32 protein-coding genes and 1 riboswitch (1 of these 33 running past the window's edge) are annotated in these 47917 nt (G+C 39.9%); of the genes, 2 read left to right on the top strand and 30 right to left on the bottom strand.

Translation table 11 applies throughout. From position 1 onward, the window contains the following. Positions 1 to 233: 233 nt before the first annotated feature. The 26 genes from V7D18_RS00880 to V7D18_RS00755 all read right to left on the bottom strand — a co-directional run bounded on the left by V7D18_RS00880 (position 234) and on the right by V7D18_RS00755 (position 40686). On the bottom strand, positions 234 to 2102 hold the full coding sequence (locus V7D18_RS00880) for a UvrD-helicase domain-containing protein (RefSeq protein WP_426150524.1): 1869 nt from the start codon (positions 2100 to 2102) through the stop codon (positions 234 to 236). Between the two features lie 15 nt (positions 2103 to 2117). Further along, positions 2118 to 4181 (bottom strand): AAA family ATPase, encoded by a 2064-nt coding sequence (locus V7D18_RS00875; RefSeq protein WP_426150523.1) that lies wholly within the window; start codon positions 4179 to 4181, stop codon positions 2118 to 2120. A 390-nt stretch (positions 4182 to 4571) separates the two neighbouring features. Next, positions 4572 to 6239 carry a recombinase family protein gene (locus V7D18_RS00870; RefSeq protein ID WP_426150521.1) on the bottom strand — a complete coding sequence of 556 codons (1668 nt, stop codon included), beginning with the start codon at positions 6237 to 6239 and terminating at the stop codon, positions 4572 to 4574. Beyond that, complete coding sequence (locus tag V7D18_RS00865; RefSeq protein WP_426150519.1) at positions 6236 to 7912, bottom strand: recombinase family protein; 1677 nt, start codon at positions 7910 to 7912, stop codon at positions 6236 to 6238. The genes V7D18_RS00870 and V7D18_RS00865 overlap by 4 nt, the downstream gene beginning before the upstream one ends. Position 7913: 1 nt before the next feature. Next, positions 7914 to 9581 (bottom strand): recombinase family protein, encoded by a 1668-nt coding sequence (locus tag V7D18_RS00860; protein ID WP_426150517.1) that lies wholly within the window; start codon positions 9579 to 9581, stop codon positions 7914 to 7916. Between the two features lie 170 nt (positions 9582 to 9751). Beyond that, the gene (locus V7D18_RS00855) at positions 9752 to 10015 is read right to left on the bottom strand and encodes a DUF6870 family protein (RefSeq protein ID WP_426150515.1); all 264 of its coding nucleotides are present in this window, start codon (positions 10013 to 10015) and stop codon (positions 9752 to 9754) included. 63 nt (positions 10016 to 10078) lie between these two features. Further along, positions 10079 to 12346, bottom strand: coding sequence for an ATP-dependent DNA helicase (locus tag V7D18_RS00850; protein WP_426150513.1), 2268 nt, complete (start codon positions 12344 to 12346; stop codon positions 10079 to 10081). 510 nt (positions 12347 to 12856) lie between these two features. Further along, positions 12857 to 13351: an RNA polymerase subunit sigma-24 gene (locus tag V7D18_RS00845; protein ID WP_426150511.1), complete on the bottom strand. Its 495-nt coding sequence runs from the start codon at positions 13349 to 13351 to the stop codon at positions 12857 to 12859. A gap of 410 nt (positions 13352 to 13761) precedes the next feature. After that, a riboswitch (cyclic di-GMP riboswitch) is annotated at positions 13762 to 13850 on the bottom strand. A gap of 64 nt (positions 13851 to 13914) precedes the next feature. After that, positions 13915 to 14049 carry a hypothetical protein gene (locus tag V7D18_RS00840; RefSeq protein ID WP_288827828.1) on the bottom strand — a complete coding sequence of 45 codons (135 nt, stop codon included), beginning with the start codon at positions 14047 to 14049 and terminating at the stop codon, positions 13915 to 13917. Between the two features lie 147 nt (positions 14050 to 14196). After that, positions 14197 to 14562, bottom strand: coding sequence for a metal-dependent transcriptional regulator (locus V7D18_RS00835; protein ID WP_426150528.1), 366 nt, complete (start codon positions 14560 to 14562; stop codon positions 14197 to 14199). A gap of 51 nt (positions 14563 to 14613) precedes the next feature. Then, positions 14614 to 15987, bottom strand: a complete 1374-nt coding sequence (locus V7D18_RS00830; protein WP_426150508.1) for an MATE family efflux transporter — start codon at positions 15985 to 15987, stop codon at positions 14614 to 14616. A 60-nt stretch (positions 15988 to 16047) separates the two neighbouring features. Continuing rightward, entirely contained in the window at positions 16048 to 17781 is a 1734-nt protein-coding gene (locus V7D18_RS00825) for an ABC transporter ATP-binding protein (protein ID WP_426150506.1), read from the bottom strand. Positions 17782 to 17786: 5 nt separating this feature from the next. Next, positions 17787 to 19607: an ABC transporter ATP-binding protein gene (locus V7D18_RS00820; RefSeq protein WP_426150504.1), complete on the bottom strand. Its 1821-nt coding sequence runs from the start codon at positions 19605 to 19607 to the stop codon at positions 17787 to 17789. A gap of 155 nt (positions 19608 to 19762) precedes the next feature. After that, complete coding sequence (locus V7D18_RS00815) at positions 19763 to 21226, bottom strand: ABC transporter ATP-binding protein (protein WP_426150502.1); 1464 nt, start codon at positions 21224 to 21226, stop codon at positions 19763 to 19765. A 20-nt stretch (positions 21227 to 21246) separates the two neighbouring features. Next, positions 21247 to 22200, bottom strand: a complete 954-nt coding sequence (locus V7D18_RS00810) for a helix-turn-helix domain-containing protein (RefSeq protein ID WP_426150500.1) — start codon at positions 22198 to 22200, stop codon at positions 21247 to 21249. A 15-nt stretch (positions 22201 to 22215) separates the two neighbouring features. Then, positions 22216 to 22977, bottom strand: coding sequence for an alpha/beta fold hydrolase (locus V7D18_RS00805; RefSeq protein WP_426150498.1), 762 nt, complete (start codon positions 22975 to 22977; stop codon positions 22216 to 22218). Further along, positions 22958 to 24040 (bottom strand): NAD-dependent epimerase/dehydratase family protein, encoded by a 1083-nt coding sequence (locus V7D18_RS00800; RefSeq protein WP_426150496.1) that lies wholly within the window; start codon positions 24038 to 24040, stop codon positions 22958 to 22960. Before V7D18_RS00800 ends, V7D18_RS00805 begins: the two co-directional genes overlap by 20 nt. A gap of 55 nt (positions 24041 to 24095) precedes the next feature. Then, complete coding sequence (locus V7D18_RS00795; RefSeq protein WP_426150494.1) at positions 24096 to 29630, bottom strand: amino acid adenylation domain-containing protein; 5535 nt, start codon at positions 29628 to 29630, stop codon at positions 24096 to 24098. A gap of 22 nt (positions 29631 to 29652) precedes the next feature. Next, positions 29653 to 33060, bottom strand: coding sequence for an amino acid adenylation domain-containing protein (locus V7D18_RS00790; RefSeq protein ID WP_426150492.1), 3408 nt, complete (start codon positions 33058 to 33060; stop codon positions 29653 to 29655). Next, complete coding sequence (locus V7D18_RS00785) at positions 33057 to 34616, bottom strand: AMP-binding protein (protein WP_426150490.1); 1560 nt, start codon at positions 34614 to 34616, stop codon at positions 33057 to 33059. The genes V7D18_RS00790 and V7D18_RS00785 overlap by 4 nt, the downstream gene beginning before the upstream one ends. Further along, entirely contained in the window at positions 34606 to 35313 is a 708-nt protein-coding gene (locus tag V7D18_RS00780) for a 4'-phosphopantetheinyl transferase family protein (RefSeq protein WP_426150488.1), read from the bottom strand. Before V7D18_RS00780 ends, V7D18_RS00785 begins: the two co-directional genes overlap by 11 nt. Beyond that, complete coding sequence (locus V7D18_RS00775) at positions 35303 to 36055, bottom strand: thioesterase II family protein (RefSeq protein ID WP_426150486.1); 753 nt, start codon at positions 36053 to 36055, stop codon at positions 35303 to 35305. The genes V7D18_RS00780 and V7D18_RS00775 overlap by 11 nt, the downstream gene beginning before the upstream one ends. A gap of 44 nt (positions 36056 to 36099) precedes the next feature. Next, complete coding sequence (locus V7D18_RS00770; RefSeq protein ID WP_426150484.1) at positions 36100 to 36795, bottom strand: energy-coupling factor transporter transmembrane component T family protein; 696 nt, start codon at positions 36793 to 36795, stop codon at positions 36100 to 36102. Between the two features lie 2 nt (positions 36796 to 36797). After that, positions 36798 to 37409 carry an MptD family putative ECF transporter S component gene (locus V7D18_RS00765; protein ID WP_426150482.1) on the bottom strand — a complete coding sequence of 204 codons (612 nt, stop codon included), beginning with the start codon at positions 37407 to 37409 and terminating at the stop codon, positions 36798 to 36800. 1410 nt (positions 37410 to 38819) lie between these two features. Then, the gene (locus V7D18_RS00760) at positions 38820 to 39578 is read right to left on the bottom strand and encodes a YibE/F family protein (protein ID WP_426150481.1); all 759 of its coding nucleotides are present in this window, start codon (positions 39576 to 39578) and stop codon (positions 38820 to 38822) included. Continuing rightward, a complete protein-coding gene (locus V7D18_RS00755) occupies positions 39571 to 40686 on the bottom strand; it encodes a YibE/F family protein (protein WP_426150479.1) in 1116 nt (371 codons plus the stop codon). The genes V7D18_RS00760 and V7D18_RS00755 overlap by 8 nt, the downstream gene beginning before the upstream one ends. A gap of 117 nt (positions 40687 to 40803) precedes the next feature. On the opposite strand from V7D18_RS00755, the gene V7D18_RS00750 reads away from it, so the two are divergent. Continuing rightward, positions 40804 to 41913 (top strand): YibE/F family protein, encoded by a 1110-nt coding sequence (locus V7D18_RS00750; RefSeq protein ID WP_426150477.1) that lies wholly within the window; start codon positions 40804 to 40806, stop codon positions 41911 to 41913. Between the two features lie 179 nt (positions 41914 to 42092). On the opposite strand, the gene V7D18_RS00745 is transcribed toward V7D18_RS00750, so the two are convergent. From V7D18_RS00745 to V7D18_RS00730, 4 genes are all read right to left on the bottom strand, one after another. Continuing rightward, the gene (locus V7D18_RS00745; protein ID WP_426150475.1) at positions 42093 to 42899 is read right to left on the bottom strand and encodes a class I SAM-dependent methyltransferase; all 807 of its coding nucleotides are present in this window, start codon (positions 42897 to 42899) and stop codon (positions 42093 to 42095) included. A 121-nt stretch (positions 42900 to 43020) separates the two neighbouring features. Continuing rightward, complete coding sequence (locus tag V7D18_RS00740; protein WP_426150526.1) at positions 43021 to 44763, bottom strand: ABC transporter ATP-binding protein; 1743 nt, start codon at positions 44761 to 44763, stop codon at positions 43021 to 43023. A gap of 3 nt (positions 44764 to 44766) precedes the next feature. After that, a complete protein-coding gene (locus tag V7D18_RS00735) occupies positions 44767 to 46506 on the bottom strand; it encodes an ABC transporter ATP-binding protein (RefSeq protein WP_426150474.1) in 1740 nt (579 codons plus the stop codon). A 225-nt stretch (positions 46507 to 46731) separates the two neighbouring features. Beyond that, positions 46732 to 47697 carry a helix-turn-helix transcriptional regulator gene (locus tag V7D18_RS00730; RefSeq protein WP_426150472.1) on the bottom strand — a complete coding sequence of 322 codons (966 nt, stop codon included), beginning with the start codon at positions 47695 to 47697 and terminating at the stop codon, positions 46732 to 46734. A gap of 148 nt (positions 47698 to 47845) precedes the next feature. Here V7D18_RS00730 and V7D18_RS00725 point away from each other — a divergent pair, with 148 nt between their 5' ends. Then, positions 47846 to 47917, top strand: partial view of a metal-dependent transcriptional regulator gene (locus tag V7D18_RS00725; protein WP_426150470.1) — the start only. Its footprint extends 303 nt past the window's final position; the window shows 72 of its 375 coding nt (coding positions 1–72); the start codon lies at positions 47846 to 47848; its stop codon lies beyond the right edge, outside the window.

Here is a 47917-nt window from a genome sequence, read left to right as displayed (position 1 = left end):
TGTCTCCTGTCGGACCCGTTGGACCCGTAGCTCCTGCCGGTGTCAAGACAGGACTAAAAAATATTTGTTAATATGTCATTTTGAATAGATTAAATTTGAAATGAATCGTTTTGTTAAGACCATGTTAACTACACAGCTTTCCGATGAAATAAAATAGGCTTCCAGTGCATTTGTAATTCCCAGTTCTTTCCATGCTAAATATTCTACTATTCACCAACTCCTTTCGTGCTAAATCAAAAAATGGAATCACAGTTAATAACAGTAGCTATGCCTGGTAATTTTAATAGCTCAAAAAATTCATTTATATCTGTATGTTTTTGGTTTGGATTCCTTAATTTGTGACGATGTGCACAAAATGAAAAAGACAAATATTCTTTTGCCCTTGAAAGTGCCACAAAAAAAGCACATCTATCTTCTTCAGGTTGATTTCTAAAGCTCCAAAAGGCACCATCTTCAAGCCCCACAAAGTAAACTGCTGTATATTCAAGCCCTTTACTTTTATGTATGGTCATAATTGGTATAGAATATAATCCTTGAAAATTCTCAATAGACAAATTCCAATCATTGCATTCTTTAAACTCTTTCCATAATAAATCTATCATTTTATTAACAGTAGACTCAAAAAAATTTCCTTGTGCATATGCTGGATATAACGCTTTAATTTTCTCAATGTCAAAAAATTGAACAATATTGTTTATTACTTCCTGAAAGTCAGTATCCGTAATATCTAAGACTAGTTTTTCAAATGTTATATTCAGAAGATTTACTAAATTAGTATGCTCTTGATAGTATGCATCAGGCCTTTCAGTTGGTTCTAAACCTTTAAGCTCTTCCATCGCATTATTAACATATTCCCATTCGGTAGGCGAACGTCGATTGATTGACACTTTCAATGTATTTAAAACGAGTATAACAATAAATTCCTTTAGCAAATCTTGATAGTCTGTTTCAATTCTTGCTTTGATATTATGTGAGGCGAGCACAGCTAAAAGATTATCTGTATAGTTTTCAGGTAATTGTTTAACTAAAATGCAAATATCTTTTAGGGAAATCCCATTAGATACTTTCTCGGTTATATCTGCAACCAAATATTTTGCTTCCAGATCTTCATTTTCTGAAATATACAGTTTTATATCACCATCATTCTTTTTCCATTTTGTTGATGTTTGTAAATCAACAAGATCTACTTGTAAAGAGGTGTACATTAATTTCTGTAAATCAACTAGACGTGGCGCAGACCTATGATTCATCAATAACGGAATCTTCATAGCGTTAAAATCCTGCTGAAAATCTTCAAAGATAGTTTTCCTCGCCCCAGCCCACACCATGATTCGTTGTTTATTATCCCCCACAGCGGTAATCTTTGAATTAGAGTTTTGAAAACATATTTTTACTAAATCATATTGCAAACTGGTTGTATCCTGAAATTCATCTAAAAATACATGAGAATACGTTGACTGTAAGCCTTTTAATATATATTGATTCGTTGAAAAAATATATATTGCCAACATACTTATCATTTTAAAAGTTAAGCACGAAGGATTATCATCAAATCCCTTAATTAGTAATCTCCATACATTACTACCGATAGAATCTCCGCTTAATGGTAAAGAGGCTGCTGAAATGACACTTTCGTAATATACTGCCAATCTACTAGGTGTTAGACCGCTGGTGTTCAAATAACCAGATTTCTTGAATGCTGCATCAATGAATTTCTTATCTCCTATGATATAATCCTTGTTAGGACAAAGTTCTTCTGGTAAAGCATTTCTAAATTGATCCAGGATTTTCTTTGCGAAAGCATCATAAGTGAGAGAAGAAAATCTGATAGCGTATTCTTTTCCAAATCTGCTTTCTATCCTCTCTTTTAAGTTTGCGGCAGCATCAGTTTTAAAACTGATAGCAAGTACCTTTTTTGGGTATACACAGGTATTTGTTTGAAATAAATATCCTGTTTTTTGTGCGAGTAATTCGGTCTTTCCAGCACCTGGACCTGCAACAACCAATACATTTTTTCCAGTTTTTACAGATGTTGTTGCGTTTTCTTCCAATGTTATTCCACCACTCGGTGTCCATTGTAAAGGCAGGATTCTTTTCTGCATATAGAACCTCCTATATTAACTCAAAAACTTTTTTGCTGTATCTATCAACCTACTAATGACACTTGGAATATTCCATAATAAATCAGAATCATCAAGTTGCGAAAGTACAGAAATATGCGTACTAGGTTTACCGCGATTTAAGAAGAAATAATTATACCAAACCATTAACCTTTTCTGTTGGTCAGAATAAGTTACTCCCTTCCCACCACATTCTTTAAGCGTATTTTTAACATCGCACGTTATTCTCTCTTGATATTCAGGCGATATTGATAGTTCAATTTCTATATCTTGAATCATTACAGTTATATTTTCATCCTCTTCATCTTTTTTTCTAATACGAGGACCTTCTTTTTTTGAAAGAATAGCTTTGTATTCTTCCTCAAAATTTTCAAGCATGAGAAAATCAATATCAAGTGGAGAGGAAAAGAAAATATTGTAATTTTCCAAAAATTTAATCCATGAATTCATATCTTCAACAAGGTTAACATCCCAAGTATTCATTTCATCCAATTCTTCATTTGTTAAAACTCCGCCTTCTACTTTTAGAAGTTCTTCTTTGTTATATCCATTCTCGATCAATTGTTTTAATACATATTTTATACGTCCCCAACCGCCTCCATCGCGTTCTCTATCCAAATCAAGCAATGTTATATGCGGTATCTTCAAATCATTAAGAAGACGCCAAAAATGATTTACATGTCTACCACCTAAAGGGACAATCGAAATACCGGAACTATCAACCCCATTACCATTTGTTTCTAAGAACTTTGGAAGCAAAATTTCTTCACTATCACCCTCGCCAAGTATAACCAATTTTGCAAAGTAAATCTCAGGGTATGCTTTTACGGCTTCCTTTACATATTTATATTGATCTGATAGCTTTTCCTTATCAGGTAAGGTTATATGGCGTATTTCTGTTGACAGTGTGTCTGGTATCAATCTAAAATATCGTAATTCTTCAGGTGATATTCTTTTAACAATTGCAGGAGAATGAGATGTTAGAAGTGTTTGGGCATTACATTTTTTAGAAATATCTCTTAACTTTCCAATAAGTTTTCCTAAAAGATGTGGTGCAATATGATTTTCCGGCTCTTCAACAGCAACAATAGTTAAAATGGGAGGCGTTTTGCTAAAGGATAGTTCTTTACCATTTTCTATTTCATCTCTTATTTTATTTTCAACATCTAACATACTGTCGACCATTGAAATATAAAATAATGATCTTAATCCATCACCCATTTCATCAATAGAATATTCTCGTTCCGTAACAGTTGGAGAAAAAAGAACTTCCGCCTTTTTAATTGCAGATTCTATATTGGTAGAATTAAATCTAAGTTGTGCATTCGAATATCTACTATCCGAATGGTATTCTTCCCATTCGTCGTGGACAGCATTTTTTAGTATAGAGACTCCACTTTCTTTTAAAAATTCATCATTTAAATCTTGAATTATTCCTTTAATACTTTCTTTGGTAGAATCTTTCCAGTTAATGCTATTCATTATTTGATACATCATACTTCCTGATGCATTTTTTAACTGCTTTGATGGATCACGAACCGCTGGTACATAAATCATTCGGATTCTATTTATATCATGCCTACTTGCAATCCTTTTATTTTCGTCTCTTATTTCTTCTGTTTCTGGACAAGTAATATAATAAACTTTACTTTCAATAGAGCCTTCAATATTACTACTTTTTTCCCAAGTTGCCTCCAAACGAATACGTAAATAGGGTACATGTCCAGGTGCATCTACAACAAAACTATCAAAAAAAGTTGGTATTGCGTATGTAGCAGGTTCTTTTTCTTTTTGGAGTTCACTAAAATAAAAGACTGCTTCTACATATAAGCTTTGTTCTTCAAGATCTTCAGGTGCCTTATCTTTAGGAAGGAAAAAATCACTCCGCTCCAAATTTCGATCACCTGAGTTTTCTGAAAAAATAGTATTTAATGCATTAAGTGCAGCAGTTTTTCCTGAACTGTTATTTCCTATCAATGCAGTTAATTCATCAAAATTTATAATTTGCTCAGATTCTCCAAATGAACGATAGTTATATAATTTAAGTTTAGCAAGCTTCATAATTTTCCTCCATCAAAGACAAAAGTTTTGTACATACGCATTTATTTCTTACATTATAATACTTTTTTACCATATTTTCCATTGATTGAAAGTGTCTTTTTCGTAATATTTACGGATAATCGTTTAAAAGCTATTTAAAAGTCTCTAATGTCATATGAAAAACTTCTTGTAACAAAATCCTATTCCTTTAGATGGAATAGAATTGTTCTGTTAGATGTAGGGTATTTCCATTGGCAGTTATATTGTTTCTCCAATAAAGAGGATTAAAAACGCCATCCTTAGGCTTGTGGACCTTTCGAACAGCGTTTGGTGTGGTTATTCAGTTATATGTTTTATTTTGTTGTTACGTGAAACCTTATAAACAAAGGCTTTTCAGCTCTGAGCATAAATCTATGTGGTCGTTGGATTTGTCGGTCCTATGAGCCCTGAATTTCCTTGTGGACCAGTGGATCCAATATTTGCGCACTCTCCTTTTTCAACATACTGAGCAAGCCTCATATACTCATCCATATTGTTCCATACAATTTCAATCGCTTCACTTCCGTAGACATAAATACTGTCGATTAGTTCATCTACCATTTCTTTTGAAAGCTCCGTAAACCCTTCATGTCGTTTGAAGCTCTCAATGATGGAACACGGCTGCCCGTTTTCCTGATAACTGCTTTGCAATGCTATTTCAAGTTCTGCGATTTGGGCATCTGTTTCCGTAATCTGCTTGCTAATATCCGCCTTTAAGCTTATATAGCTGTCCCTGTCCAAAGTACCTTCCTTGTATTTTTCATATGCCTTAATTTTGGATGCCCCCAGCTTGGAGAGTCCGGCTTGAAACTGCCTGATCTGCTCTGTCAAAGCAGTTATGTCATTCTGGCTTTGCGTTTTCACTTTGTCAAAAATCTGTTCCATATCAAGCATGACCGCTATCTGTGTATGTATCACGGATAAAACGGTCTGTATCAGGCTGCTTTCGGAAATTCTGTCCCTCGGGCAGTTGCTGTCAGCTACATACTGATGGCTTTCACAATAATAATATGCCCTCGCCGGAGTGCTGTTGCTTCTTCTCATAGCGTGCCGACAAACCCCGCATTTGACTTTGCCCAGCAGAGGCCTGACCTCGATGTGTCTTCTAATCCTTTGAGGAGCGGAAAAAAGATTCTGAACCGATGTAAATAGTTCTTCCGGAATAATCGCTTCATGGGTATTCGGGACGATAATCCACTGATCTTTCGGAACCCGTTTGCCATGCTTACTCCCAACACTAGGGGTACGGTTTTTCCCGTTTACCATTTTCCCCGTGTAGCGTTCATCGCGGATAATGGTCAGGACGGTCGTATTATGCCAGTAGTTCCGATCCCCGGCCACGTTGTATTTGCGGTCACAGCCCATAAGACGCTTATAGGCATACGGAGTCGGGATATTCTCCAAATTTAAGGCGGCTGCAATCTGGACTGCGTTTTTTCCCTCGTCCGCCATGGAAAAGATACGCCGGACTATGGCGGCGGCTGTTTCGTCAATCACCAGCTTTTTGCGGTTTTCCGATGATTTCGCATAACCGTAAGGGGCATGACTGCCGATAAACTCACCTTTTTCCATGCGGTTTTTTTTTGCACTTCGCACCTTCTGCGATAGGTCTTTGCTATACAAGGCATAGATCAGATTGCGGAAACCAATATCAAGTCCGCCAGTCGTGCCGTCAAAATCGTTGCTGTCAAAGCGGTCGTTTACCGAGATAAAACGAACCCCCAAAAAGGGAAATATCTGTTCCAGATAATCTCCAATATCAATATAGTTCCTGCCGAAACGGGAAAGGTCTTTCACAAGGATACAGCATATGTTTCCCGCACGCACTTCTTCCAGCAGGGCTTTCACACCCGGGCGGTCAAAATTTGTACCGCTGTAACCGTCGTCGCAAAACTCGACTGCTTCATATTGTGAGAGTTCAGGAGAGTTTTCTACAAAATTTATAAGAAGCTCCCGCTGGTTCGTAATGCTGTTGCTTTCACCTTCGTTTTGGTCCTCTTGGGATAAACGGATATATCGGGCAAGGAGATTTTTGCTCATACTATACCCTCCTCGGCCTCTGCCTCGATATATCGAAACAGGCTTTCAAATTCATCCCTGTACCGAAAGCAGACGGATACGGTTTTATCGCTGAATACTTCCACCCGTTCTATCAATTCGGCAGCCATTTCTCTCGTTATAGTTTTGTTCTTTCGCCATTTCTTCAAAGCTGTGAGCCATGGATTCTGAGGGGTCAGCATGGTGTCCTGCCTGTACTTTTGCAGGGACAGTTCATCAAAGCGGCTCCGCAAAACATCTGCATCTTCCTCATACTTGGATTTTGTAAAGAGATATTCTGCTTCGTCAAGGAGCTTTGCCCGATAGTCCTCATATAAAGAACTTCTGAGCATGGACAGTCTGGACAGCTTTTTTTCCGTTTCGGTGATCTCGGCGTCAAGGGCATTTTGGCGCTGGCTGAAGCTTTTCCTCGCATTCAGTTTCGATACCAACCGTTCTGTGTCCACGGCAAGGTCAATCTGCTTACGGATAACCGTATAGAGAACGTCTAACAGCTCCGGTTCATCCATCCGCTTTTTGGTACAATCGTGTTTGGAAATATCCTCATAGGTAGCACAGGTGAAGTAATAGAATGCCTTACCGTCTGCTTTGGGCATCTTGCGGCGTTTCATACTCCGCTTGCAGTCGCCGCAGAAAACCAGCCCTTGCAGAACGCCTGACTCTTGCGGTATCCTTATATTCTCTACAATGGATTCCCGTTCCCGTTTCATTTGCCGCACTGCCAGAAAGGTTTCTTCATCAACCAGCGGTTCATGAGTATGCTTGATTTCCACCCACTGCTCCTGCGGCATATTCACACAGCCGCCAATGCCCCATAGGTCGGATTTGGTTTTGCCCTGAACCATGTGTCCAAGGTAAACCGGATTGACCAAAATCCTGCGGACGGCGCTCTTATACCAATACCGCATGTCGGCATATCGCTCACTTTTTAAAATACCCTTTGTATAGCGATACCGGCTTGGGGAGGGAATACCCAATTCGTTCAGCCTCTGCGCAATGCGCATATCTCCCATGCCGTCCCTTGCCCACTTAAAAATATTTCGGACAACGGGTGCGGTTTCCTCATCAATCACCAGCTTGCCGCCCTCTGCTTTCAAGTAGCCGTAGGCCGCAATACACCCGGTAAATTCTCCTCTGCTTCTCATGACCGCAAGCCCTGATTTTATCTTCTGCGATATATCTCTGGCATACACATCATGAATCAGGTTTTTCAGCGGGACAACATAGCCTTCATCCTTATTGTTAGGGTTCAGGCTGTCATAACCGTCGTTCACGGAGATAAAGCGCACATGAAAAAACGGCAGTATTTTTTCAAGATAAGTTCCGGTTTCAATGTAGTTTCTGCCGAAACGGGAAAGGTCTTTGACTACAATGCAGTTGATTTTCCCTTGTTTAACAGCTTCCATCATCTCCTGAAAGCCGGGGCGCTCAAAGTTCGTCCCCGTCTGATTGATGTCCTTATAAATAGATATGAGCTTTAAGCAGGGTCTTTCCCCGATATAGCGTTCCAGCATGGCAATCTGATTGCCGATGGAATCGCTTTCCTTTTTCCGGTCATCTTCAAAAGACAGCCGCCCATAGATACAGGTGTTCCATGATGGCTCTAAAACGGTCAGGACGGGAGCTTCTATCGCTTTTCTGCTGGTTCTCGCCATTCTACATCACCCCCTGTCTTGCAATCAGAGAGGGTTCTGCAATCAGTTTTTTGGCGTTTTCAGCAAAGAGCAGAGTCCGTTCATATTCATATTGATACCGGAACCGGATTTCCACCCGGTTGCCGGTATAGACATGAATCCACTCAATCAGGGAAACCATGACCTTTCGGGACAGCTCGGTGATATTCCGGTTCTTTTTGAAGGCTTCCACCCAAATACTGTTTGCCCCTTTTCCCGCAAGAATCGTATTTCTATCCTGTTCCAGCCGTTCGGCGGCTTGCTGTGCTTCCACACACTTTTTTCCGTAGATGCCCTTGAACTCCCTGTATTCCTCTGCATCAATCACACCGCTTTTCAAGTCCTCATAAATAGACACTTTGAGGTCTTTATACTTTTCGATTTCCTCCTGCTTCATCAGAAGCTGAGTATCAATCTTTCTGATTTCCTCCTGCTGCATGGGAAGTGTGTCGATAGACGAGATAATCTGCTCTATATCCAGAATCGAAGCGATATGATTTTGAAGTGCTTGCAGGACCGCCTTTTCCAGTATCCGCTCACTGATGCAGTGGGTGGTGCAGCCGTCCCCGGCCTTATTCTTTGAGCAATAATAATAGGTGTAACGCTTACCGCCTGCGGGTACGATCTTCCGTACCATGCCGCTCTTGCAGTCTGCACAGAAAATCAAGCCGGAGAATGGGTAAACCGTTTCCTCGTTCGGTGCGAGACGGGTGTCCTGTGCAAGCACACGATTCACCGTATCAAACACCTCCTGCGAAATAATCGGCTCATGAGTGTTTTCCACCCGAATCCATTTATCCTCCGGCTTCAGCACCCGCTGTTTGATTTTGTAGTTGGGGGTGCTTTCCTTTCCCTGCACAAGATGCCCTGCATAGATGGGGTTTTTCAATATCCGCCCAATCGCCACGGCAGTCCATTTTGCCGTGGGCTTTACCTGAAAACTGGTAGCAAAATTCAGCCCCAATAACCGCTTGTATTCCATAGGGGACGGCTCACTGATTTCATTGAGTCGGTCGGCGATCCCTTGCTGGCTTAATCCCTCCAGCTTCCAAGCAAAAATATCCCGCACAATCTTCGCAGCATAGGGGTCAATGACCAATTGATTTTTATTTTCTTCCGACTTCAAATAACCGTATACGGCAAAGGAGCCGATGAATTCGCCCTTTTTACGCTTTATATCAAGCTGGCTCCTGATTTTAACGGAAATGTCCCTGCAATACGCATCGTTGACGAGGTTTTTAAAAGGAATAATGATTTCGTCTGACTGTGTTCTTTCCTTTGCGCTGTCATAGCCGTCGTTGATGGCAATGAAGCGCACACCCAAAAACGGAAAAATCCGCTCAATATACCGACCTGCCTCGATGTAGTTCCTGCCGAAACGGGACAGGTCTTTGACAATGATACAGTTGATCCGTCCGGCTTTTACGTCCTCCATCATCAAATTGAAGGCAGGACGATTAAAGTCAACGCCACTAAATCCATCATCTATTCGTTCCGAACAGAGGTGGATTTCAGGCGTTGACTTTACAAAATTGGCTATTAAATCTCTTTGATTGGAAATGCTGTCGCTTTCCGTTTTATCGCCGTCCTCTTTGGACAGACGCAAATATCCGGCAGCATTATAAATTGTTGTTTCCTTGTTTAACGGCATAACGAAACCTCCCGATTGAAAAAGTCAAGAAGCAAAACCTGACTGAATCAATGGGCGTTCGCTAATATTAGTCCGTTTTTATTATAGCACCCTTCTCAGGGCGCGTCCAGACAAAACAGCAGCTTTTCCGAACCCACATGGTCAGGCTCCGCCCATAAAAATCATCCATCTCACATCATCCTCAATAAACTTTCCATTCTGTCCTCCAGCGTGGCGTCGGTATCGTTAAAGCTGATTTTGACAACCACCTTTCCGCACCGGTAGCAATATGGATTTCCTATTTGCCGAATAAAATCCAGTATCCGTTCTTCTTTAGGCAGCTTTACATTGACCTTTATATCGTTAATGTCAACCAGCGTATCCGGGTTGACCGTTCGCACATCCACCTGTTTCAATGCCGAAAAATCCATTCGGGAGAAATCAGAGTTTCCCATGGCCTACCCTCCCATCTATAAAAATGACACTCATATAGAAATATATGAAATCTGCCGATTGTCCTATTCAAAGTATGCTTTGTCCTTCTTTGACCGGATAAAACAGCGAACGTCTGAAAGCCGGTCAGTCACCGGCATATCGGGCAGTGCCGCCAAAATATCATTTTTATAGCGGCGGCCTGCGCGGCTGTCCAGAATGGAGAATACACAGGTGTCGCTTTCCCTGCGAATGCCCCGGCCGATCCACTGACGGAGCTTGATGAGCATTCCCGGTACAATCACTTCATTTAGATAAGCATAAAAATCCGGGTACAGGGTCTTTTCATATTCCAGCACCGGGTCGGGTGCCGGGAACGGCAGCCGCACCACAATGAGGGAGGACAAAATATCCCCGGCCAGGTCAATTCCTTCGCCTGCGCTGTCACTGGCGCACAGCACACCGTTTCCGCTGTTTCGGAAAGCATCCAGTGCGTCAAGGCGTCCCTTTCCCATACGGTAGAGCGGAAATTCTGTGACCTTTCTGGAAAGCTCGTCATGGACCTGCTCCATCATGCGGTAAGAAGTGAACAGGATCATGGTGTGCCCGTGGGCAGCATAGATCAGCTCGGTAATGCGGCTTACTATGGCTTCAAAATAGCCGCTGTCCCCATTTACCGGAACAGGTATATCCTGCGGAAGATACAGCAGGGCGTGGCTTTGATAGTCAAAGGGAGAAGCCTTGCTGGTTTCAAAGATGCGGCGGTTTTCCGTCAGCACAATACCGTTGTTCCTTTTAAAGTGGGTAAAATCTTCCCCAACAGAAAGCGTACCGGAGGTCAGAATATAGGGAATATCCTCACTCCAAATATCCTCCGCCAGCAGATAATCCAGCTGCTTGGGCAGGGCGCAGATACGGCTTGCCGCCCCCCCGGTCATTTCCAGCCAGAGGATAGACTGCGGATGATGGAACAAGATAGAGAGCTTGTTGTCCAGCCGTTCCATGCGGCTTACCAGCCGGTCATAACGCTCCCGCTTTTCCCTTGAGGTGGTATAAAAAAGCACCGAAAGCCTGCGTAAGACAGCCATCAGTGTTTTCAGAATTCGTATGCAGTTAAAATCAATTTGTACCGTATAGCAGTTCTTGTCATAGCCCCTGCCCGAAGCGTATTTTAAGGCTTCAAAGAGCAGGCTGTTCTGCTCTAACAGAGTTTCGCACAGCCGGACGATTTCCTCTTTATCCGGGTTGTTCACGCCGGTTGCCCGAAACAGGCTGGCAGCCAATCGCTCTATTTCCACATGCTCCAGTGTCATGCCGTACATCTGCCTTGCGGCGTCAAGAAGCTTGTGGGCTTCGTCAAAAATCACTACTCCACGGGGCGGAAACAGGGATTTTCTTCCGTTCTTCCGGCTTAATACATCTGCCAGCACCAGATTGTGGTTGGAAATCTGAAAATCATAGCCGAGGGTCTGCGCCTTGCGGGTAAACTCCCGGTAGCGGCAGACAGCGGATAAATCACAGTTTAAATGGCAGCGTTCCACGTTAATGCAGGATTTCACATAGTCCGTCAGGGGCAGATTGTCCAGATCGAGGGGACAGGCTCCTGTAAACAGCTTGGTCAGGGTAGATAAAAGCTCCTGATCCTCCCGTCTGTCATTGTGGGCGATGGAGGAACGATACCCTTTTACCCGGCTGTCACAGGCATAATGGGATTTTCCCTTGCGGACTATGAAGGATAAGGGCTTGTCGATAATGCGGTGCTCCATCAGAATTTCGGAAATCTGCGGAATGTATTCCTCCGTCAGTGCCTTTTGCAGTGCTATGGTTGAGGTGGATAGGATGGTGGGCAGTTTGTTTTCATTGAACAGGTTGTAAACCGTGACCGCCAATATGTACGCATGGGTCTTTCCGGTTCCCACCTCGGCCTCGCAAAGCGCCAGCCGGTTTTCCTGCAAGGCTTGAAGCATTTCCAAAGCAAGGTCAATTTGATTTTCCCGGTTATCCATGCCGTGGGCGGGTAAAATGCTTCTGAAAATATGGTTTAAAAGCTTCTGCGCCCGTTCTCTGGGACTTGCCGTGAAAATGCTGCTCTTGGACGATTTGCATGAGAGCTGCGAAAGCATTTTTTCTTTCGCCCTTTGACAGCCGCTTTCATTCAGCGGCTTTTGCTTGGTAAACAGCCGTTTTGCTTGCAGGCTCTCCAGCTCTACTATGCGGTAGGTATAGGTTTTTCCCGTGTAATATTCCAAAAGCGCACAGCTTCCGTCCAACAGCACAATGCGTTCTTCGGGGCGGAGCAGACCTGCTTCATAAAGCCTGTTTTGAATATCTGCCATGCAGACAGGTTCGTTCATAAATTTTTGCCTCCTTTGCTTGCCTAAAGAAGCGATACAAGAATGCGGCGGAAGCAGGAACGGTTTGAGAAGTGTTTAACTTAAAAAGCCTGTTCCGCCGCATGGTTTCTACCGCTTCCATAGAACACGATAGATTTTTATTTCTAAAGCAAAGGTGTGTGGGCGATCCGGCCGGTTGCTGCCGGATCCATAAAAGCCGCCCCTCATTCTTTCTCAAACGAGGGTGATGCGTTCTCCCGGTCACTTACCGGGCTGCTTTTTTGTACAGAAGTATCATGATATTCGGCAGGAATCATCGCAATCCGTTCCACCACAGAACGTAATTACCGCAGATTTTATCGCTTGGAGGGCATTGCCCTCCGCTTGGCGCATCCCGGTATGTCGCTTCTCCTGCCGGTAAAGTTACCCACCACACCGACTATATTCTGTTTTCAAGGATCAGGCGAAAGGAGTCTTAGAAAAACTCCTTTCACCTAATGTCAAAAAAACAGGGGGTGTACGGGTATCGGATTAAAAATTTTTAAAATATTTTTTGAACTTATGAGAAGCGGCTGTGATGCTCTCCGCCACAGAGGTAAAGAATACCCCTTCTATGGCTGCAATTTTACGATAGGAATAACCTTTAAAAAAATGTAGAATAAACCGCCGCCGTTGAATTTCTGTAAGCTCTCCACTGTCCAGCAGCTTTTTCGCCGCAGTCATAGCCCTTTTGCTCTCGTTTTTATGTATTAATTCTGTATCAAGCGGGGGTGTAGCAAGCGCTTCTGTTTCCTCCAATCCGTTCAGACTCACGTCCAGACGGCTTGTCCGGTTTTCCTGCATGACCTGTTCGTGATAGATTTCATCCGACAGAGCTTTCAGCTCCAGAAAGTCCTCTGCGGTTCTCCCCGGATTCTCCGCAAGATAATCCTCCAGCGTCACTTCCACGATACGGTCTGCAAATTTATAAACAATGCCCTCGCTGAATTTATTGAGAGCATAATCACTTTCCTTGTAATTTTTCATGATCCTTTCCTCCGAACTTTGAATTTTTATAAAATCCAAAGCCCAGAGGAGGAGAACGGCAGCGAGGTACTATAGCTGCCTCGGATGCCAAATCATTGTAAAACTCTGTAATTTTCTGTCGTTGTGAACGGTTTCTTGTCGAATAAAAAAAGTCAGCAGATTGCCAATAGCAAAATGCTGACTTTTTTAGAACAGACTTATGAAATTGTATATGTAATGGGTGACATAGATGAATTGCGTTGTTTTTATCTACACCTCCGTGCAGAAGGTAGGGTGTTGTTACTCATAGAAATACCTCGTTCTTCCGTGGCGGGCGAAAGCCAGTATCCTGATTATCCAACACTCCGTCAAAAGCCATAAAAATGAGCAAGGGCCCATCCTCTATATAGAGAGGGTGGACCCTGCGTGGTTTTGGCAGCCAGACTATCATAACGTTCGAAAACGTCTTAGACCCTCAGCTTTGCGTCCCCAACTTTTATTGGGTTTGCCCATATGCTTATTAATTTGTTGTTTCTCCGGTACTCATAACATCACTTTTCTAAAAACATTTTAGGACAATTGAACTATAAATACTTATCTTCAAATACTTTTGCCAGAAGGGGCTTGTTATAAAAATAGCCCTGTGTTAAATCACAGCCGGTCTTTGCCAACTTATCAAAAATAGTCCGGTAGAGAGTTACTCCCACAGAGTTATACATAGATGAAATACCCAATTCCTTTTACCCTTTTACGTCCGTCAATATTAAAATAGTTAGCTCAGCAAATAAGCTTGTTTTCGCCATTGAGCAGTCCATTGTATGACGAACCGTTGCGATCAGATAGGCATTACTGTTCCCACCTATATGTCAAATTCCTTCAATGTATTCTTTTAGCTTTTTGAAACTTTTATCACTGATTGCATGTTCAATTCGGCAAGCATCCCGCTCTGCCGTTGCCTTGTCTACACCGACAGCGATAAGCTGCTCCGTAAAGAATTGATGGCGTTCAAATATCGTTTCAGCTATTTCGCGGCCATTATCGGTTAAATGAAGGTAACCGTCAGTGTCCATTGTCAAATAACCGCCATTACGGAGGACAGTCACTGCATGGCTGATACTGGCTTTGGTATACCCCATGTGTCTGGCAAGATCAACGGAACGTACCATACCATTTTGTTTTTGCAGGATAAACACCGCCTCCAGGTAATCCTCTCCTGACGTATGAAGTTTCAGCGTTGCATCACCTCCCATGTTTCCTATACCGTTTTAATAAATCCAGATTTCTTATCTCCCGGAAGCTTTTAAAGCGTCCATTCTTCTAAACTCATTTATCATCATACCAACCGCAACAATAAAGACTGTCACATCAGTAATAAGCGGAGCAGCAAATACTCCATGTACACCGAACCCGGCAATATAAGGCATGATAATGGCTGCAGGTATGTAAATAGCTATCTGGCGTAAGATAACTAGAACACTTGCCTTTGTAGCTCTGCCAAGGGACTGCATTAAGGTCAGAACCACAATCCAGACTCCCAATAAAATATATGAGAGGAAAAACAAGCGAAAATCCCCCACCCCCTGTTCGACTACGGATGGCGTCGTAATAAACATGGAAAGAATGGTCTTCGGTACTAACATAATCGGCAGGTAGAAAATAAGCGCTAATAAAGTTGCTGTGATAGCAAACACTTTGGTGATGTGCTTTACCCGGTCATATTGTTTTGCGCCGTAATTGGTCCCTACCGCCGGCTGATAACCCTGGGAAAGTCCCCACAGGGGGATAAATGCAAAAGACACTACCCGGTATGTTGCACCGAGTATAATCTGCCATGTATCTCCGCCATACTGTGCCGCAAGATTATAAAGTGCAGTTTGTTGTACCAGCATCATCACCTGCATCAGCATTGCAGAAAAACCTACACCGATGATTTCAGAAAAAAGAGTTTTTTCTACACGAATTGCATTGATTTTCACATTCTTGCTTTTCTTTTTAAAATACCAAAGGGAAGCTATTGCATAAGCGATCTGCGAAGCCACTGTTGCATAAGCAGCTCCATCAATACCCATATTATAGGGTTTGAGAAGTAAAATAAAAATCGGGTCAAGGATAATATTCATAATAGCGGAACCCGCACTAAAGAGCATTGCCTGTTTCAACAATCCCTCGCCGCGCATAATCATATTTGAGGACTGTGCAAAATTGACGAACAGGCTGCCTGCAAAAATGATGCGTAAATACCGGAGCGCCAGTTCCAGAATTTCTCCTCTTGCGCCAGAGAGCATCAATATCTGTTTTGTAAAAACCATGCCCACAACCATGATGACAAGTGAAAATATCAAATTCATGGCTATCAGATTTCCCATTATCTTGTCAATCGTAGACTGGTCCTTTTTTCCAATCGCCCTGGATAAAATTGAAGCGGAGCCGATACCAATGAGTGTGGAGATACCACTATTAGCAAGTGTAAATGGATATGACACAGATATCGCAGCCATAGCGTTATCTCCCACCATTTGTCCCACATAAACTCCGTCCATAAAATTGTAAAGCCCAATCACCACCATACCGATAATCGCAGGTACACTAAGTTTTAATACCAAACTTTGCGGGCTATCATGAAGCAGCATAGATCGAGTATCATTTTTATTTGACATAATATCACATCCTTATCTTTTTAACTATCCACTTTTTAAGTTACCGGAAATTGCTTTATTTTAGACCGTCCAACCGAGACTTTCCTGCTGTATGTGGAATAATTTGCTGTACAGTCCTTTATGTTCGAGAAGTTCCTTGTGTGTACCCTGCTCCACCAGTTCCCCCTCGTTCAATACCAGGATCTGGTCGGCATCTACTACAGTCCGCAGACGATGGGCAATCATTATAACCGTCTTTCCTTCTACAAGTCTGGCAATGGCCTGTTGAATCAATACCTCGTTCTCCGGGTCAAGGGAAGCGGTTGCCTCGTCCAACAGAATAATGGGAGCATTTTTTAGCAGTGCACGGGCAATAGAAATACGCTGCCTCTCTCCGCCTGACAAGGTGCTGCCGTTTTCACCGAGAATCGTGTCATATCCCTCTGGCAACCGTCTGATAAACTCATCACAATGAGCTGCTTTTGCAGCCGATACAACCTGCTCATCACTAGCATTCATATTTCCGATTCTAATATTATTAAATACCGTATCATTAAATAAGGTCACGTCCTGAAAAACAAATGACATGCTGCGCATTAAATGCTCTGGTTCAATTTGTTTCAGGTCCTTACCGCCGATTGTCACAATACCTTTATTTACATCCCAAAAGCGGGCAATAAGTTTTGCCAGGGTACTCTTTCCGCTTCCGGACGGTCCAACCAGGGCAGTAATGCTGCCCGTATTTATTTTTGCTGATACATTTTTTACTACGTCTTCTTTTCCATAGGCAAATGTAACCTGCTTTAGCTCGATATCATAATCTTTAATATCCTGTTCTTCTCCCTCCATAGCCGGTGTATTCAGCAGTATACGCATCCGTTTTGTAACCGTTCCCAGATGGAACAGGCTGGTAAGTTGTGAAAGGATAGATAATATCGGTCCGTATATTTGGGTAGAGAACATCAATAAAACCAGAAGAGGGTATAGTTCAATCTGTCCCCCCGTAATCAGGACTGTACCGATAAATATAGTGATTCCCAGGCTTGCCTGTAAGATCAGACTCGCACATTGCACAAGTATACCGGAAGCCAATTCCACTTTAATTGCCATCTTTTTCATTGCCATGAGAGCCTTATTCAGCGTTGAAAAACGCTCTCCGCTTAATCCACAGGATTTGATAATCTTGACACCCTCCAGATACTCCTGGATCTGACTGGATGCCGCCAGCTTCACTCCCACCTGCTGGTCAAACAGATGTAATTGCAGCTTGCGGCCGCACCAAATAATAAAAAAGCAGACAGGCATGGTACAGAATATTGCCAATGCCATGCGCCAGTCAAAAAAGGCTAAGCATACGCATGTAAGTGTAACCGAAATAATATTTGCTATAAGCGGAGGAATTGTACTACTAAGCATGGACTCCATGCTGGCACAGTCAGCCATCATATTTGTAGTAATATCTGACAAGTCTTTTGTGTTAAAGAAGCTCATGGGGAGCCTTCTTAAATGTTCTGCAATCCGTAACCGCGTATTGCTTGCTTCCTTATATGAGGCAAGGTATGTTTTTTTGTAATCATTCTTAGCAGCGATAAAGACCAGGATTGTCGCAATCACTCCTAATCCCAGTAACACCCACATAGTTGACCAGGATATCTCCTGCCCCATAAAGGGCTTTAAAAGCTGGCTGAACAAGAGAATTGGAATCGCAGCCGAAAGCATGATGGACAGGTTTGTCAATGTGCAGGCAAAAATTGCTTTTTTAAGGTCTGAATACCCCTTATCAGATAATAACAGTCTCTCTTGTAAAAATTTCATTCCGTTTACACCGCCTTCCCTGTATGGATTTTCCAATTGACTGATTCTACATAGCTGTTCCACATCTGTGTGTATTTTCCGCCATTTGCTACTAATACATCATGGGTTTCCTGTTCAATGAGATGTCCCTGCTCTATGACAAGAATCTGGTCGGCGTTACGGATTGTAGAAAGCCGATGGGCAATCATAACCACTGTTTTGTCTTTAATTAATTTCTCAAAGGCTCTCTGGATTAAATATTCATTTTCCGGGTCGCTAAATGCGGTTGCCTCATCCAGCACTATGATGGGAGAGTCTTTGATAATGGCCCTGGCAATAGCAATGCGCTGCCGTTCCCCGCCGGACAAACGTATTCCGGCAGAACCAATCACTGTATGATATCCATTCGGTAATTTTTCGATGAACTCGTGACACTGGGCTGCCTTTGCTGCCTCTATAACCTGTTCCTCTGTAGCATCGGGATTTCCCATCCGGATATTATCCAAAACACTTTGTTTAAAAAGAAATGTGTCCTGAAATACAAAGCTTACCTGTTTCATCAGTCCCGAAAGAGGAATTTCACGGATATCCACTCCTCCAATTTGAATGCCTCCGTCTGTCACATCCCAAAAACGGGAAATCAAATTAGCAATGGTGCTCTTTCCGCCCCCTGACGGACCAACGATTGCCGTCACCTCTCCCTGTTTGGCATGAAATGACACGTTATCCAACGCCTTTACGACCACGTCCGCTTCGGCTTCGTAAGAAAAACTCACATGATCAAAGACAATATCCTTACCCTGCTCTTTGGCGCCTCCTCTGTGATCCGGTAAAACAGGAATATGTAAAATATCTTCCATACGCTCCACATTGCCGTCAATCTGGGTAAATGACTCAGAAATGAACATAATTTTATTTAAGATACCGGATATGGCCGGCACTAAAATCAAATAAAAGATAAAGGTTAAGGAGTAGCTCCTGTAATCCGTCACATTTCTTCCAATCAATATTCCCACAGGAATCAGTAGCAGATAGATACTGTGGATAATCGCTGTAAACGCAGGCATGCAATTCCTCCACCCCATGGCATATTCCAATACAAAGGAAGTGTAATCTGTTATAGATTTGCTTAGTCTTTTAAAGGAATCGGCCGTCTGATTAAAGGCTTTGATTTCGGGCATGCCTCGTACATACTCCACAGATGCATTATTCATATCTTCCTGGGCGGACTGAAAATGATGCATCTTCTCTTTGGCGTCCCCATTAAATCCTAAAAATTGAATGGCAAAGGCCAGCACAATTCCAAGCAGAGAGGCGACACCATAGCGCCAGTCAACCGTCAAAAGAATTATGACTAAAATGAGCGGAGCCACAAGAGATGCCACAAAATCCGGGAATTGATGGGCGATAAACTTTTCGATACTTTCTATATTCTCGTCCATAATCTTTCTCATACGACCGCTTCCGATGGTCAGATGATATCCTAATGGGATTGCAGTGATATGATCCGCAAAGTTTAATTTCAATTCATACAATGTGCCAAAGGCCGCCAGATGGGAACACATCAGAGCACAGAAATAAAGTACCACATTTCCTGCAATGCCAGCCAGGGCAAACCAGCCACACATCAAAATGGCAGGCATATCTGCCGCTGACATATCCGGAAACACCAAAATCAGTTCCCTGATAACATAATAGATTGACAGATAGGGTATAAACGAACATACTGCCGCCAACGCAGACAGTATTCCTGAAATAAGAACTAATCCTTTGTGTTCTGATGCCAGCTCAAGGCAACGTGCCATTCCTGTTTTCCTTTTCTCCTCCTTGTTCTTTTCCTGTTTCATTATTGTTCCTCCAATTCCATAATATTAGCGCTACAGTTAGAACTAACTAACTGCATTGTATTATATCGAAAAAATCCACGGTTCTCTACTCCATTCCAAAATAATTTTCCGAAAATAGCCCGAAATTCCAACAACTTTACTCTCTTACAGACAGCTCAATACCCCATTTTCTCCAGTAAATAATCGGAAGAATTCATCAGAAAATCGTCTGTTACCTTCCCCTCTTCCAGCCTGATTGCTCTCTGGCAGCAAGACAGCACACATTCTGCATCATGAGTAATCACCAGAATTGTACGTCCTCTCCCAGCCAATTTCTGAATAACATGGCTGACCTTTCTCATATTTACCCCATCAAGACCGCTGGTCGGTTCATCTAAAATAATAATAGGAGCATCATGCATCAACGCCACTGCCAATGCGAGCCTCTGTTTTTGCCCACCTGACAAAGTGGACGGGTGTTGTTCTCTATACTCATACAAATCCAATTCTGTTAATATCTGTCCAGCCTTTTCCTTTATTTCAGGCGATTCTTTACTGCCCAGCATCAGCTCGTCTATCAGATCCTCACCAAATAACTGGCTGTCGAGATCCTGGGGAATATACCAGACAGTTCCCCTTCTCTTTTTTATATTGCTTTTATTTCCAAACAAAGTAACGCGACCGGAATCTTCCTTTAATAATCCGGAGAGCATTTTTCCCATCGTGCTTTTTCCCATCCCATTGGAACCTATGATAGCTATAGACTCTCCTCTTCTGCAGGAAAAGTTGATGTGGTCTGCAACCACTAACTTGCCAAATGTTTTACATAAATCTTTTACTTCTAAAATTACTTCACTGTTATTTTCAAGTGGCATCTGAAAACAGGTCATCGTATGCAGGTCAGGGGTTCTTAAGCCCAACTTTCTGATTTCCTCTGCGGCCAGCTGCCTGACCTCAGCCTGCGTAAATTCATGCATAATGCGGCCATCTTTTATATATAAAAACCTATCTGCAATTGGCATCAAGTAGTATAGTCTATGTTCCGCAATCAGAATTGTTTTTCCTTTCTCTTTCAGTTTCTTTATTGTATTACCTAGCCGCTCTGTTGAATCCGTATCTAAATTTGCGGAGGGTTCATCCATAACATAAATCTCCGGCTCTATTGCCTCAGCAGAAGCAATCGCCACCTTCTGTCTCATTCCATAGGAAAGATTCCGAATATTATAATTTAATATACCATCTATACCCATACTATCGGCTGAAGCATGGACATGGGCCACAATATCTTCGTGCGAATACCCGTAATTCTCGCATCCGAACGCAATCTCCCCTGCCACCTCATTTGCAAAAAATTGGCTCCGTGGGTCCTGAAACACATTTCCTATAATCTTTCCCCTCTCCCAGGATGGATAATTGGAAAGGGGTTGTTTCTCTACATTGACTGTCCCTTTTAAATCGCCCTCATAGAAATAAGGAATCAGTCCATTAATAACTCTGGTCAGCGAACTTTTTCCACTGCCTGACGGACCGGTTATAACCACCGTTTCCCCTGCCTTAATATTTAAATTGATATCGGTAAGCTGGGGGATTTTATGTTGATATGAAAATGTAACATGTTGCATTTCTATCTCTTTTCCCATTATTATTCTCCATATTCTAATTAGCTTCTCAGCTTTCTATAATCTTTTGGCAAAATACCATAAACATCTTTAAATGCAACAGAAAACTTACTTGCATTGGAATACCCTAATGAAAAGGCAATTTCACCAATTTTCATTTCACCATCTAAAATCAGCTTTTTAGCAATCCCCATTTTGTATTTCTTCAAAAATGCATATGGGGAATCTCCATAAACATGATTAAATATTGTTTGAAACATGGTAGTCCCCATATTTTTTTCTTTCACCAGTTGTTTAAGTGAACGTTCCTCATCTAAGTGAGTAATCATGTAGTTCCATATTTCTTTCACTGCCTCAATCTGGTCTTTGGGATAATATTGTTCTTCCTCAGCATCACTTCGTTCAATATTTTGTAAATAGAAAAGTAGTTCCAGAGTTTTAATTGCAAAGTAGCAGGTACTTTCCTTTCCTTTTGCTTCATAGATTTCATCAAACAATCGTTGTAATTTGGAAGGCATCTTGCTGATATACCATGCTGTGTTCAATGCTAATTTTTCCTCAATCGCTTTGATATCTATAGAAAAATCAGCCATTATTTTTTTAGTAGACAAACTCATTTTTTTCTCATCAATCACCAGCGTTACGGCATCAAAGTAACCGAACGGAAAATAATATGAAGCCGGCAAATGCTCACCGCTGCCAATCCAGAAATAGTCCTCCGACAAATGGGCACATATATTATTTGAAAATTCACAGACAACTCTTCCCCTGCGGCAACAGGAAATCTCCAGAATCTCACTGTATGGAGTTACCGGGATAAAAGCATCTTCGGAATTAAATTCCATAAAAACCATTTCCATTCCTTCAAATACTTTGTATGTAACAATCAATCCCTTCCCCTGGCATTCGTACCGTTCTATTAAACAATCGCTGTCACTGTGCATAACTCTGGCATTCCGGCCGAACCATTCTTGAACTTCCTGCTTTTCTGGCATGATTTTTATCCTCCATTATGCTCCTATTATGTTGCAGATTATCTGCGGTTTCCTGCTCAAAGCTTCCGCATGTCCCATATCCTCACATGCGTGGACTATAACGGGATAAATACTGACTCTTTCAATTAAACTAACAGAATTTGGAGCATATGTTTCATTGCCGCCATACATAATTACTACTTCCGTTGATATTCTTTCTTCCCTGTCCCGGATATCATATTTGTACGCTGCAAGAGCAGTCTGAAATAAGGTTCCAAAGGTTATGCCAGCACACCCCATTGGCTGAAGAACCTGGGCATCATTATTGTGTAAATATCCCATTTGTTTTTGCATGTATTTCATCATATGCTTTCCATGTAAAACACGATTCATCTGCCACGCCATAATAAGGCTGAATATGTATTTCATATTTCCCATGGATTCGTATTGTCCGCCGTCCAGTATCAGTTTATTTATTTTAATATCACCTTTGAATGCAAGTTCAAGCGCAATACTTGCACCCAGAGAAATACCATAAACTGTATCTACCTGATTTATTCCCTTCATCTGCAGTAAATTACTGATATAAGCTTCACTATGAATGACAGAAGTAACCGCACCATCGGACGAAGCATTATGGCCTGACAATTCCGGGATTATGAAATAATAATTTTTTCCTAATATATGGAGAACCTTATCAAAACAATTCTTCCAATTGAATCCCATTCCATGTATGAGAAGCACTCTTTTACCATTTCTATTCCCACGCAGATGAATCTTAGATTGATCCTTCTTCATAGGTTTCCTCCTTCTCTAATATTTTATCTGTCAAAGCCAGGTCAATATTTAATTGTGGTAAATCATGTATAACGGTTTCTAAATCCACGATATCCATAGCATAATAAATTCCGAAGTCTGGTTGTTCTTTTACCAGAGCCTTAACCGTATAGGCAGCAATGATTGAACTAATATCACTGCTGTATGAACTATGTACGACCGCAGTTTTTAGGTGATCCTGATTATTATTTGAACCGGTTACTTCAATATGTATATAATTATATGCCGCTGTTGTACCACTGGTCACTTCAAATAGCTTGATAATGGAATCAATGCTTTGCTGCAATGCTTCATCACCTTGCTTCAAACCGTATTTGATGACTGCCTCCTGCATTAATTTCGTGATTTCTTCTCCAAAAGAGGCATAGTACCAGTTTGCCCTCCTGGGCTTATAATTTTGAGTAATCCGCTGTAATTCTATGGTATAGTAATTTTGCAGTGTGTACTCCTTATTTTCTACAATCCTATAGATTGGTGTTTCATCCCTCTTTAACTCACCATCTTCATAATAGTTTAATGCGGTTCCAAATCCGGCTGTATTTGTCAAAATAAAATCTTCGATTGCAGATCTGCTCGGAATTTCATTCGTAATGCTCAGCCCCATAATACAATCTACTGACTTTAAGCCCTCACATAAATATTTCATCAACAGGCCAGTCATTCCTGGGAAGAAACCACTGGATAATACAAAAACCGATTCGTTCTTTATATCTGCGATTCTGTCTTCTAAAAATGCCTCACCAGAAGGGTCCACAACAGGTATATGATACTTAGCCGCTGCCCTTGCAATTTTTTCTCCATTGACAAAGGAGGCACCCGCACAATTTACAATAATACTGCATTGACTGCAAAAGGAGTCTAAATCATCAGATATATTTACATCTAATTGGACATATTGGTTTTGGGCAGTAACTGATGGTTTTATCGAATGATAGGAAACTAACAGCTCATATTGATTCTCCAACAGTTTTACAACTCTTTTACCTATTTCACCAGTTCCACCTAATATTCCAACTTTCTTCATATTCGTCCCCTTTTTCTAGGGTGTCCATACAGTAATGAACACCCCTTGACCATTGTTAATAGTTAAAATCCAAAATCTTAGAAATGTTTTTTTCCAGATTATCGCCAATAATACAATCAAAATGCTGGCCTGCAATTGTATTATATTTTAAATTCCCTTTAATATAAGGTTTCCATGTCTCAAAATCTTCCTCAAAAAATCCCGGATAGAAATGGCTCCCTAAAATCTCACAGCAGAAAATCCTTATGTTTCCATAGTAAAGCTCCGGTATATAACTGGACACGCACCTGAAATTTTGTGAGAATATCCGGAACAGTACATTCAGCATCTTCAGCTGATGTTCCATCAACTCCCCATTGGGCCGCTCAATTGTACGGTATAAAGCATTTAGCCTTTCTGAAATCGTATAGCTGACGAGCCGGCGGAACTCTTCTGCCACATCTTCATACTCCCCACCTGTTTCGCATAATGCCTTAACAGTAATTTCTCCGCTTCCGCATCTGGAAATATATTCAATATATTGCTGTAATCGCTCATCACTTACCTGATAACCTGCTTTATATGCATCTGCCCCAATCACCCTTGCAAAAATCCGCTCCAACAACAGTTCGTTGTCCAGACTTGAATGCAATGCATTCCGGAATATCTCATCCGATGCGTCCGCTAAAATTGTGTTCTCTTTCCTCTTTGGAATACCTGTACTTATCAGCGTCACATCAGAAACAGAACTTTCCTTATTCCTCAGATATTGTGCTGTTTCCAGGGCAATCAGACCACCCACGCAATGGCCCACAAGAATATAATTTTTATAGCCCATTTTTTCCAATATCTCACCATATTTTCTTCCCAGCAACCGGAAGGTCTGGCTGGTTTCCATGGAAATATACTCGGCATCATTTCCAAAAACAAAACCGATAATGCTTTCACTGTCCTTGCTGTCCTCTTTTATGCGAGACAGCAAATCCGTATATGGTGTCAAGGTTCCCGCTCCGGCATGGAAGAAAACCTTTGCAACAGATTCCTCATTGTTCAAACTGCTATTTTTCAAAACCATTAAGGACGGGTCCTCAAAATTCCCCTTATCATTTTGATGTTTCACAAGGCTTTCTGCTATCTGCTTAATAGTGGGTGCTTTCATCATTTCTGTCAGAAGGCTGCTCCACTCCCAACCAGATGCTTCCGATATATTGTCCATCATCTTCCCGATGATTTGAGCAATCAGCAGAGAATCTCCGCCAACCAGATAGAAGTCATCATTTCTCCCCACTGAAGTAAGCCCTAATTCTTTACACCATATTTCTGCAATGCGCTGTTCCAAATCTGTCTGGGGCAATTCGTCCTTTTTCTTAATGTTCTCCTTACGGTCCCAATTCTTAAAGTATTCTTTGATTTTTCTGGTGTCCACTTTTCGGTTTGCAGATAATGGCATATCCGGTAGAATCAAAATCTGGTTTGGAATCATGTATGGAGATACCGTACTCTCTAAATAGTTTCTAACCTCCTCTTTTTCTAACTGCTCATACTCTCCAGCAAAGCGAACTACATATATTGTCTGTCCCGCTAAATCCAATTTGCTGCTCTTATCAGGGAATTCATAAAGCAGCTGCCCATCATGCCTCTTAAATATATTCTCCCACTGTGTTCGTGTGAAGAATGTCTGGTCATGTTCGCTGCGCTCATCCGTAAAACCGGTTAAGCCATCCTTAAATTCCATTGATGTTAGCAACAGGTAACTTGTTCGTGTTTCCTCAAGTATGATAATGGATGCGTCTTCAGATAATAGGCCCTTTAAATTTTTCATAACACTGTTAATATTCTGCGAGTTATGAAGCACATTTGCACATAAAATCACATCGAAGCTAAATGCCTCATACCCTTGCGATATGAAATCTTCATTGATATTAAAAATCCCATATTTTACCCAATTATACTTACCAAAGTTCTCCTGTGCTTTATTTAAGAAGAAAACCGAAAGATCAGTAAAATAATATTCTACATTGCAGCCCTCAAGTTCAGGTATCACATCGAGAGAGGTTCCTCCCACTCCGGCACCCACCTCTAATATTCTAAAGGGTTTCTCCGGACTCCTTTTATTCTTCTTTTCGCACAAATAACGTATTTCTTTCGTAGCAATATTGTTGAGCATCCCATTTACTTTGTTGTCATGATAAGCTGCCAACGCCGGGTCTGTATCGCCCTTTGGAAATAGAATATTCAGAGGGTCTTCTTTTCCCTGAATTAGTTCAGGAAGCAAGTCACTCGATTCCTTCAGATAATCAACAAACTCTTTGCTGTATTGGAAATCGTCCTCTATTTCATAAAACTCTCCCCAAAGCTTTTTAGAACCTAAATCTGCGTTTATCGCAGAAGCTTTGTATGTATTGGCTTCGCATGAGATAATCCCTTCATTAACCAATACCTGCAGCCACCTTTTAGTCAGTTTATGTAGTTTCTCTGGAATCGACATCATCTCTACGATTTGCTCAAAACCGAAGGCTTTGGATTCATCTGAAAAAATACCATAGTGTCTAAAAGTGTTGTATATATCTGCCGAAACAACTTCTTCTGATTTTTTAATCCATTTTTCAAGTAAATCCTGGTCTATATGTTCTTCATAATATTGTTTTATGGACTTAAGCAAATATGTCTCTTTATCGTCCGGAACCGGTGAAGCTACAGTCTTTTTCCTGATTGGGGAAATTGCTGCATCAATATGCAAATCCTCTGGGCTTTCTCCTAAAGCTAAAGCAACAGCCCTTTCAATTAGCGGATGCTCATTTAAAACAGAACCTATTTCAGCCAGTTCAACTCTGTGACCGTGTATTTTAACCTGGTTATCACCATCCTCGCGTCCTTTAAAAATAATAACTCCATCCGGTAAATAGCAGCCCTTATCCCCGGTTCTGTAAATGCGCTCTCCGCTCCAAGGAAGACTAAGGTACTTTTCACGATTTAACTGTTCATCCTTAAGATAGCCGGAGGATAATCCGATTCCTCCAATGTACAGACTTCCATCCACTCCATTGGGACAAGGCTGCATTTCACTGTTCAGAACATAAAATGTTTGATTTGACATTGGATATCCATAAGGAATGCTTTTGGTAAATACAGCATTTCTAGGTATATCGTAACTGATTGACCAGATTGCCGCTTCTGTGGCTCCACCAAGGCTGACAACACGGCACTTACCAAACAGATTATAAACCCGCTGCGGCAAGGTTACGGGAATCCAGTCACCGGAAAGCAATAACAGTCTCACCTGATAATCTACACTGACATTTGCGGATTCCAGATAAGAAACAATCATCTGATGCAAAGCCGGAACCGCATTTATAATAGAAACCCTATGCCTGATTATTAATTCCGCCAGATACTTAGGGTCCCGTATTTTATTTGTATCTGGTAATACTAACGTTCCCCCTGCTGAAAAGCAGCCAAATAAATCATATACAGAAAGGTCAAAGGATAGATTAGACAGCCCTAAGAACACATCTCCCTCACCAACTGCATATGTTTCATTAACATCTGCAATGGTATTTGATGTTGCGCGATGGGTCATGATAACCCCTTTTGGTTCACCGGTTGTTCCAGACGTAAATATAATATAAGCCGGCCTGTCATAATCTAATTTGTTTGCCGGCAGTGTCTCTGTCGGTTCAGGTTTCAGACCGTGAACATCTACTATATTGCAGTATTGCTCTAATTCCTCATTCTCCAATTCTGCAAAAAGCAGTTTAATGTCTGCATTCTTTATTATTTTTCCTTTGCGTTTATCCGGCTGCTGTACATCAATTGGCACATAAGTTGCTCCGGAAATAAGAGCAGCCAATACCGCAGCTACCTGCCATACATGTTTTTTAGTATCAATGCCTATCTTGTCGCCATCCTGGATTCCTGCCTCGCTCAAAATACGCAGGACAGCATTCACATAGCCTCCAAGGGACCGGTAAGTATATTCTCCCTTATCAGTTATTAATGCTGTTTTTTCAGGATAGAGCTCAAATGATTTCAGAAATCCATCTTCAAGCATTGCCGGCATAATATTTTTAGAAGTATTATTTACATCACCTCTTATTTTAAGGGTTTCCGCTGTAAGCTTGACCGGATATTTTTCCTGGAAAACTCCATTATTATCGTCAGCCATAGATTGAATCAACAACGCAAAGCTTCCAAACATTTCATCTATTATATAGTCCTCAAATACACCATTGCGTACATCCCAGTTAATCGTGGCGCCACCGTTTTCTTCTGCAGCCTGGCAGTCTATATATACCTGTGGAGTCTGGCTCAGCTTATATACAATTCTGTTTTTTACAGTTGTATCGTCCTTTGAACTAACACCCAACGTACTTGTAAATACGACCGGCATAATTACATTTTTCTTGCGCTCTTTTGTAAGGCGTCGTATTATTTCCACACCGGACACATCCTTATGCTCTAAATCGGACCAGAGATCCATCTGCAGCTTTTTCACTCTTTCCAAAAAGTTTTCGCTATATTCAATATCTATGGCTGTAATATTTACGTCTGTGAAATCTCCAACCACTTCATATATATCCTCAGCCACTTCCGGTCTATTGAGCAACGTAGTATTGATACAGAACTTTTTGTCACCGGACCAGACCGCAATTACTTCCGCCAGTGCCGCCATAACAAACACGGATGGTGTAATATTATAAGATTTTGCCAATTCAACAAAAGCTTCCCACTGCTTCTTATTTATAAACATTTTCTTCTGAAGGAAACTCACTTCCTGATTATCCTCTGTCCCAATAACCGAAAGGTTGGGCGCGTCTCCCATTACTGGTATTTTTTTATTCCAATAAACCTCCGCTTCCTGCCTGAATTTGCTGTTAAATGTTTTCCTCTTCTCCTGATATAAAACAATATCCCGGTAAGACGTAGTTGGTATAATGATTTCATGAGGATTCTCATAAAACCTTTCAAGGTCATTTAACATTACGTTCATGCTCGCAAAATCAGAAATAAGCATGTCTAATGAAAAATAAATAATGCTTTTTTCTTTCCCGATACTCAAGGCCAAATCACACATGGGCCACGTCCCAAGCTGATACTGCTTCGTAGACAACTTAGCCCTCAGTTCTTCCTGCTCGGCACTAATATCCTTATTGCGCCCGTCAAGTACTGTGATTTCCACAGAAGGTACTGCCTCCTGGACAATCTGATAACCGGAAGCCGACACAATCGCCCGCAGCATGTCATGTTTCTGTATCACTTTATTCCATGCAATCTCCAGCTGCGCCGGGTCAATTACTCTATCAACTTCGATTTCTATGTAACCATGACAGCCAATTCCACCTAAGTCATATAACCGATTTCTTCCCATAACATAGGAATTTTGTATGTCGGTCAATGGAAATTTCTCATATCTCCGTTTCGTGTCACTGGTGAATATTAAGTTATTATGTGCTTTTAAATAATCCAGAACTTCTGCTTTATACTGTCTCAGCTTATTTTTACTTTCTTCTGTCATTGCCCCTGTCGGAGCTTTGAACTTGATTGAATCACCTTCACACCAAATTACAATTTCTTTTTCTGCTAGCTCATTAATGTACTGTTGGATATTCATGATTTTATCTCCTTGTCTGCAGTTATATGGTATCAACTATCAACTCCGTACCCTGATTAATTATTTGAATCTGAATTGCAAGTTCTCTAATCGTAGGGGCATTAACTAATGTTGCAGTTCCCAGATCTCCATTGACTAAATGTGACTTTTTAATTTTATCAATCAGCATAATCGCCCTTAAACTATCACCTCCGGCTTTAAAAAAGCTGATATCTCTTGAATACTTTGCGGAACCGAGTACCTCTCTCCATAATCTTTCTAATTCTTCCTCTATAGCTCCCTGCGGTTCTTCATAGCCTGCCGCGGATTGACGTTCCTTTAAAAACAGTTCTGTTACCGTTTTACGGTCAACTTTACCGTTTGAATTTAACGGTATAGATTTTCCATATTGATATTCGGACGGAATCATATATAGAGGAAGGTAGGAACTAAGCGATTGATTTATTATGCTGTCCTGAATCAGCTCACTATCCGGGTCGTTTTTAACGATAAACGCGCAAAGTTTTTGGCTGCCGCCTTCCGAAATTATACAAGCAACAGAACTCTTAATACCTTCTGTCCTGTTAATTGCTACTTCAATCTCACCCAGCTCAATCCGGTACCCTCTGAATTTTACCTGCGTATCTTTTCTCCCCAGGAATTCAATTGTTCCATCATTCCAAAACCTTCCCATATCACCGGTTTTATACCATCTTATGTTTTTAAATGATACAAACTTGTTATTCGTAGTGGTTTCATCTCCAACATAGCCCTTTGCCACTCCAATACCGCCAATCCATAATTCTCCCGGCACCCAATCAGGGCAATCTCTTCCCTTTTGGTCAACAACTCTGTATAGCTGTCCGTCCAGGGGCGCTCCATATGGAATTGATACCCACTCTTTAGGAACAGGCAGCTTCACACGATAATAATTAGACCATATAGAACCTTCGGTCGCTCCACCCAGAGCTGTTAATTCAGAATTTGGAGCAACGTCCGTCAATTTTGCCGGTAGATCCGTACCAATCCAGTCCCCGGACAACAATACGGTTTTAAGGGATTGCAATTTTATTTCCTCTGCCTGTGCCTGTTCCAGAAGCATCCGTAATAGAAAAGGTACTGAATTCCAGCAAGTTATGCTATATCTGGTGACTAAATTCAACCATTGGGCAGCATCTGTTTTACTTGCTTCATCCAACATGATAATGGTTCCGCCTATCCCAAGAATACCAAATATATCATAAACCGATAAATCAAATTCCAAAGAAGACACCGCCAATAAACTATCTTTTTCGCTGATGTTACATTTTCTGTTCACATCACAGATTGTATTCATGGCTGAAGAATGGGAAATTTCCACGCCTTTGGGTTCCCCTGTAGTTCCAGAGGTAAAAATAATATAAGCACTGCTGGAAGGATTCACTGGTCCATCGGCAGATACCCCCTCCTGCTTCACCCGGTCATTTACATCAATGATTTTCACCCTGTTTACCTTTGAATGATAGCCGTGAGACACCATATATCTTATATCAGCGCGTGACATAATCTTTTCGATACGCTTATCCGGTTGGTTCATTCCGATTGGCACATAACACGCACCCAGCAATAATATTGATAATACCGAGATTATCTGCCCTGCTCCTCTGGGCAATCGCACAGCCACCCTGTCTCCAGGCTCTACACCTGCCTGTTTTAATAAACCCGCCAATTTCTCCGCTTCTTTGCACAACTTATAATAAGTCCAGGTTCTGCCGGTTCCTTCAATAACGGCCGTCTTGCTGCGGCGGTCTATTGCATTTCTAAAAACCTGGTCATGCAGACAAAGGTTCTGTTTTTCTCCAATTTCATTTATGCCTTTATATCTTTCTGTAAATTTTGTCTCGGATATTACAGGAAGCTCTTCTCCCCATTTATCAGGATTAGATATGGTCCATTGTAAACACTCTATATAGGCATTGAACATCTCCTCGATAAAGCCTCCCGGGAATATATCCTCCACCGTGTCCCACGAAAGTAAAATACCTTCCGGAAATCTCATAACCTGGAAATCAATCAAAACCTGTGGTGTCTGCGAAGAAATATATTCTAATTTACCGAAACTCCCCGTAAAATCATCAGTAATGATTGGTTCCATACAATCACAGGAAAATACGACTGGCGCCACAAGCTTTTGCGTTGGCCGTGACCTTAGTATATCTCTTATTATTTTCACACCGGAATAAGCAGAATGTTCCAGTGCTTTCAAAAAGGATTCCTTAATGCCTCTTGCCTTACCAATGAAACTCCTTTCTTCAATGTTCTCCACAGAAAGCAAGAGGATATTGGTAAAGTCAGCCACCACATTCTCAGCCTCCGAAGGTCTGTTGAACAAAGGTATATTCATCAAAAAATCGGATTGATTGCTGTATCGCTCTAAAATCTGCGTATAAATGGTTAACAGAATCATTGCTGGTGTGATCTGGTTCTTCGCGGCATTTGCTGTAAGCCCGTCCCAATCCGGTTTCTTCAACATAAAATTTCTTCTTTTAAATACCGGTTTCTTTACCGATTGATACGCTCTCTTTAATGGCAGTTCCGGCGCTTCCGGCAGGGTATCAGAGTATTTTTTCCAATAAGTGGCCGCGTTTCGGTAACTATCATCATTTTCTTTGCGGTTCATAAGCCTTTCAAGAGAATACCGCGATTGCAGTTTCTCAAATGAATAATCATTGTATAACCTTTCTAAATCCGAAAAAATAATCTTTATGCTCTTTAAATCCGCGACCAGCAAATCAATGCCAAAATGCAAGACAGTTTTGTTCTTGTCTATCACTGATAAAATGAGTACTGCCACTTCACCTCGTTCAACAGCCAATACCTTATGGCTGTACTCATTCCTTACCGATTCCAGTTTCTCTTTCTTTTCCGTTTCACCTAATTGTTGTAAATCATTTATTATGATACCGGCATTATATGGATTATCCTGAATAACCTGGGTACCACTCTCCAAAAATTTTGTCCGGAGTGATGGGTGCAGATATTGCACTCCTTCCCACGCCTTTGATAATCTCTGCCGGTCAATTTCCCCACAGTCAAACTCAAAATACAGATAGCACGAAATTCCTCCCAACACCTGGTCCGGATTTCTGCCCACCCAATACGCATACTGAACATCAGTAAGAGGGAATTCCATCATTTCTGGCTGGCTCTCATCGATCTCCTTTTTATATTCAGTGCTGGAACCCTGACTTTTTATTATTTCCCACCATTCAGCCAGATATGGTTTTTTCAGCAATTCAGAAACGCGGACCTTTATACCCCTTCGTCTTAGTTCGCTGGAAATCAGCATTATCTTTAAAGATTCAAATCCGGCTTCAATTAAATTCACTTTTTCTATATCTGCAGTATAAGAATATTCACCAATCTCTGCTGCAAGTTGGCGCAGTTCTGCATATGTAATTTCCGATTTCATATTTTCTCCTTTACCGCCGTGTTTTTTGCAATCTCCCGCAACTTTACCCGGTTAATCTTTTTTACCGAAGTAAGTGGCCACTCGTCAATTTTCACAAGCTGATCCGGTAGCTTATATGTTGCCAAACCTTTTTCTATAAGAAACTTTCGAATGTTTGACAAATTAATTTTTTCATCCGCAGTCATGATAAAAGCACAGATTCTTTCCCCCATAAGAAAATCCTCAACACCTACTACAACCGCCTCGTCAATATTCGGGTACTCGCTTAAAAACACTTCAATCTCTCTTGGTTCTATTTTCTCACCGGACCTATTTATTTCGTCCGTAATCCTTCCCAGAACCTGATATCCATATGTGGAGTCCCATCTTACTTTATCTCCAGTTCTATAAAATCCATCCGGGGTAAACTTATCTTTCATGCCGACTTCCTGATTATAATAACTTTTGATGGTGAACGGTCCGCGAATTACCAGTTCCCCTTCTTCACCATGCGGTACGTTCATGCCATTCCCATCTATAATCCGGATTTCTTCACAGCCAGACACCGAATAACGGTAGCCTACCGCATCGCCAAGATTACTGCTATCATAAACACTATACAGGGCCAACCCTTCCGTTGCCCCATAAAGCGGCAAGATCTCGCATTCCACCTTTTCAATCAATTTTGTAACAAGGTTCTCGTCAACTAAGGAACCTCCAATAATGATTTTCTTGATGCTGCTCAAATCATATCCACAACCTTGATTCAGATACTGATTCCAAATCCGCGCCAACGTCGGAACTAAGGCTGTAATTGTAATGTTTTCTTTTTCGATTTGAGTAAAAATATCATCGCAATCCAGGTTATTACATAAAACAGCTTTTCCCCCTGCAAAAAAAACATTCAGAATCCCGGGTGAATACAGCCCAACCTTATGTGCTATCGGCAGACAAGTCAAATAACTGTCAGCGGACGTAAACTGGAATTTCTGATTATATCCATATATATGCCAATAAATCATTCTATGGGTGATTGGCACTAATTTAGGAACTCCGGTTGTTCCGCTTGACAACATAAGAATGGCTATGCTGTCAATCTCCTTGTTTTCATCATTAATAATTTCCGTGTCTTCTTCCAAGCCCTTGTCAATGTCCTCTACCGCGATTTTACAAAGATGCCTGCTTGCAGGCCACTGGTGAATTTTTAATGATAACTCGTCCTTATTGCAGAAAACCAATGTTGAAGCATTTGTCTTATCAAAAATACCCTTTAATTCATTCTCACCAAATAAAGAATTCGTAATAATTGGGATTGAACCTATTTTAATTAAACCCAGCAGAGCAAATACAAATTCTTTTACATTCGGTATTCGCAAAACAACCAGTTCGCCCTTGTTTATCCCGCGCTTTTTGAAATAACAGCCATACTGGTTAATTTTCTTTTCCAGGTCTCCATAGGTAATACGATTTGCGTCCTCCACTATAGCTATCTTAATTCTATTAGATTTAAATGTTTCTCCCAGCCAGGTGTCTATAGTTTTCTCCTGTGCCGGCCTCAATTTATTCTCATAGTTCATTCTCATTCCTCATTCCATATGCCAAGCATGCCTTATGGCATTTATCTACAGCAATTTGACAAATCCGCCAAATCTGATTACTGTATCTTTCACTGCTGATTCCGCCAATTTTCACAGAAAAAGAGGCAAAGTCTTTGTAAAGCCCACACCCGATTGCTTTCACATAAGCTTCTTTCGCTGTCCAATATTCAAAAAAGAGCTCGATATTATTTTGCCTGATAACAGCTGCTCTTTCTTCTGGTGAAAAATAGTATTCTGCAAGTCTTTGGTATTCCTGCATTTGTTTTATCTCCTGCACATCTACACCAATCGGAACATCACGCCCAAAAGCAAGCATTACAATCTCTCCCGAATGAGAGAGATTATAATTAATTGATAAACGTCTTCCAGAACAGCACAAATATGGTTTCCCAAAATGTCCACTTTCTATTTGTATATCTTTTGTCTCTTTGCCAAGATAAGATGAAGAAATCTTTTTCACAGCGATTCGTCCTAATGCACCTCTCATCATGTCTTCATACTTTACAAAGGATGTATATTGCTCTATTTCCTTCTCCTCCAATATTCCCCAGTTCTCTTTGACCCAATCTGTCATACTTCTCCAATGCAGAATCCAAACCTGTATTTGTTCCGGAGGAAGAGTATTCATAAAGCAGTGCCGTGAAGTGAATTTAGGACGAATAACTTTAATTTTCACAGTTTATAAACTCCTCAGTTTTTTCTTGAATTAACTTTAATACATTTTCCTCATCTTCTTTTATAAAGAAATGTCCACCTCTAAAAAGATAATACTGAAACTTGCTTTGCGCGTATTCAGACCACCTCTTTATATCAGTCAGGGTTGCTTCCTTATCTTCATTCCCGCCTATTGCTAAAACAGGGCATTTCAATTTTGATGGTGCCTCCGGATAATAGCTTTCGTCCAGAATAAAATCCGATCTGATTATGGGCATATAAAAGTTCAACAGTCTTTTATCCATTTTTATTTCTTCTGGAATACCGTCATATCGCTCCAAACCGACCATAAACTCCTTTTCTGTCAAATGGGATATCGGCTGTGGTTCCGGAATATGGGGAACTCTGCTTCCGGAAAATATTACCAGCTTTGCTATCCGGTTGTTGCTCTCAAGCATTTTTTCAACTTCAAAAACTATTTTTCCTCCCATACTATGGCCAAATAAAACAAAATCATTGTCAAACCTCATGATAGCGTCTACAACGTCTTTTACAAATGATTGCATATTCAGATACGGCTTCTCACCAATACGTTCTTCCCTTCCCGGCAACTGTATAGGGCATACCACGAGTTGCTTGTCAAAATATTGAATCCATTTCGCATAGAATGCAGCTCCTCCTCCTGCATATGGAAAGCAAAACATAATTGTACTTTTAGGGAAAATACCTTCCGAATTTTTAATCAATTTCCCATTGTATACCATACCTTCACCTCCTAAATTCCGACTAACCTGCCACCACCACTTATTTAAACCCAGCAACAAATAACTGCAATAACGGTACTGGACATTATCAAAAAAGCATCTTTTGCAGTCATACTTATAATGTAATAGCTATCTTTTTTGCATGGACTCTCAATTCCTCTGACTATGGCAGAAGAGGCCAGCTCATCTGCTATTTTCAGGCTTCTGAAAACCATAGGGACAATTGCATATTCCAGTGTACTAAGCGGGTGAAGAAGAACTGTCCTTATAGATCTCAAAAATCCTCTTACCTTCATAGCATCTTTTACTTCACCAAACTCGTGAACAACGGTGGGAGCAAACCGGAGCATAACAATTAAAATCAGCATAATATTTTCGGGAATTGGCAATTTTCTTATACTTGAAGTCAATTTGCCCGAAGGAATATGTACCAGTAAGCACACAATCATTGACGGCATCAATAAACGATAAAGCATATGAAACAGCAACGGCGATGGAAAAGAGATATGGTATTTTGTATTAATAGCCAGCCAAACCACCGACAGGATATATACTCCCAGCATCCCTAATCCCATCGTAAATAATTCAAAATAGCTTAACAGTAGAAAAAGCCATATCATATACAAACCATGTCCCAGCAAACTGGTGCTTAAGAAGGAAGTGAAGCATGCGCAGACAGCCAATAGCAACACTGTTCTGCCATCTATCTGCTCCACTTTTCTAATGTTACTATGATTCATAATCATTCCAAAATACCAGCTTTCTGAAAATGTCTTCTTAATAATCTCTGGCCAAACAGAACACCTAATACAGCAAGCAGTCCGGTTATTGCACATCCCAACAGCATCAGCCCTGGATGGGTTGACATTAAAAACTGCATATCTAAGGTTTCCTGTGAAAAGCCGCTATTTAGCGCCATTTCTTTATAACTATCCCATGCCCACCATAAAGGCACAGCGCAACCAACGAAGTTCCCAATACTGTTTAAAGCCCAACCAATCATATTGCGAACCGGCTTTCTGTATGTATTTTTTCCAATCATAGACAGCTCCGTAATAACTCCTACAACCAAGAAATACGGAAGTAAGAAGGCGTAACCCATAAGCGCCTGGATAAGGCCATACACAACCGCCCACACAAACAGCAACCCATGTTTGTTCACCCGGTTTGCCGCTACAAGGAAAAATACAGCTCCTAAAAAGCCGTCAATGGCGGCAGAACCGTATAAATACACTTCTGAAAATGGCAATGTGACAGCGCTGATCACCATCGCTATCATATAATTAATTACCAACATGGCTGCGACCGTGATCACGTCTCTGATACTAAACTTGCTTCCCTTTGTTTCACTCATATAAAGTTCCTCCTGTAAAATATGGTTTCGGTTAGTTTTCGCTAACCACTGGTTGTAATTTTAGCTTGTTAGTTTTGACTAACTCTATTGTATTTTACAGGATTCTTTTTATTATTTCTACCCCATTGAATGTGTATTTTTTTCAAAATAGCCCATTTTAACAATTTATTTAACGTCAAAAGAACACTTGACCATTCTCACTTTGATGAGAAATCAGCTTTATACAATAGACGAGCCACATCCATGTCTGTTCTTTTCTCATGTGTGAATGTCAATGAATTTTTGAGCCATGGCTCACTTTTATATTAGCATTCACACTCATGTAACTTTTATCCTTAAATCAATAAATGCCGCAGACTTTCAGGATAGATTGATTTACCATCTATTACCAAAAGTTCTGCGGCTTTAAATAACTTTTTCCGAAATAAGTTCTCTTTAGTCCTTGTAACAGATAATTTTTCTCTCAGCTCACTTCAAAGTATTTATTCATTTTTATATAGCCATTACCGAATCACCTTTTTCATGGGAGAAAAATTCCTGCAAAAGTTTTACAACCTCGTTATCCATAGACCGATGCCATAATATACGACCATGCTCAATAAACATAAGATATGTACAGTATTTGTATATCAGTTCGGGATCATGCGTTATCAGAAACAACGTTTTTTTCATTTCCTTTAGCTGTATTAATTTTTCTGATACCTCAAGCATATGTCGATAGTCTAATCCGCTGGTAGGTTCATCGAAAATAATTATTTCTTTTCCAGACGCAACGGCACTGCCATCGGGGTTTGCCGTTGCTTCGGATAAAAGGTGAAATGGATCTTCCGAAGCCAGCTGGGTATTGGGTGGTTAAATAGCCTATATTGCTTAATCGAAAACTACCAAACTCAGCAATATAAATATCTCCCTCTGTATCAAATGAGCTATATGGATTAAAATCAAACCCTATTATCGTCGAGTCTGGTGGAAATACAGTGTATGGTTTTGGTGGTATACTCGGATGTCCATGTAATAAGAATTCTGGCTGTACACCACCATCAGGCTTAAACCTTTCTAAAGTAACGGGTTCTCCTCCTGCATAATCAGGAAATCCATACCAAGTTCCCTCATTATGCTATATTCTTTCTATGACCATAGGATATATTGGACTTCGATATATTGAATTGTCCATTTCTTCACCTGTGCAAAATTCTTCCGGTGCTGTTATGCAATTCTGCTTTTTATGTTCTTCAAACAGAATCTTGGATGGTTAGAGATATTAGCAATCATTATTATATCTACTGGTATATTCGCCCTTGCTTTATTGGAAAAAAGAAGGAAAATCAAGCACTGGCTTTGAAATATAAAAATCAAAACCAAATTTTTCCTTTGAAAGTTTTGGTAATACTAAAAATTACAGACAATCATTTATTCCGATGAATTATATGATAAAACTTTTATCATAACAAACGCTGCTATTGGAATGCTAAGTACAATACCAATTGATCCTGTGACCACTATAATTAATTGTTGGAAAAATGCTTTGGAATTAATCAACTGTAAAAACGAATAATTCAACCTGTAGAAGCGGTTAATTAATAACATAGATTCACCCACACATGCAAAAAATAGCGTATTAACTGCAGTTCCGAGTATATCATATCCCATATGTAACCCTGCATAAAAGAGCTCCTCCATCTCGATTTTGGGATTATGACGAAATACTTCATAAACCCCAGAAGTAACTGCAACTGCAGAATCTTTTACTGCTCCTAAGATTCCTATTATAATAACTGCTGCAGCCACCTGCATCATATTGACATGAATGTTATTATCATAAAACGTTGTATCTTCTTCATAAATACTAATCTCATTGTATCCGCTGATTCCTGCGAAGGAGCTTAATAGAATTACAAGGAACAGTATCATCATGCTCACGATTATTACGACATAAAATGCAGTTCTTGTTTTTTCATTATTACCATTTTGATAAAACAATGTAACTCCACATAATGAAAAAGTCATAATAACAGTTATCACAATAACATTGAAACCAATCGCCATCAAAAAAACCGCTATCAATAAAATAACTGCATTTCCAAATAAAGAGACAAAAGATTTAATTCCTCTTTCCCCACCAATTGCTGCCATCAGCAAAGCCAGTATTATGATCAAAATTTTAATCACTTCCGACTCCTTTCTTCCTATATGCAAGTAACGATATTAATCCGGAAATCAGTATCGTCAAAACAATTCCTATTGAACCAACTAAAAATCTAATGATTTCAAGTGTCAAATACAATTCTAATATAATAAAAATACTAAAGCTGTTTTTCAATCTTAAAATCAGCATTGGCATACAGCCGGATATATAGGTAAAAAACAACACATTTATCATTGTTCCCATGACATCGTAAGAGATTTCCCGCATGGAATGTATTAATTCTCTATTTGTAATATCGGGTGTCTTTTTAATCACTTCATTTACAGATGTAGTCATAGAAATAGCTACATCTAAAATTGCTCCAAACCCTCCTATTAACGTACCTGCCATAAATATTTCCGGCAATTTATCCGCTCCGGAAATATAATTCTGCATCAGATATTCAGGTTCTTTTGTGTTTAGTAGGACAACTTTGTATATCATGTACAATATTATGATTGATATGGCAGAGGCTAAGATCGCAGTTATCGTTTGCTTATTCAATCCATTTGCCAATAATAATGAGCATATTCCAAATATAATGAGCATCGCAATACATAATTGTAATATATTTGTACCCTTTTCATACATGTAAAAAGCGCCTGCTACAACTCCTATATTAATTATGAGTGATATAAGCGAAGTAACTCCCCTTGTACCTGCCACTGCAATTATTAAAAAAATCAGAAACGAAAGTAACATAACTACATAAGTATCTCTCTTCTCTCCCAATACAGAAACGCTCAGGTTCTCTCCACTATCAGTCAGCTTTACAAAAAGACTCATCCCTCTTTGATACCTGTCACTTGTTATCCGTGAATAGGAATATCTGTTTTCAAACTCTACTACACTTCCCTGAAATGCTCCATTCATAACTTTTCCTATTATATTCTGTACATAATAGCATTCTTTTTCTGCATTTGGCCCATTCTTTATTCCTTCAACCTGATCAGTAACCTTTATTATTTTTATGATAGAGTCATTATACAACTCATAATCATATGCCACAAAAACATTAATTATCACTAAAACGATTACAAAAATGGAAAACACTGAAATTTTTCTTCTATACTTTTGGTAAAATTTATTCATTCTTTTCCCACCTATCATGAGAATTATACACTAACACAGTAATAATTAAAAAGGTATTCTAATATATTTTACAATTCATATAACCTGTTTACTGAGATTTTGTTAAGGAGATAAAATATGCTACGAAAATTAAGTCTTTTTCTTTTATTTGTAATGCTTTTGGGATATTGCATGATGAATCTATCTTTTAATATAAAAGATAATAACTATCTTCATGGCACAGTAATCGAGATTACTGAAAATGAATTAGATGAGATAAATATGGAACAAATACAAACAGTTAATATTCGTATAGATGAAAAAGGTTATAATAATAAAATGATTACTATAAGGCATATTGCGAATTTAACATATGCGAATCATATTGTAGTAAAACAAAATGATCAAGTAATAGTCTGGGTCGATGACAATGACATAGAAATGGAAAATTGTAGTATAATCTCATATGGAAGAGATAAATACTTAGTATATTTAATAGGGCTGTTTGCTCTTGTAATAATTATAGTAGGTGGTAAAAAAGGAGTATTTTCTATTATATCCCTAGCGCTTACAATGGCATTAATATTTTTTATGTTTTTCCCTGTAATTTTAGACGGAGCAGACCCTATAATGGCTGCTATTGCCGTATGTATTGCAGCCACCGGTATAACATTGTTGTCTATAGGTGGATTCTGCGAAAAAACATACTCTGCAATAGCAGGAACATTGGGCGGTACACTTTTTTCCATACTTCTGACATATGCCTTTGGATTTATGATGAACATTCAGGGCACACATGATGATGATATCGATTTAATCAGTTATAGTGTGCAGGGGGGCGGTCTTAATTTAAGAAATTTATTATATGCAGGTATTATTATAGGATTCTTAGGGGCAATTATGGATGTTTGTATGTCAATTTCATCTGCAATGGATGAAATATGTGACGCGAATCCTCAAATAACAAACACAAAATTATTTTTATCCGGAATGAACATTGGAAAAGATGCCATTGGTACGATGTCTAACACTTTAATTTTAGCTTATGTAGGCAGTTCGATGTATCTGTTATTAGTATTTTATATTTATGAACAATCATTGATCCAATTTGTTAATGGAGATGGAATAGCATCAGAAATTTTACGAACTTTTACAGGGAGCATCGGTCTTGTGCTTTCCATTCCAATTACATCGTTATCCTATTTATTCTTTAGAAAAAAAAGGGCTTATCAATCTAGAATATATTGACTTAATTTTTTGTCCGTTTTTTGACAGGCAAATCAATTATCTTATATTTTCCTTCTGACGAAGTTTCTTGCGAATGTTAACTGCAAAAATAACAGCTGGCATTTCGCCCGATTGTTTAGAAAGGCTTACGGGTTGGGACCAAGGGAATATAGAAAGATACATGGGATAAAGTGATAAAGCTAGTCGTTATGCGCCTTTTCATAAGTATATATGCCGAGTCTGTTATTAGTAATATACATAAGAGGTGTCAACAACTTTTTTGCACCAGGAAGCAGGAACTTTAATGTATCAGTAAAATTAATTAAGTCTTTTTGTTGCATAACTGAGCAAAGATTAACAACTTCACTACCGTCTTTCACGCCCCAGCTAAATTGTGCATTTGTCTTTTTTATCGTGTCATGCATACCCGCCTTGTTGACCAGTCCTTTATAAAGCAAGTCAAACTGTGCCTCAAAACTGTCAAAGCCGTTTGTCAGTATCTGAAGAAACTCTCTAACATCACTTTCTTTCAGATACATTAGCATGCCTTCTGAAATAACCAATAATTTTTTTCCGTTTATTTCTATATCTTGTGGCCATGTAGGGTCTAAAGCTGATTTTGCAATGTTTTTTACACGGTCATGAGATTCAAAAAACAGATCCCTCTGAGCTATGACCTCTGGAAAATCCAGATTATACCACTGTATTTTACCATTATCCACCCGTGAAAACCGAGTGTCGAGACCGCAGCCTACCGAAACAATAATGCAGTCCGGATTTTTACTGATAAATTTTCTTGCCTGTTCATCCATAATTTTTGTTCTTGCCAAAACACCATAATAAGACATCACACCGCTGTCAAATTTTTCAAAATCATAGTCAATTTTTTTAATCATTTCAGCAGCTTTTTTATCGTTGATTACGGGAGTGCTGCTCATTGCATCTTTTGCCCTGATATAAAGCGTGATTAGCAGAGTTTCCATAACTCCATTCAATTTTATAGACATATACAATCCTCCTCTTAATAAACTTAATTGCAGAAGTTAGATTGAACTAACCATTTATTGCTAACTATACGCTTTACATTACATACTGTCAAGCAGTGATAGAATAATCAGAAGTATCGTATTACAGACTCCAGTCCCTCTTTCGATTCAGTTTTCGTATAAAGGAGGCATAGGTATTTCCCTGTTCTATCAGCTCCCTGTGTGTTCCTCTTTCTGCAATCTCTCCATTCTCAACAATTAAAATCTGATCAGCGTTTTTTATGGTATGAAGTCTGTGCGCAATAACAAGAAGTGTTTTTCCCTTTACAAGTTCATTGATTGCTTCTTGTATATAGCTTTCATTATCGCTGTCAATGCTTGCGGTCGCTTCATCCAGAATAACAATAGGAGCATCCTTTAAAATGGAACGTGCAATGGATATTCTCTGCTTTTCCCCGCCTGATAACGTTGCACCACCTTCTCCCACAAGGGTTTGAAAGCCTTCCGGTAAATTCATGATAAAATCATAACAGCGAGCCTTTTTTGCGGCTTCATATACCTCCGCTTCTGTTGCTCCCGTTCTTCCCATTAAAATATTGTTATAAATGGTATCCTCAAAAAGATAAACCCTTTGAAATACCATACTAATCTGGTTCATCAGCGTTTCTATGGGAAAATTTCTGATATCAGTTCCTTGTAGATAGATAACTCCTTCTTTAATATCCCAAAACCTTGCCAGCAGGTTGGCTATCGTAGATTTACCCGATCCGCTTGGCCCAACGATAGCTGTCATGGTATTTTTCTGTAAAGTAAAGCTAATATGATTTAATACTTTTTTCCCGCCATAGGAAAAGCCCACCTGATCAAATCGTACTTTTTCTCTGCTCTTATTATCATATACTAATTCCTGCTTTCCCAAATCCGACAGTTCAGGTTCCAAAAGCACCTCTTCCATTCTATCCAGACAGCTGTTCATGATACTCAAGCTTGCTGATTCCTGAAACAGGGCTTTGAGTGGATTAAACATTTCAAAAACAAATAACAAAACTCCCAAAAGATAAGGAAGTGTAAAATTTCCATTGGTATAAAGCCATACGGAAGTTCCAAAAATTCCAGCAATTCCAATTGCATAAATACTGCTAAGCGAAAGCATCCATGGAGCTATTCTTTCTTCAAAGGTAATATTCTTATCTCTGGATTTTTTGAAATTTCCACTTAATTCTTTTGATTTTTCTCCTAACATATTATAGCTTTTTATCACAGCGATTCCCTCTACAAAAGCCAACACGGCTTCTGTCAGTTCCTCACTCTGTTCCTGTCTGATATCCGCTTCCTCTGAAGAAACACGGTTCATCCTGCTTGCCACGAAATATGCAACTCCACTTGTTACAAGCGCAATAAGACCTAATTTTATATTTAAATAGAACATAAACAGGATCAAAATAACCGCTGAGAAAAGATAGGTCATGATATTTGCAAGCTTCATCATGATATTTTCTTCAATAAAAAGCATATCGGTAGCAAGTACGGAACTGATTTTCCCAATATTGCCTTCTGTAAAATATCCCATAGGCAGCTTTCTTAAATGCTCTCCAAGCTCCATTCTTTTATCTGCAAAAAGCAGATATCCGGCTCCGCTTTGCAATCTGTCACTGATATGGTGAAAGACCATCTGCAGTATAACCGTAACTATCATAGCGGCTCCTACAAAAATACAGTCCTTTGCTTGTATGCTTTTATCATAAAACTTACTTAGTATCCCAAAAGCATAAACAATCGGCATTTTTGCAAGAATCGCTTCCAGTACCGAAAACAAAAAGGCAGCCTTTATACGTGCTTTATATTTTCCTGATAATTTTATAATTCTTGACAGCATCGCTTTTATCATTTAAGCGTCCTCCTTCCCCAGCTTCCAATCTGTACTCTTTTGATTGGCATACCATAGCCTTTGATAGGCTTCACTGTTATTTAACAATTCCTGATGCGTCCCTGATGCAGATAAGCATCCCTTATCCATGACGCATATCTGTCCAGCACGAATGACCGATTGAAGTCTGTGTGCAATAATAAGAAGTGTCTTATTTTGTACCAGCTTAGTTATCACAGCTTCCATCTTTTCTTCATTTTCCGGATCGGAAAAAGCAGTTGCTTCATCCAGTACAACAATCGGTGCATCCTTTAATATTGCTCTTGCTAAGGTAATCCTTTGCTTTTCTCCACCGGATAATTGATTACCGCAGTCGCCTGCTAATGTATCAAATCCATGTGGCAATGTGCTTATAAATTCCATACACTGAGCCTTTTTCGCGGCTTCCATTACTTCTTCATCCGTTGCATCTGGTTTTCCGATTCTAATATTTTCCATCAGACTGATATTAAATAAAAAATTATCCTGGGATACATAGGAAACTAAATCGTTTAAAGCCTTTAAACTCATTCGGCATATATCCTGGCCTCCGATACGAATGGTTCCATTCTTTACATCGTAATAATGTATCAATAATTTCGCTAAGGTACTTTTTCCTGATCCGGACTCTCCCACGAGTGCAGTCATGGTATTTTCCTTCATGCACAGATTCACGTCACGCACAGCCTCTGTTTCTCCATATCCAAAGGTAACATTAGAAAACTCCACACGATAATCCGTTCCTTTGAATTCTTCTGTTCCGGCATTTAAATTTTCATGCTCTAAAATACCTTCCAGAGAAATAATTTTATAGCGTATCTGCGGAGCTAAAGACATAAACGACATAGTCCTTAAAAGAGGAATTCCCATACTAAGCGCCAAACACAACACGAGGATAAAATCCGCCAGATCAGAATATCCCATAAATACAAAATAAGAACCAAGCGGCAATGTTATCAGAAGCGTACATGGAATCAGTACTCCATAGCCTGCCATCCATGGCCAACATGCACAAAACCATTTCAGGGTGAAATCCCGATAATTCATCACGGCAGTTTTGTATTTTTCGTAGGATTCTCCCCCTTTATTGAAAACCTTGACTACTTCCATTCCATTGATATATTCAATAATCGTATTATTCATGACCTGAGCCGACTTATAATAATCCTCCATTCTTTGCTTACCGATGATATACATAACCATCATGGATAGAATCCCAAGGGGAAGAGATCCCAAAGTCATAAGTGCAAGCTTCCAGTCAATCAGAAAAATTGCAACATAAATCACGAATACGCCCATTACATTAGACAGACCCTCCGGAATACCGTGAGCCAGCAATAGCTCCAGATTGTCTATGTCATCTACAAACATTTTTTTCAGAACCCCCACACCCTTACTTTGAATTACTCCAAGCGGCTGCTTTTCCAGCTTTTCCTGTAAGGATATTCTCAAATTCATTAATGTCCCATAAGCAGCTTCATGGGACAAGGCAAGTCCCTTTCCGTAAAATACTCCCTGCAATACGAGACCTGCTAATACTCCCACAGTACAAAACACCGTTTTGTTACCTGTGATCTGCACTCCATGAATGACCGGCAGCAAAATCTGATAGGCAAATAAGAATGGAAGAACTCCCATAAAAATAGCGATCAGCAGAACAAAAACAGATATTATGGTTTTTTTGTTGTTTTCTTTTCCATAATAAAAAAGCTTACTTAACATTCAAAACACCTCCATTTCCCCTTTTTATAGCATTAAATTTGCATTTGCTCATTTTAACACGCATGATTTCACTTGCTTGCAAGGGTGAAATCACAGTGTTAGTGCGAAAAACTTGTTTTTTCAACCTATAACCTCCATATAAAAATAGAATTAGTTAGTTTTGTCTAACCAATCCTATTATAGGGTTTAAACTATTTAACTTCTACCTGATACGGACACTAATACTCACTTTAGACATTTTTCTTTATAACTGCTATTTCTGTACTGTCTTGGAAGAACACCGTAAATTTCTTTAAAAGTTCGTGTAAAATTGCTTGGATTTTCATAACCTAACAACCTGCCGATATCTATTATACTCATTTCAGATTTTTTTAGATATTCTCCTGCCCGATTCATTCTGGCAATCCTCAGAAACTCATAGGGTGGATATTGAAACATTTGTTTAAAACACTCTTTAAAAATGGTAGTTGACAGTTCATGTCTCCAACACAGTTCCTGAATTGTATAGTGTTTTGACAAGTCCATTTCAATTAACTCTTTTATCATTTTGGTTTTTTCTATCTGCTCTCCAGAAAATACTCTTTTCCTATTCTCTATCCTAATATCTTCTTTTATAATCATATGGAAGAATTCCAAAAGCTTTAACTTAAGAATACCCATCTCGTGATTATAAAGTAATTTATAAATTTCCTCTGCAACGCGCAATATTCCTTCTCCACAAGGAAACACTTTCGCTGTATCTGTTTCTGGTAATAGCTCTATGAAATAGTTCATATCCAAATCGAATTGTTTGATCCATTCTTCAGTTCTGGCTTGATCAAAAAGCTCCGGAAACAGTAGAATGCTAAAACCCCGTAGGTCATCCGTTGTCATCTTTGAATCCAAGCTTTTCTTACAGCTGTTTAATATCACTAGATTTCCCGGGGAGGCATAACAGAATTCATTTTTGCGAATCTGTGCCTGATAGACTCCACTACAATTATAGGAAATCTGATAAATCCGGCCTTTTAATCTCCATTCACCGGCCCAGGTATATCTTTCCTTAAAATCGCTTAATATGATATCCACACCTGGATACAAATGGTATAAGATCATCCTGCTTTCTGAATTTTCTTTATCTATGGTATAGATCGTTTGAAAGGAATTTTCCAAAATGACCCGTAACCCAAAATCCTTATCAATGAAATTCATTTGCCAGCTCCTTTTCATTGTAGTAATATAATCAGTTAGTTTATACTAACCATATAGTAACACTGAAATTTATTTATGTCAATTTACCTTGATAAATGTTATGTTATTGAGTAAGATAATAATATATGAAAAAGTCGAGGTGTTACTCATGCAAATAAAAGAATCCGCAGAAAACTATCTGGAAACAATACTTGTTTTAAAACAAAAACATGGACAGGTT

The organism is Lacrimispora sp. 38-1, from assembly GCF_049890855.1.
Lineage (GTDB): Bacteria > Bacillota > Clostridia > Lachnospirales > Lachnospiraceae > Lacrimispora.
The sequence above is the reverse complement of the archived record's forward strand: the minus strand, read 5'-3'. Positions and strand labels throughout refer to the sequence as shown.

Coding starts and splice junctions, on each gene's coding strand:
- V7D18_RS00875 (WP_426150523.1), bottom strand. CDS start 4,181: ATGAAGCTTGCTAAACTTAAATTATATAACTATCGTTCATTTGGAGAA.
- V7D18_RS00815 (WP_426150502.1), bottom strand. CDS start 21,226: ATGGGAAAAGAGATAGAAATGCAACATGTTACATTTTCATATCAACAT.
- V7D18_RS00855 (WP_426150515.1), bottom strand. CDS start 10,015: ATGGGAAACTCTGATTTCTCCCGAATGGATTTTTCGGCATTGAAACAG.
- V7D18_RS00800 (WP_426150496.1), bottom strand. CDS start 24,040: ATGAAGAAAGTTGGAATATTAGGTGGAACTGGTGAAATAGGTAAAAGA.
- V7D18_RS00730 (WP_426150472.1), bottom strand. CDS start 47,697: ATGAATTTCATTGATAAGGATTTTGGGTTACGGGTCATTTTGGAAAAT.
- V7D18_RS00735 (WP_426150474.1), bottom strand. CDS start 46,506: ATGTTAAGTAAGCTTTTTTATTATGGAAAAGAAAACAACAAAAAAACC.
- V7D18_RS00755 (WP_426150479.1), bottom strand. CDS start 40,686: ATGAATAAATTTTACCAAAAGTATAGAAGAAAAATTTCAGTGTTTTCC.
- V7D18_RS00745 (WP_426150475.1), bottom strand. CDS start 42,899: ATGTCTATAAAATTGAATGGAGTTATGGAAACTCTGCTAATCACGCTT.
- V7D18_RS00860 (WP_426150517.1), bottom strand. CDS start 9,581: ATGCCGTTAAACAAGGAAACAACAATTTATAATGCTGCCGGATATTTG.
- V7D18_RS00805 (WP_426150498.1), bottom strand. CDS start 22,977: ATGAAGAAGGATCAATCTAAGATTCATCTGCGTGGGAATAGAAATGGT.
- V7D18_RS00830 (WP_426150508.1), bottom strand. CDS start 15,987: ATGTCAAATAAAAATGATACTCGATCTATGCTGCTTCATGATAGCCCG.
- V7D18_RS00880 (WP_426150524.1), bottom strand. CDS start 2,102: ATGCAGAAAAGAATCCTGCCTTTACAATGGACACCGAGTGGTGGAATA.
- V7D18_RS00825 (WP_426150506.1), bottom strand. CDS start 17,781: ATGAAATTTTTACAAGAGAGACTGTTATTATCTGATAAGGGGTATTCA.
- V7D18_RS00810 (WP_426150500.1), bottom strand. CDS start 22,200: ATGCCAGAAAAGCAGGAAGTTCAAGAATGGTTCGGCCGGAATGCCAGA.
- V7D18_RS00870 (WP_426150521.1), bottom strand. CDS start 6,239: ATGAGCAAAAATCTCCTTGCCCGATATATCCGTTTATCCCAAGAGGAC.
- V7D18_RS00765 (WP_426150482.1), bottom strand. CDS start 37,409: ATGAGTGAAACAAAGGGAAGCAAGTTTAGTATCAGAGACGTGATCACG.
- V7D18_RS00820 (WP_426150504.1), bottom strand. CDS start 19,607: ATGAAACAGGAAAAGAACAAGGAGGAGAAAAGGAAAACAGGAATGGCA.
- V7D18_RS00770 (WP_426150484.1), bottom strand. CDS start 36,795: ATGAATCATAGTAACATTAGAAAAGTGGAGCAGATAGATGGCAGAACA.
- V7D18_RS00850 (WP_426150513.1), bottom strand. CDS start 12,346: ATGAACGAACCTGTCTGCATGGCAGATATTCAAAACAGGCTTTATGAA.
- V7D18_RS00790 (WP_426150492.1), bottom strand. CDS start 33,060: ATGAAATCGGAAATTACATATGCAGAACTGCGCCAACTTGCAGCAGAG.
- V7D18_RS00795 (WP_426150494.1), bottom strand. CDS start 29,630: ATGAATATCCAACAGTACATTAATGAGCTAGCAGAAAAAGAAATTGTA.
- V7D18_RS00865 (WP_426150519.1), bottom strand. CDS start 7,912: ATGGCGAGAACCAGCAGAAAAGCGATAGAAGCTCCCGTCCTGACCGTT.
- V7D18_RS00845 (WP_426150511.1), bottom strand. CDS start 13,351: ATGAAAAATTACAAGGAAAGTGATTATGCTCTCAATAAATTCAGCGAG.
- V7D18_RS00785 (WP_426150490.1), bottom strand. CDS start 34,616: ATGAACTATGAGAATAAATTGAGGCCGGCACAGGAGAAAACTATAGAC.
- V7D18_RS00840 (WP_288827828.1), bottom strand. CDS start 14,049: ATGTATAACTCTGTGGGAGTAACTCTCTACCGGACTATTTTTGATAAG.
- V7D18_RS00750 (WP_426150477.1), top strand. CDS start 40,804: ATGCTACGAAAATTAAGTCTTTTTCTTTTATTTGTAATGCTTTTGGGA.
- V7D18_RS00775 (WP_426150486.1), bottom strand. CDS start 36,055: ATGGTATACAATGGGAAATTGATTAAAAATTCGGAAGGTATTTTCCCT.